At 59.4% G+C, this 56,977-nt stretch carries 52 protein-coding genes, 4 tRNA genes and 1 pseudogene (1 of these 57 cut by a window edge); 32 read left to right on the plus strand and 25 right to left on the minus strand.

What is annotated here, in order from left to right; genetic code table 11:
• Nucleotides 1-440: 440 nt before the first annotated feature.
• From msrQ to mrcB, 9 genes are all read right to left on the minus strand, one after another.
• Nucleotides 441-1,073, minus strand: a complete 633-nt coding sequence (msrQ, locus tag KGA85_RS11500) for a protein-methionine-sulfoxide reductase heme-binding subunit MsrQ (protein WP_223454888.1) — start codon at nucleotides 1,071-1,073, stop codon at nucleotides 441-443.
• On the minus strand, nucleotides 1,073-2,086 hold the full coding sequence (gene msrP, locus KGA85_RS11505; protein ID WP_223454887.1) for a protein-methionine-sulfoxide reductase catalytic subunit MsrP: 1,014 nt from the start codon (nucleotides 2,084-2,086) through the stop codon (nucleotides 1,073-1,075). Before msrP ends, msrQ begins: the two co-directional genes overlap by 1 nt.
• 58 nt (nucleotides 2,087-2,144) lie before the next feature.
• Nucleotides 2,145-2,999 carry a CDP-diacylglycerol--serine O-phosphatidyltransferase gene (pssA, locus tag KGA85_RS11510; protein WP_223454885.1) on the minus strand — a complete coding sequence of 285 codons (855 nt, stop codon included), beginning with the start codon at nucleotides 2,997-2,999 and terminating at the stop codon, nucleotides 2,145-2,147.
• A gap of 143 nt (nucleotides 3,000-3,142) precedes the next feature.
• Nucleotides 3,143-4,159, minus strand: a complete 1,017-nt coding sequence (gene ilvC, locus KGA85_RS11515; protein ID WP_003228216.1) for a ketol-acid reductoisomerase — start codon at nucleotides 4,157-4,159, stop codon at nucleotides 3,143-3,145.
• 45 nt (nucleotides 4,160-4,204) lie between these two features.
• Nucleotides 4,205-4,696, minus strand: a complete 492-nt coding sequence (ilvN, locus tag KGA85_RS11520) for an acetolactate synthase small subunit (RefSeq protein WP_003176102.1) — start codon at nucleotides 4,694-4,696, stop codon at nucleotides 4,205-4,207.
• A gap of 2 nt (nucleotides 4,697-4,698) precedes the next feature.
• The gene (locus KGA85_RS11525; protein WP_223454883.1) at nucleotides 4,699-6,423 is read right to left on the minus strand and encodes an acetolactate synthase 3 large subunit; all 1,725 of its coding nucleotides are present in this window, start codon (nucleotides 6,421-6,423) and stop codon (nucleotides 4,699-4,701) included.
• A gap of 483 nt (nucleotides 6,424-6,906) precedes the next feature.
• On the minus strand, nucleotides 6,907-7,242 hold the full coding sequence (locus KGA85_RS11530; protein WP_223454881.1) for a YqcC family protein: 336 nt from the start codon (nucleotides 7,240-7,242) through the stop codon (nucleotides 6,907-6,909).
• Nucleotides 7,242-7,979, minus strand: coding sequence for a tetratricopeptide repeat protein (locus KGA85_RS11535; protein WP_223454879.1), 738 nt, complete (start codon nucleotides 7,977-7,979; stop codon nucleotides 7,242-7,244). Before KGA85_RS11535 ends, KGA85_RS11530 begins: the two co-directional genes overlap by 1 nt.
• Nucleotides 7,980-7,995: 16 nt before the next feature.
• Entirely contained in the window at nucleotides 7,996-10,314 is a 2,319-nt protein-coding gene (gene mrcB, locus KGA85_RS11540; protein ID WP_223454877.1) for a penicillin-binding protein 1B, read from the minus strand.
• 116 nt (nucleotides 10,315-10,430) lie between these two features.
• Here mrcB and KGA85_RS11545 point away from each other — a divergent pair, with 116 nt between their 5' ends.
• The 4 genes from KGA85_RS11545 (at nucleotide 10,431) to KGA85_RS11560 (ending at nucleotide 13,710) form a co-directional block, all read left to right on the plus strand.
• Nucleotides 10,431-11,987, plus strand: a complete 1,557-nt coding sequence (locus KGA85_RS11545; RefSeq protein ID WP_223454875.1) for an AAA family ATPase — start codon at nucleotides 10,431-10,433, stop codon at nucleotides 11,985-11,987.
• 91 nt (nucleotides 11,988-12,078) lie between these two features.
• Entirely contained in the window at nucleotides 12,079-12,423 is a 345-nt protein-coding gene (locus KGA85_RS11550) for a pentapeptide repeat-containing protein (RefSeq protein ID WP_223454873.1), read from the plus strand.
• A 243-nt stretch (nucleotides 12,424-12,666) separates the two neighbouring features.
• Complete coding sequence (locus KGA85_RS11555; protein WP_096515175.1) at nucleotides 12,667-12,939, plus strand: TfoX/Sxy family protein; 273 nt, start codon at nucleotides 12,667-12,669, stop codon at nucleotides 12,937-12,939.
• 453 nt (nucleotides 12,940-13,392) lie between these two features.
• A complete protein-coding gene (locus tag KGA85_RS11560) occupies nucleotides 13,393-13,710 on the plus strand; it encodes a Rieske (2Fe-2S) protein (protein ID WP_223454871.1) in 318 nt (105 codons plus the stop codon).
• Here KGA85_RS11560 and sfsA read toward each other — a convergent pair.
• Nucleotides 13,707-14,420 carry a DNA/RNA nuclease SfsA gene (sfsA, locus tag KGA85_RS11565; protein WP_223454870.1) on the minus strand — a complete coding sequence of 238 codons (714 nt, stop codon included), beginning with the start codon at nucleotides 14,418-14,420 and terminating at the stop codon, nucleotides 13,707-13,709. The two genes, KGA85_RS11560 and sfsA, sit on opposite strands and share 4 nt — an antisense overlap.
• Entirely contained in the window at nucleotides 14,420-15,592 is a 1,173-nt protein-coding gene (locus KGA85_RS11570; protein WP_223446836.1) for a pyridoxal phosphate-dependent aminotransferase, read from the minus strand. Before KGA85_RS11570 ends, sfsA begins: the two co-directional genes overlap by 1 nt.
• Before the next feature lie 333 nt (nucleotides 15,593-15,925).
• On the opposite strand from KGA85_RS11570, the gene dksA reads away from it, so the two are divergent.
• The 16 genes from dksA (at nucleotide 15,926) to KGA85_RS11650 (ending at nucleotide 36,937) form a co-directional block, all read left to right on the plus strand.
• On the plus strand, nucleotides 15,926-16,366 hold the full coding sequence (gene dksA, locus KGA85_RS11575; protein WP_007971100.1) for an RNA polymerase-binding protein DksA: 441 nt from the start codon (nucleotides 15,926-15,928) through the stop codon (nucleotides 16,364-16,366).
• A 77-nt stretch (nucleotides 16,367-16,443) separates the two neighbouring features.
• Complete coding sequence (gene gluQRS / locus KGA85_RS11580) at nucleotides 16,444-17,334, plus strand: tRNA glutamyl-Q(34) synthetase GluQRS (protein ID WP_223454868.1); 891 nt, start codon at nucleotides 16,444-16,446, stop codon at nucleotides 17,332-17,334.
• Between the two features lie 78 nt (nucleotides 17,335-17,412).
• Nucleotides 17,413-17,589 (plus strand): hypothetical protein, encoded by a 177-nt coding sequence (locus KGA85_RS11585; RefSeq protein WP_003176118.1) that lies wholly within the window; start codon nucleotides 17,413-17,415, stop codon nucleotides 17,587-17,589.
• The gene (locus KGA85_RS11590; RefSeq protein ID WP_223454866.1) at nucleotides 17,573-20,527 is read left to right on the plus strand and encodes a sensor histidine kinase; all 2,955 of its coding nucleotides are present in this window, start codon (nucleotides 17,573-17,575) and stop codon (nucleotides 20,525-20,527) included. Before KGA85_RS11585 ends, KGA85_RS11590 begins: the two co-directional genes overlap by 17 nt.
• Nucleotides 20,528-20,549: 22 nt before the next feature.
• Nucleotides 20,550-21,989 carry a sigma-54-dependent transcriptional regulator gene (locus KGA85_RS11595; protein WP_108216467.1) on the plus strand — a complete coding sequence of 480 codons (1,440 nt, stop codon included), beginning with the start codon at nucleotides 20,550-20,552 and terminating at the stop codon, nucleotides 21,987-21,989.
• 736 nt (nucleotides 21,990-22,725) lie between these two features.
• The gene (locus KGA85_RS11600) at nucleotides 22,726-24,126 is read left to right on the plus strand and encodes a polynucleotide adenylyltransferase PcnB (RefSeq protein ID WP_223454864.1); all 1,401 of its coding nucleotides are present in this window, start codon (nucleotides 22,726-22,728) and stop codon (nucleotides 24,124-24,126) included.
• Nucleotides 24,127-24,129: 3 nt separating this feature from the next.
• The gene (folK, locus tag KGA85_RS11605; protein ID WP_223454862.1) at nucleotides 24,130-24,615 is read left to right on the plus strand and encodes a 2-amino-4-hydroxy-6-hydroxymethyldihydropteridine diphosphokinase; all 486 of its coding nucleotides are present in this window, start codon (nucleotides 24,130-24,132) and stop codon (nucleotides 24,613-24,615) included.
• Between the two features lie 368 nt (nucleotides 24,616-24,983).
• Nucleotides 24,984-25,784, plus strand: coding sequence for a 3-methyl-2-oxobutanoate hydroxymethyltransferase (gene panB / locus KGA85_RS11610; RefSeq protein WP_095965623.1), 801 nt, complete (start codon nucleotides 24,984-24,986; stop codon nucleotides 25,782-25,784).
• Nucleotides 25,781-26,641 carry a pantoate--beta-alanine ligase gene (panC, locus tag KGA85_RS11615; protein ID WP_223543120.1) on the plus strand — a complete coding sequence of 287 codons (861 nt, stop codon included), beginning with the start codon at nucleotides 25,781-25,783 and terminating at the stop codon, nucleotides 26,639-26,641. Before panB ends, panC begins: the two co-directional genes overlap by 4 nt.
• 249 nt (nucleotides 26,642-26,890) lie before the next feature.
• A complete protein-coding gene (gene panD, locus KGA85_RS11620) occupies nucleotides 26,891-27,271 on the plus strand; it encodes an aspartate 1-decarboxylase (protein ID WP_003228271.1) in 381 nt (126 codons plus the stop codon).
• 224 nt (nucleotides 27,272-27,495) lie between these two features.
• Nucleotides 27,496-29,160 (plus strand): glucose-6-phosphate isomerase, encoded by a 1,665-nt coding sequence (gene pgi / locus KGA85_RS11625; RefSeq protein WP_223454858.1) that lies wholly within the window; start codon nucleotides 27,496-27,498, stop codon nucleotides 29,158-29,160.
• Nucleotides 29,161-29,440: 280 nt separating this feature from the next.
• Nucleotides 29,441-31,375, plus strand: a complete 1,935-nt coding sequence (gene acs, locus KGA85_RS11630) for an acetate--CoA ligase (RefSeq protein WP_223532973.1) — start codon at nucleotides 29,441-29,443, stop codon at nucleotides 31,373-31,375.
• 116 nt (nucleotides 31,376-31,491) lie between these two features.
• Nucleotides 31,492-32,364 (plus strand): oxygenase MpaB family protein, encoded by an 873-nt coding sequence (locus KGA85_RS11635; RefSeq protein WP_223454854.1) that lies wholly within the window; start codon nucleotides 31,492-31,494, stop codon nucleotides 32,362-32,364.
• 209 nt (nucleotides 32,365-32,573) lie between these two features.
• Entirely contained in the window at nucleotides 32,574-33,590 is a 1,017-nt protein-coding gene (locus tag KGA85_RS11640) for a class I SAM-dependent rRNA methyltransferase (RefSeq protein ID WP_223454852.1), read from the plus strand.
• A gap of 93 nt (nucleotides 33,591-33,683) precedes the next feature.
• Nucleotides 33,684-36,641: a DUF748 domain-containing protein gene (locus KGA85_RS11645; RefSeq protein WP_223532969.1), complete on the plus strand. Its 2,958-nt coding sequence runs from the start codon at nucleotides 33,684-33,686 to the stop codon at nucleotides 36,639-36,641.
• Complete coding sequence (locus KGA85_RS11650) at nucleotides 36,641-36,937, plus strand: DUF2845 domain-containing protein (protein WP_223446861.1); 297 nt, start codon at nucleotides 36,641-36,643, stop codon at nucleotides 36,935-36,937. The genes KGA85_RS11645 and KGA85_RS11650 overlap by 1 nt, the downstream gene beginning before the upstream one ends.
• Before the next feature lie 196 nt (nucleotides 36,938-37,133).
• On the opposite strand, the gene KGA85_RS11655 is transcribed toward KGA85_RS11650, so the two are convergent.
• Nucleotides 37,134-37,490: a BON domain-containing protein gene (locus KGA85_RS11655; RefSeq protein WP_223454848.1), complete on the minus strand. Its 357-nt coding sequence runs from the start codon at nucleotides 37,488-37,490 to the stop codon at nucleotides 37,134-37,136.
• Between the two features lie 300 nt (nucleotides 37,491-37,790).
• Entirely contained in the window at nucleotides 37,791-38,213 is a 423-nt protein-coding gene (locus KGA85_RS11660; RefSeq protein ID WP_223454846.1) for a pilin, read from the minus strand.
• A 227-nt stretch (nucleotides 38,214-38,440) separates the two neighbouring features.
• On the opposite strand from KGA85_RS11660, the gene KGA85_RS11665 reads away from it, so the two are divergent.
• The 4 genes from KGA85_RS11665 to yacG are packed head-to-tail and all read left to right on the plus strand — an operon-like array spanning nucleotide 38,441 to nucleotide 41,349.
• A complete protein-coding gene (locus KGA85_RS11665) occupies nucleotides 38,441-39,658 on the plus strand; it encodes a type II secretion system F family protein (protein WP_223454844.1) in 1,218 nt (405 codons plus the stop codon).
• 1 nt (nucleotide 39,659) lies between these two features.
• Nucleotides 39,660-40,532: a prepilin peptidase gene (locus KGA85_RS11670; RefSeq protein WP_223454842.1), complete on the plus strand. Its 873-nt coding sequence runs from the start codon at nucleotides 39,660-39,662 to the stop codon at nucleotides 40,530-40,532.
• Entirely contained in the window at nucleotides 40,529-41,152 is a 624-nt protein-coding gene (gene coaE, locus KGA85_RS11675; RefSeq protein ID WP_223454840.1) for a dephospho-CoA kinase, read from the plus strand. The genes KGA85_RS11670 and coaE overlap by 4 nt, the downstream gene beginning before the upstream one ends.
• A complete protein-coding gene (gene yacG, locus KGA85_RS11680) occupies nucleotides 41,149-41,349 on the plus strand; it encodes a DNA gyrase inhibitor YacG (RefSeq protein ID WP_218432541.1) in 201 nt (66 codons plus the stop codon). The genes coaE and yacG overlap by 4 nt, the downstream gene beginning before the upstream one ends.
• A gap of 35 nt (nucleotides 41,350-41,384) precedes the next feature.
• Here the strand turns inward: yacG and KGA85_RS11685 are convergent, their stop codons facing one another.
• On the minus strand, nucleotides 41,385-42,074 hold the full coding sequence (locus tag KGA85_RS11685; protein ID WP_223532977.1) for an energy-coupling factor ABC transporter permease: 690 nt from the start codon (nucleotides 42,072-42,074) through the stop codon (nucleotides 41,385-41,387).
• 71 nt (nucleotides 42,075-42,145) lie between these two features.
• A complete protein-coding gene (locus tag KGA85_RS11690) occupies nucleotides 42,146-43,078 on the minus strand; it encodes a LysR family transcriptional regulator (RefSeq protein WP_223454836.1) in 933 nt (310 codons plus the stop codon).
• Nucleotides 43,079-43,199: 121 nt separating this feature from the next.
• Here KGA85_RS11690 and KGA85_RS11695 point away from each other — a divergent pair, with 121 nt between their 5' ends.
• Nucleotides 43,200-43,442, plus strand: a complete 243-nt coding sequence (locus tag KGA85_RS11695) for a DUF2790 domain-containing protein (protein WP_223543121.1) — start codon at nucleotides 43,200-43,202, stop codon at nucleotides 43,440-43,442.
• An 8-nt stretch (nucleotides 43,443-43,450) separates the two neighbouring features.
• On the opposite strand, the gene KGA85_RS11700 is transcribed toward KGA85_RS11695, so the two are convergent.
• The 3 genes from KGA85_RS11700 to KGA85_RS11710 are packed head-to-tail and all read right to left on the minus strand — an operon-like array spanning nucleotide 43,451 to nucleotide 47,303.
• Nucleotides 43,451-44,719: an OprD family porin gene (locus tag KGA85_RS11700; protein ID WP_223454832.1), complete on the minus strand. Its 1,269-nt coding sequence runs from the start codon at nucleotides 44,717-44,719 to the stop codon at nucleotides 43,451-43,453.
• Between the two features lie 16 nt (nucleotides 44,720-44,735).
• The gene (locus KGA85_RS11705) at nucleotides 44,736-45,956 is read right to left on the minus strand and encodes a benzoate/H(+) symporter BenE family transporter (protein WP_223543122.1); all 1,221 of its coding nucleotides are present in this window, start codon (nucleotides 45,954-45,956) and stop codon (nucleotides 44,736-44,738) included.
• 3 nt (nucleotides 45,957-45,959) lie between these two features.
• A complete protein-coding gene (locus KGA85_RS11710; protein WP_223532962.1) occupies nucleotides 45,960-47,303 on the minus strand; it encodes an MFS transporter in 1,344 nt (447 codons plus the stop codon).
• Between the two features lie 219 nt (nucleotides 47,304-47,522).
• Here KGA85_RS11710 and KGA85_RS11715 point away from each other — a divergent pair, with 219 nt between their 5' ends.
• From KGA85_RS11715 to KGA85_RS11725, 3 genes are all read left to right on the plus strand, one after another.
• A complete protein-coding gene (locus KGA85_RS11715) occupies nucleotides 47,523-48,149 on the plus strand; it encodes a DUF1780 domain-containing protein (protein WP_007970534.1) in 627 nt (208 codons plus the stop codon).
• 104 nt (nucleotides 48,150-48,253) lie between these two features.
• Nucleotides 48,254-48,427, plus strand: a complete 174-nt coding sequence (locus KGA85_RS11720) for a DUF3094 domain-containing protein (RefSeq protein WP_007970531.1) — start codon at nucleotides 48,254-48,256, stop codon at nucleotides 48,425-48,427.
• 60 nt (nucleotides 48,428-48,487) lie between these two features.
• Entirely contained in the window at nucleotides 48,488-49,786 is a 1,299-nt protein-coding gene (locus tag KGA85_RS11725; RefSeq protein ID WP_223532960.1) for an NAD(P)/FAD-dependent oxidoreductase, read from the plus strand.
• A 170-nt stretch (nucleotides 49,787-49,956) separates the two neighbouring features.
• Here KGA85_RS11725 and KGA85_RS11730 read toward each other — a convergent pair.
• The 7 genes from KGA85_RS11730 to rluD form a co-directional block, all read right to left on the minus strand.
• Nucleotides 49,957-50,033: transfer RNA gene (locus KGA85_RS11730), tRNA-Pro, on the minus strand.
• Nucleotides 50,034-50,128: 95 nt separating this feature from the next.
• Nucleotides 50,129-50,204: transfer RNA gene (locus KGA85_RS11735), tRNA-Lys, on the minus strand.
• Nucleotides 50,205-50,209: 5 nt separating this feature from the next.
• Nucleotides 50,210-50,286, minus strand: a tRNA-Pro gene (locus KGA85_RS11740).
• Between the two features lie 9 nt (nucleotides 50,287-50,295).
• Nucleotides 50,296-50,371: transfer RNA gene (locus KGA85_RS11745), tRNA-Asn, on the minus strand.
• A gap of 300 nt (nucleotides 50,372-50,671) precedes the next feature.
• Complete coding sequence (gene clpB / locus KGA85_RS11750; protein WP_223454825.1) at nucleotides 50,672-53,236, minus strand: ATP-dependent chaperone ClpB; 2,565 nt, start codon at nucleotides 53,234-53,236, stop codon at nucleotides 50,672-50,674.
• Nucleotides 53,237-53,366: 130 nt separating this feature from the next.
• Nucleotides 53,367-54,092 (minus strand): peptidoglycan editing factor PgeF, encoded by a 726-nt coding sequence (pgeF, locus tag KGA85_RS11755; protein ID WP_223454823.1) that lies wholly within the window; start codon nucleotides 54,090-54,092, stop codon nucleotides 53,367-53,369.
• Nucleotides 54,089-55,051, minus strand: coding sequence for a 23S rRNA pseudouridine(1911/1915/1917) synthase RluD (rluD, locus tag KGA85_RS11760; RefSeq protein WP_007990414.1), 963 nt, complete (start codon nucleotides 55,049-55,051; stop codon nucleotides 54,089-54,091). The genes pgeF and rluD overlap by 4 nt, the downstream gene beginning before the upstream one ends.
• A 151-nt stretch (nucleotides 55,052-55,202) precedes the next feature.
• Here rluD and KGA85_RS11765 point away from each other — a divergent pair, with 151 nt between their 5' ends.
• From KGA85_RS11765 to KGA85_RS11780, 4 genes and pseudogenes are all read left to right on the plus strand, one after another.
• Nucleotides 55,203-56,225 carry an outer membrane protein assembly factor BamD gene (locus tag KGA85_RS11765; RefSeq protein ID WP_223454821.1) on the plus strand — a complete coding sequence of 341 codons (1,023 nt, stop codon included), beginning with the start codon at nucleotides 55,203-55,205 and terminating at the stop codon, nucleotides 56,223-56,225.
• A gap of 125 nt (nucleotides 56,226-56,350) precedes the next feature.
• Nucleotides 56,351-56,584 (plus strand): PP0621 family protein, encoded by a 234-nt coding sequence (locus tag KGA85_RS11770; RefSeq protein WP_223454819.1) that lies wholly within the window; start codon nucleotides 56,351-56,353, stop codon nucleotides 56,582-56,584.
• A 28-nt stretch (nucleotides 56,585-56,612) separates the two neighbouring features.
• A pseudogene (locus tag KGA85_RS11775) lies at nucleotides 56,613-56,933 on the plus strand (hypothetical protein); the annotation flags it as partial.
• On the plus strand, nucleotides 56,930-56,977 hold the beginning of the coding sequence (locus tag KGA85_RS11780) for a sigma-54-dependent transcriptional regulator (protein ID WP_223543123.1). 1,290 nt of this gene lie beyond the right edge of the window; 48 of the gene's 1,338 nt are visible here — the first part of the coding sequence; it begins with the start codon at nucleotides 56,930-56,932; its stop codon lies beyond the right edge, outside the window. The pseudogene KGA85_RS11775 and the gene KGA85_RS11780, both read left to right, overlap by 4 nt.

The raw sequence follows: 56,977 nt of genomic DNA on the forward strand, positions 1-56,977 counted from the left end.
GCTCAGCAATCGTTGGTTACATCTTTGATTTCTCGCGGAGTAACTTGTGATGCTGATAATCTGTTGACTAGCAGCCTGACTCAACAAGCACCCACACGAATTGCTTGATTCAGTTGTTAAAGAGCGGTTGGTTAAGATCTTTCGTCTCAACCGAGGCGCGCATTCTACAGCAGCCTCATTTGCTGTCAAGTGGTATTTTTCAGAAGTTTTCCAAGTTTCCTTTGTAACTTCAACCACTTGCGCTTCAGATCTCTCGTCAGCGGGAGGCGAATTCTACAGCGTTACACGCTGCTGTCAACACCTCTTTTTCAACTTCGTTTTGGCTTCGATGACCTGAAGCAACCTGCTGCCGAAAACTGCGTAACTCTTTGTTTACCAAGGAGTTTTCCGTTTCGACTGCGCCGGAAGTGGGGCGAATTATAGACACCTGGAATCTGCCGTCAACCACTATTTACGCCTTTTTTGGCGGAAGAGCCCTTTTTAGCCATTAAACGCGGGATTCGACGAGCCAAAGGCGGTAGCCGCAGCACTAACAGTAATGCACCTATAGATGCATAGATCACCCACTCCTTCAGGTCGGCACGCACAATCCAGAGCATATGCAGTAATCCAAGCCCGAGAATTACATAAGCCAGGCGATGCAACTTCTTCCAGCGAACACCCAATCGCCGCTGACTGTATCGATTGGAAGTCACCGCCAATGCCAGCAAACCAAGAAAGCCCAGCGCGCCGACAATAATGTAAGGCCGCTTGCGTAACTCGACACCCAGCTGCGACCAGTCAAAACCAAGAATGAATGCGCAATAACTACTGAGGTGGAGCAGCACATAGGCAAAACACCACAACCCCAACTGTCGCCGCACGGCATTCCACCCCGCCCAACCAGTGAGTTTCTGCAAAGGCATCATGCTCAACGTTATAAGCAGCAGAACAAGCGCGCCCAAACCCAATCGATCGACCAGCACCTTTCCTGGATCCGGCCCGAGGACATCCTCCCAGGCCTGGTACAACCACAGCAGCGGCCACACCAACACCACGACAAAGACACCGATGCGCCAAAACGGATAGCGCATCAGTAGTTCTTCCTCAGGTCGAGCCCCGTATATAGAGAGGCGACTTCCTCTGAATAGCCGTTGAACATTTGCGTGTCGCGCACATTGGGCTTGAACAGGCCGCTGGGCAGGCGGCGTTCACGCGCCTGAGTCCAGCGAGGATGATCAACGGTAGGATTCACGTTCGCATAAAAACCATATTCATCCGCAGCAATGCTCTGCCAGGTGGTTTTCGGCTGCTCGCTGACCAGACTGATGCGCACGATGGACTTGATGCTCTTGAAGCCATATTTCCAGGGCACCACCAAACGCAACGGTGCGCCGTTTTGATTAGGCAACTCACGCCCGTACATGCCTACCGCAAGAATCGCCAATGGGTTCATCGCTTCATCCAGACGCAGCCCTTCTATATACGGCCAGTCGATCAAGGCAAAACCAGAGCGCTGACCCGGCATGCTTTTAGGATCCTGCAGGGTTTCGAAGCGGATGAATCTGGCTTTCGAGGTCGGCTCGACTTCCTTGAACAAGGCCGAGAGGGGAAAACCGATCCAGGGAATGACCATCGACCAGGCTTCCACACAGCGCAAACGGTAGATTCGCTCCTCCAGCTGATACGGTTTCATGAAGTCTTCGAGCGCATACCGCCCAGGCTTGCCCACCTCCCCGTCCACCACCACCGACCACGGCTCCGTCTTCAGCGTGCCGGCATTGGCAGCCGGATCACCTTTGTCGGTGCCGAACTCGTAGAAGTTGTTGTAGTGGGTCGCATCCTTGAACGGCGTGATCGCCTCATCCTTGACGCTGACCGCGCCCCACTGGGTAGCCGGAAGTTTTTCGCTGAACCAGGCAGGCGCCTTGCCGGGCTCTACATCCGGATAACGCGCAGCATCGCCAGCGCTGGCCCATTGCGGCAGGCTGCCCAGAGCGAAGCCGGCAACCGTGGCGCCGAGCACTTTGCGTCGAGAAAGATAGAGGGATTCAGGCGTGACGTCCGACTCATGGCAGTCGGACGTTCTGGAGACTTTGATCAGCATGGTTACTCCGCAGCTTTGGAGGACAGATGCACCCATAGACTGCGGAGTATGAGGGAAATTACGCGCCCTTGTTACGGCGAAGACGTAACAGGTATTGAACCGGGCCGGAGGCTGCATAGGCGAGAAACACCAGCAGCAGGATGCGCGGAGGGTCACTGAACACCACTGCGAACACCAGCACCACAGCGAGAATCGCCACGAAAGGCACTCGCCCCTTCAGGTCCAGCTCCTTGAAGCTGTTGTACTTGATGTTGCTAACCATCAGCATGCCGGCCGCCGCAACCATCAGCGCAACCAGGAAGGACATCTTCGATCCCTGAATGCCGTAGTCGCTGAACGCCCAGACGATACCTGCAACCACACCTGCAGCGGCAGGACTGGCCAGACCGATGAAGTAGCGCTTGTCCGCGGTGCCGACCTGCGTGTTGAAGCGCGCAAGGCGCAATGCCGCGCCCGCCACATAGATGAAGGCGACCATCCAGCCAACCTTGCCCATGTCACCCAAGGCCCAACCGAAGGCCAGCAATGCCGGGGCAACACCAAAGGCAACCATGTCCGACAGCGAGTCGTACTCGGCACCAAAGGCGCTCTGGGTATTGGTCATGCGGGCCACACGCCCATCAAGACCATCGAGCACCATAGCGACGAAGATCGCGATGGCCGCGAACGCGAAATACTTGCTCGCATTGGCCGAGTCACCAGCACTCAAGGCCGCCTGGGCGCTCATCGAGTTGATGATGGAATAGAACCCTGCGAACAGGTTCGCAGTGGTGAACAGATTCGGCAGAAGATAGATACCACGATGCCGGACTTTACGACCTTCAGCGTCATGCCCTTCCTCGACATGTTCATCGATGGGCAGCAGGCTTTCGGCGTCAGAAGCCTGGTTTGGCTCTTCGGGGCGTTCGCTCATGGACATTACCTTGCAACGGGTGGAAAGTTTGGACAGGTGTCTGGGACGACGGTTCGGCCGCAAACGATGCAGCTTTATACCAGAACCGGCTCCCCAAACGAAAAAACGCGGCCTAAGCCGCGTTTTTCGTACAAGCGCGTGACTTAGTTTTTAGCTTTGTCGACGATCTTGTTGGCACCGATCCACGGCATCATGGAGCGCAGTTGCTCGCCGATGATTTCGATGCCGTGAGCGGCGTTGTTACGACGCTTGGCGGTCATCGAAGGATAGCCGGTAGCGCCTTCGCTGATGAACATCTTGGCGTATTCGCCGTCCTGAATACGTTTCAGGGCGTTGCGCATGGCCTGACGGGATTCGGCGTTGATTACTTCCGGACCGGTCACGTACTCGCCGTATTCGGCGTTGTTGGAGATCGAGTAGTTCATGTTGGCGATACCGCCTTCGTACATGAGGTCAACGATCAGCTTCAGTTCGTGCAGGCACTCGAAGTAGGCCATTTCCGGCGCGTAGCCAGCTTCAACCAGAGTTTCGAAACCGGCCTTGACCAGCTCAACGGTACCGCCGCACAGAACGGCTTGTTCGCCGAACAGGTCGGTTTCAGTCTCGTCCTTGAAGGTGGTTTCGATGATGCCGGTACGACCGCCGCCAACGCCGGCAGCGTAGGACAGCGCAACGTTCTTGGCGTTGCCCGAGGCGTCCTGGTAGATAGCGATCAGGTCAGGGATACCGCCGCCCTTCACGAATTCGGAACGTACGGTGTGGCCTGGAGCCTTCGGCGCGATCATGATCACGTCGAGGTCAGCGCGCGGCACAACCTGGTTGTAGTGGATCGCGAAGCCGTGGGAGAAGGCCAGGGTGGCGCCTTTCTTGATGTTCGGCTCGATTTCGTTCTTGTACAGGGAGGACTGGAATTCGTCCGGGGTCAGGATCATGACCAGGTCGGCAGCTGCAACAGCAGAAGCAACGTCGGTCACTTTCAGGCCGTGGGCTTCAGCCTTGGCAACGGTAGCCGAACCCTTACGCAGGCCGACAGTTACGTCAACGCCGGAGTCTTTCAGGTTGCACGCTTGAGCGTGACCCTGGGAACCGTAACCGATGATGGCAACTTTCTTGCCCTGGATGATCGACAGGTCGCAGTCTTTATCGTAGAAAACTTTCATGAATTTCCCCTATATCAGGCCGTTCAGGCCGTTCGCTAATTTGGTTTAGATGCTGAGTACTTTGTCGCCGCGGGCAATGCCGGTCACGCCACTACGGACGGTTTCCAGAATCGAGGCGGTGCCAATGGACTGAATGAAGCTGTCGAGCTTGTCGCTGGTACCGGTCAATTGAACGGTATACACGCTGGCACTGACATCGACGATCTGTCCACGGTAAATATCGGTAGTGCGCTTGATCTCGGCACGCTGGGCGCCGGTGGCCTTGACCTTGACCAGCATCAGTTCGCGCTCGATGTGAGCACTCTCCGACAGGTCGACCAGTTTTACCACTTCGATCAGCTTGTTCAGGTTCTTGGTGATCTGCTCGATGACTTCATCGTGACCGACCGTGGTCAGCGTCAGACGCGACAGGGTCGGGTCTTCGGTCGGAGCCACGGTCAGGCTTTCGATGTTGTAGTTGCGCTGCGAGAACAGACCAACCACACGAGACAGAGCGCCGGGTTCGTTTTCCAGAAGCAAGGAAATAATGTGCCGCATGATTAGGTACGCTCCGTCTTGCTCAGCCACATATCGCGCATGGAGCCGTCTTTGATCTGCATCGGGTAAACGTGCTCGCTGGTATCGACCGAAATATCGATCACCACCAGGCGATCTTTCATGGCGAACGCTTCTTCCATCTTCGACTTCAAATCTTTCGATTCAGTGATGCGCACGCCAACGTGACCATAGGCTTCAGCCAGCTTGACGAAGTCAGGCAACGACTCCATGTAGGAGTGCGAGTGACGACTGCCATAGCTCATGTCTTGCCACTGACGAACCATACCCAGAACGCCGTTGTTCAGAATGACGATTTTTACCGGCAAACCGTATTGCAGACAGGTGGACAGTTCCTGGATGTTCATCTGGATACTGCCTTCGCCCGTTACACAGGCAACGTCGGCATCCGGATAGCTCAACTGAATGCCCATGGCCGCCGGGAAACCGAAGCCCATGGTGCCCAGGCCACCGGAGTTGATCCAGCGGTTCGGCTTGTTGAACTTGTAGTACTGCGCAGCAAACATCTGGTGCTGGCCCACGTCGGAGGTCACAAAGGCGTCGCCCTTGGTCACTTCGCACAGGGTTTCGATCACGGTCTGAGGCTTGATCTTGCTGCCGTCGCCCTTGTCATACGGGAACAGGCCACGATCACCGCGCCACTCGTCAACCTGCTTCCACCAGCTGGCAACGGAGTCCTTGTTCGGGGTCTCGCCGATTTCCTTGAGGATCGCGACCATTTCGGTCAGGACACTCTCAACCGGACCCACGATAGGCACGTCGGCCTTGATGGTCTTGGAGATCGAAGCCGGGTCGATGTCGATGTGAATGATCTTGGCATTCGGGCAGAACTTCGACGCGCCGTTGATGACACGGTCGTCGAAACGTGCGCCGACAGCGAGGATCACGTCAGCATGGTGCATCGCCAGGTTTGCGGTGTAGCTGCCGTGCATGCCGAGCATGCCGATGAACTGACGGTCGGTGCCAGGGTAGCCACCGAGGCCCATCAGGGTATTGGTCACTGGCAGATTGAGCATCTTCGCCAGTTCGGTCAGTGGCGCGGAACCACCGCCGAGGATCACGCCGCCGCCCGAATACAACACAGGACGCTTGGCCGCCAGGAGCATTTCTGCCGCCTTGCGGATTTGACCGGAGTGACCGCGAACAGCCGGGCTGTAGGAACGCAGCTTGGCTTTTTTCGGGAAGACGTATTCGAACTTCTCGGCCGGGTTGGTCATGTCTTTCGGGATATCGACAACGACCGGGCCAGGACGACCGGATTGCGCCAGGTAGAACGCCTTCTTCATGACTTCCGGGATTTCCGACGCGTGCTTGATCATGAAGCTGTGCTTCACGATCGGCCGGGAGATACCGATCATGTCGGTTTCCTGGAACGCATCGGTGCCGACCATGGTGCTAGGCACCTGGCCGGAAATGATCACCATCGGAATGGAGTCCATATAGGCGGTGGCGATACCGGTGATGGCGTTTGTTGCGCCAGGACCGGAAGTCACCAGTACTACACCAGCTTTACCGGTGGCACGGGCGTAGCCGTCAGCCATATGGGTAGCCGCTTGCTCGTGACGAACCAGGATGTGGGTCACTTCCGGTTCTTTGAACAGGGCATCGTAAACATGAAGAAGAGCACCACCCGGGTACCCGTAGATATATTTGACGCCTTCGTCACGCAAGAAGCGGACGAGCATCTCACCGCCAGATAAAAGCTCCACGTTGCTCACCTCTAAAACGCCAGAATACCGCCCACGAAAAATGGGACGGGTCTTAATAGGTTTACTTCTCGGCAGAGCATGAGCGACGGTGGTCGCCGACTACGTCAGCACTGACTGAGCAAGTATTGGGATCGTCCCAAGTGTTGCGGGGCTTTCCCACCCAGCGCGAGGTAACGCGTTGCGGGTGTAACAGGTCGACGCGGATATGCGCCTCATGATCTGCTGAGAGGGTCTGCTTCTGGCAGTCCCTGTACAGCGGACTTTGGATTCTTCTGTTTCGTCCTTCGCAAGTCAAGCCGTCTATGTGCTTTATTCTACTAAGCACATGAGAACGCAAGAAAAAACCCGTAAATCAGCCCTGTGTTAGCTTCGATTGCGCAACTTTTAGTAAAAAATTGGCACGCGCATGCACTTACCCCGCAGCGGCCGACAAAATAGAGAGAGATTGTGAACAACTGCCAGCGGACGCTGGCAGCTTCTGGCTCAGCGAGACGCCGTGATCAATTGATCAAACTGTTTGAGCAATACCTGCAACTGCCGATCCTTGCCTTGGACATTGCGTCCAGCAAAGACCATTTCGGCCATTTCCTGAATGCCCGAAGCATTGGGTAGCGGCAAATCCTGCTCAAGGATCATCTTCATGCGTGGCAGGAAGATCCACTGCAGCCATTGCTCGAAATCCAGTGTATCGACCGAAAACGGCTCGACACTGGCAAGCGCTTCAGCAGAGGGCGAGACTTCATCCCACCACCCTTGCACCCGCAACTCGCGCTCGATCAACAACAGTTGATCGGCGATTTTCAGAAAGCGCGCGTCCATCACAGCGTTACCTTGGCCTTCTGACGAGCCAGTGCTGCGCCTTGGGAATCACTCTGCTTTTCACGCGCCTGGGCAATCAGCTCCCACAAGTTGGCCTGGAGGGCTGGACGGCCATTGGCAAAGGTCAGCCCACGGCGAGCGAACTGCTCGGCCTGGGCCGCATCGCCTTGAGCCATGCGCACCTGCGCCAGACGGTAAAGCACCTGCGGCTCACGCGGTGCAACGCGTTGGGCGCGTTCGAGACTGGAGGAAGCACCGTTGAGATCACCGCTCGTCTGTTGCTGTTGAGCGGTGGTCAGCAAGGCCAACACCGGGCCGTCCAGTTGCTCGTCCGCCGACAGGCCACCCGAACTGGCCGACGGAATCCCGCTTGGCGACGACGGCATGCTGTAGCTGCCCTGATTGATCGGCGCCGACTGGACCGGCGACGTGTCAATTGGCCCCGGCGTGATCGGACCCGGGGTAATCGGTGTGGTGCTGATCGGCGTCGAAGTCGTTGCAGCGCCTGGCACCATCACCACTACACCGCTGTCGCCTTGCGGAATCGCCTGGGTCCGCGACTGGCCTTGTGCAGGGCGCTTGACGGTCGTCTGGCGGAAGCCGCCATTGGCCGAGATCCGCTCACTGTTGGACACGACGGTGCCGGAATCCACAACCGGAATCGAGCCACGTTGTACGCTAGAGCAACCGCTGAGCAAAGCTACGGCGGCAACCGCTGGAATCAACCACTTGTTCACTTGAAACCCTCTTTGCTTAATTCATCCAGCCCTTGACCCAGTCCATCACCGACTCGGCAGGGTTTTCACCACCGCAAGCGGCGCCGGGAGGCGGTTCGCTGCCGCGAATATACGGCATCTGTACGGCACTCGGGCAACCGGCGTCAGAACCTTGCCCGGTTCGCGAATCAACCCAGGCCTGAACGATATTGTCCGGCTGCGGCATGTCCAACGGCAACGGGTCGGCCTTGCGCATGAAACTGGTCCATACCTGCAGGGCCCCGGTGGCGCCGGTGAATGGCGTCTTGCCGTTGTCGTCGCGACCCAGCCAGACCACCGCCAGCAAGTCCTGACTGAAACCGGCAAACCAGCTGTCGCGCGAGTCGTTACTGGTACCGGTCTTGCCCGCCAGGGTCAGGGTCCTTGGCAGCACGTTATAGACCGAGCTGCCGGTACCTTCACGCATCACCCGCTGCATGGCGCTCTGGATCAGGTAAATGGAGGCCGGATCGAAACGCTGCTGGATCTGGAACGGATAACGCTTGAGCGGCTCGCCCTCGGCAGTCAGCACGCTGCGAATCCCGCGCATCGGCGTATTGAAGCCGCCGTTGGCGAGGGTCTGGTACATGGTCGCCACTTCGATTGGCGTCATGCCGCCGGCGCCGAGCAACATCGACGGGAAGGCCGGGAATTCACGGGTCACACCCAGGCGCTCCACCGTCTTCAGGACGTTCGGCACGCCAACCGCCAAACCGAGACGCGCGGTCGACAGGTTGTAGGAATGCGCCAGGCCTTGATATAGGAACACCGTACCGTGAGAACGACGATCATAGTTCTGCGGCTTCCAGACCTGACCATCGGCGCCTTTGACCGAGAAGGATTCGTCCGACAGCCAACTGGTCAGTGTGTACTGGCTGGGTTTCTCCAGCGCGGTCAGGTAAACCGCCGGCTTGATCAGCGAGCCGATCGGCCGTACCGCATCCAGCGCCCGGTTGAACCCGGCAAAACTGGCCTGGCGACTGCCAATCATGGCCTGCACTTCCCCGGTCTCCGGGTTGGTCACGACCATTGCCGCTTCGACGTCATCGGAACCCTTGCGTCCTGCCAGACGCTTGAAGGTGTCGTTGACCGAGGCTTCAGCCTTCATCTGCAGGATCGGGTCGAAACTGGTGAAGATCCGCAGACCTTCTTCGGTCAAGTCTTCGTCGCGATAGTCTTCACGCAACTGGCGTTTGACCAGATCGAGGAAGCCGGGGAACGAGCTGTCCGCCAGACTGCCGCGCTTGGTCACGCCCAGCGGCATTTTCTTCGCCGCCTCAACCTGCTCGGCAGTCGCAACGCCCTGCTCCTGCAGCACATCGAGTACCAGGTTGCGCCGCTCGAGGGCACGCTCCGGATAACGACGGGGGTTATAGGCAGAAGGTCCCTTGACCATGCCCACCAGCAGTGCGACCTGGTGCAACTTGAGTTCGGCCAGCGGCTGACTGAAGAAGAACTGGCTGGCGAGACCGAAACCATGCACCGCGCGCTGACCGTCCTGCCCGATGAACACTTCGTTGAGGTAAGCCTCAAGGATTTCGCGCTTGTCGTAATGCAGTTCAAGCAGCAGCGCCATCATCGCTTCGGTGAGTTTGCGGTTCAGGCTGCGCTCGTTGGTCAGGTAGAAGTTTTTGACCAACTGCTGAGTCAGGGTACTGCCGCCCTGACGCATGCGTCCGGACGAACCGTTGACCCAGACTGCACGGGCGATCGACTTCGGCGAAACACCAAAGTGATGATAAAAATCGCGGTCCTCTACCGCCACCAGCGTTTCAAGCAGGTACGGCGGCACCTGATCGATCTTGATCAGAATCCGGTCTTCGAGGTTTTTCGGGTACAGGCCGCCGATCAGCAGCGGCTCCAGGCGCACCACCGACAGTTTCGAGCCTTTTGCCCCCGCCAATTCGGCCACGTAATCTCCGGAGAAACGCACCCGCACCGGTTGCGCTTGCTCCATGCCTTCATAGAACTGGAAGCCACGGGTGTTCAGATCAACGGTATTGCCGTTGACCGACGCCGCACCCGGACCGTTAGCCACGCTTTCACGGCGATAGCCCAGGGCATCGAGTTCAGTCAGGAAATCATCCCGGCTCAGCTTCTGTCCGACGAACAGTTCGAGCGGGCGCGCGTAAACCTTGGCCGGGATGGTCCAGCGCTTGCCGGAGAACTTCTCCTGGACGATTGCATCAAGGTAAACGGCGAATCCGGCCAGCACTACCAGGGCGACCAGACTGAGTTTAATGGCCCAGCCCAGCCACGGGCGCAGGCCCCTGGAGGGTGGTTTTTTTGGGGTTCGGGGAGTTCGAGTACGAGTCATGGCGGCGGATTATACGCACTTTATTCATCCTCAACAGGAGCGCTCCGAGGTTTGCGTCGAGCGGACTTGCGGCCATAATGACGGCCTTGAATTTCCCAGTCTCTGAAGGATCGCCTGTGAGCCAGTCCCTGATCGCTGCCCTGCAAAACCCTGCCCTCTACCCGCATCCTGTAGAGGGATTCCAGGTCATCGAGACCCATATTTCCTGGGTACTGCTCACCGGCCCCTATGCCTATAAAGTGAAGAAGCCGGTCAATTTCGGTTTTCTCGACTTCACCAGCCTTGAGGCTCGCGAACACTTTTGCGCTGAAGAACTGCGCCTGAACCAGCGCCTGACCGACGATTTGTACCTCGAAGTGCTGCCCGTCACCGGCAGCGCCGAGGCTCCGCAACTGGGTGGCGAAGGCCCGGCCATCGAATACGTACTGAAGATGCGCCAGTTCCCGCAAAACGGCTTGCTCAGCACCCTTCAAGCCAATGGCGAACTGACCACCGCGCACATCGACGAGATGGCCGAGCGAATCGCCCGCTTCCACCTCAGCGCACCGAAAGTGCCAGCCGGGCACGAAGCCGGCACACCGGACAGCGTCATGGCGCCGGTGCGACAGAACTTCGAACAGATCCGTCCATTCCTCAGCGACAAAGCCGACCTGCTGCAACTCGACGCCCTGCAAGCCTGGGCCGAAAGCAGCTTCGAGCGCCTCAAACCGCTGTTCGCCCAGCGCAAGGCCGAAGGCTTCATTCGTGAATGCCACGGTGATATCCACTTGGGCAACGCAACCGTGATCGACAGCAAGGTCGTGATCTTCGACTGCATCGAATTCAATGAACCGTTTCGCTTTACCGACGTTTATGCCGACACCGGCTTCCTGGCGATGGACTTGGAAGATCGCGGCCTGAAGTGCCTGGCGCGTCGCTTCATCAGCCAGTACCTGGAGCTGACCGGTGACTATCGCGGCCTCGAACTGCTGAACTTCTATAAAGCCTACCGCGCACTGGTTCGCGCCAAGGTTGCCCTGTTCAGCATGCCGGCCGACGCCACTGCGGTGCAACGCGCCACAACCCTGCGCCAGTACCGCAACTACGCCAACCTGGCGGAAAGCTACAGCACCATTCCTTCGCGCTTTATGGCCATTACCAGCGGCGTTTCCGCCGTCGGCAAGAGCCATGTCGCCATGCGCCTGGTCGAAGCCCTGGGCGCAATTCGCCTGCGCTCCGATGTCGAGCGCAAGCGCCTGTTCGGCGAGCAAACCGTCGAGAATGATGTACAGGCCGGCATCTATAGCGCCGACGCCAGCATCGCGACCTATGCCCGCCTGCATGAAATCGCCGACGTCATTCTGCGTGCGGGCTTCCCGGTGGTGGTCGACGCCACTTACCTCAAGCGTGATCAGCGTGACAGTGCCGCAAAGGTGGCCGAGGCCACGGGCGCACCCTTCCTGATCCTCGACTGCAATGCGCCACAGGCCGTGATCGAAAGCTGGCTGGCCATGCGCCAGGCAGACAAGAAAGACCCGTCCGATGCCACCCTGGCTGTTATCGCAGCCCAGCAAGCCAGCCGTGAAGCGCTGACACCCGCGGAAATCCTCTGCAGCAAGCGTGTCCAGACCAATGAAAGCGGGACGCTCGATACCGTTGTGGAACAGATTCGCCAGCGCCTGCCAGGCCTGTAAGAAACTATTTCGGTCGTGAGGCCCGCGCTGGCTTCACGACCGTCAAATAGTGGCACTATAATGGCGCCATAAAACCATCAGGTGATGCGACATGAGCCAGCCTAAACTTCTCGACACACCGCTTTATGCCCTGCTGCACAAAGACGACATCAGAGGCTTCAACAGTGAACGCCCCAAGGATGGCCCCATCGACATGGTGGGTGGAGATTTCCGGGGGCTGGACCTGCGCGAGCTGAATGCAGATGGCGTGGATTTCAGCGACGCCTACTTCCGCTCCGCCGACTTGCGCGGCATTGATTTCAGTAAAGCGAACCTGGAAGGCGCGAGCCTGGCCCACGCGCAAATTTCCGGCGCCTACTTTCCGGTGGAACTCAGCGCCGACGAAATCCTGATGTCGATGAACTTCGGCACGCGATTGCGCTATCGCACCCGCTGATCGACATCGGTGACTGACACGTCCAGCGCCCCGTTGCGCTGGACTGCGGGAATGTTCAGCCGTAATTCCTGATTCTTCCCCGCCTCTTCCTACCGCGTTCGCGGACTTTTCACGCTCTGCCAATACTCGTTTCTTAGAAGCATTTGCGTCGAAAACGAGCAAACAATCACGCTTTTCCTACTGATGGCTACACTCCTCAGAAGATTGCCCACGCTCTCCATTCGGCCATCGCAAGGAGGCTTGATGAATGATGAACTGCAACACCTGAAGAATCTTGGCAAGACGTCAGCGCAATGGCTGCATGCCGTGGGCATCCATAGCGCTTCGGACTTGCGTCGCCTCGGGGCGGTGGATGCTTATCGGGCCGTGCGCACGCGCGGTTTTCGGGCGTCCAAGGTGTTGTTGTACGCAATTGAAGGCGCCCTGATGGACGTTCACTGGAACGACATTCCTGCCGAGCGCAAGGAAGCGTTGAACAAACAACTGGAAGCCATCTCTTCACGCCACAAGATTTGATCCGGCAAATACTTCTGAAAGTTTTCAACCTGAAACCTAATGATTACGGGGTCTGCAGACGCAAATCCAGCGAATCGCAAAGAAATCAAAAAAACAGCGGTTGACTTGGTAATGAGAATCGATATGATTATCACAACTGGTCGCGAGACTGGTCGATATTCTGAAAAGCCCTTGGTTCGGACTCTCGGATTATCTCCTCATCAGGCTAATCACGGTTATTTGACCCGGCTCTTGCCGGGTCTTTTTTTGCCTTTGGAAAAGTACTGGCAGGATGCGGCGATGGATGCTCCATGCAGATCACGCTGACGCGGGTGGTCAGGCGCATAAACAGCTTTCTTTGAAGGTTTCCCGGGCATCGAATGATCAGGCCAAGTATCCTCGACGCCAGGCACTTGTCCCCCGGCGGGCAAGACGGCCAATTGATAATTGCAAGCCGCGGGACCGAGGATAGACATGAAGTTGCTTTGCGCAGGTGCCGAGCTGGTCAATGACAGCAGCCGCGGGTTCGACATCGATGGCCAAAAGTTTTTTGCGGTGCGCCGTAGCGGGCAGGTTTATGTCTACATCAATCGCTGCCCGCACCGGGGCGTTGCCCTGGAGTGGCATCCCGACCAGTTTCTCGACCCCAGCAACAGCCTGATCGAGTGCGCCACCCATGGCGCACTGTTCCTGATCGAAGACGGCGAATGCGTCGCCGGCCCTTGCGCGGGGCAAGCCTTGACCAGCGTGGCCTGCCGCGAGGATGAACAAGGGATCTGGATCAGCCTTTAGCCACCCGGCAACACGTCCAGACGCCGGTCGACCAGCATTTCTTCGTGGTTCAACCGCACACCGTAAGCCAATACCTCGACCCCGCAGGCGATAGCCTCACGCAAGGCCTGCGCATAAGCCGGATCGATTTCCTGCGCCGGGCGCACGGCCTCGATGTCGGCCAGGCAAACACAGTACAACTGCACCGCGCGAATACCGTCCCTGGCCAAGTGCGCCAGCTCCCGCAGATGCTTGGCGCCACGTTGGGTGACTGCATCGGGAAACGCCGCCACCGCCGTACCGTCGAAGCCCAAGGTCACGCTTTTGACTTCGACGTAGGCCGGCCCGTCGGGATAATCAAGGCGGAAATCGATACGACTGTTTTCCTGACCATAAGCTACTTCGCGCTTGAGCCCGGTAAAACCGTTCAGTTCGGAGATGACGCCCGCCAGCAACGCCTCTTCGATCAAACCATTGGCCCGGGCGGTGTTCACGCAAAACAGCCGCCCTTGCGGGGTTTCACCGATCTCCCAGGTGCCGGGCAACTTGCGTTTCGGGTCGTTGGAGCGACTGAACCAGACCTGCCCGCCTTCGACCTGACAATTGAGCATCGAGCCTGTGTTCGGGCAGTGGATGGTCAGCAATTCGCCGCCAACGGTTTCGATATCGGCGAGAAAACGCTTGTAACGTCGGATCAGGCGCCCTTCTTCGAGGGGAGGATGAAAACGCATCAGCCTTGCCAGCTCCGCAACCCACGGGCAATGCGCTCGACCGCCTCCTGCAAACGCTCGAGATTTTGCGTATAGGCGAACCGCACATGATGCCCGGCCTGATAACGCCCGAAATCCAGCCCCGGGGTGAATGCCACATGTTCGGTTTCGAGAAAATGCTTACAGAACGCGAAGGCATCGCCGCCGAACTTGCTGATATCGGCGTACAAGTAGAACGCCCCTTCCGGCTCCACGGCAATGCCGAAGCCCAATTCACGCAAGGCCGGCAGCAGGTAATCCCGACGCCGGCCAAATTCGGCGCGACGCTCTTCGAGAATGCTGATGGTTGCCGGCTCGAAACAGGCCAGTGCAGCGTGCTGTGCCATGCTTGGAGCACTGATGTAGAGATTCTGGGCGAGCTTTTCCAGCTCACCGACGGCTGCGTCGGGGGCCACCAGCCATCCGAGCCGCCAACCGGTCATCCCGAAATACTTCGAAAAACTGTTCAGAACGAATGCACTGTCGTCGACTTCCAGCACGCTGGCCGCATCGGTGCCGTAGGTCAGGCCGTGATAAATCTCGTCGACCACCAGATGACCGTGGCGCTCCTTGATCGCGACAGACAGCTTCGCCAGCTCGTCGCGGGTCAGGATCGTGCCGGTGGGATTGGCTGGCGACGCCACCAATGCGCCGACGCTGTCGTGGTCCCAATGACGCTCGATCAGACCCGGCGTCAATTGATAACGCACATCCGGACCGACCGGCACCAGTTGTGCCGCGCCTTCCACCAGCCTTAGGAAGTGCCGGTTACACGGGTAGCCCGGGTCCGCCAGCAGCCAGTGTTTACCGGGGTCGACCAACAAAGCGCTGGCCAGCAGCAACGCGCCGGAGCCGCCAGGCGTGATGAGGATGCGCCGCGGGTCGATGTTCAAACCATAACGCTGCTGATAAAAGCCCGAAATGGCCTCACGCAGCTCCGGAATGCCGCGCGCGGCGGTGTAACGGGTTTTCCCCGCTGTCAGCGCAGCCTGACCGGCCTGGATGATCGGTTCGGCGGTGGTGAAGTCCGGCTCGCCGATTTCCAGGTGAATCACATCGTGGCCGGCCGCCTGCAATTCATTGGCCCGCGCCAACAGCGCCATGACATGAAAAGGTTCGATCGCGCGACTGCGGGCACTGTAGGGCTGAGCCATTAGCCTTCCTTCAACGGAAAAAAAACCGATTCTACCCAAGCGCAGGAACGAGCGAGAACCTAAAGCGGTCAGAGGCCTTGTAACCCCGATCACAAACGACTCAAGCGTGCGCGCAAGGTTTGACTAAAATCAATAATTGAGCAGGGCTCCAGAGCCACCAGACAACGGTTTGTCATCATTTGCAAGCACCATGTGCCGCGAGCTCGACATCCGGGAGTAGCGCGGCCCGAGTTGATCTGGTAAGTTCGCCCGCTTGCAGCCGCAGGGCCGGCAGGTGCCGGTGATGGAGCAATCCTGCGCAGATGGATTACAAGAGTAGAGGCGGTCTATTTCATGTCCACCCAAGCAAAGCAGCAAAACCAGGCGATCAGCGGCTTCGAGCCCTATGTTCAGAAAGCCGGCGAAGAGTACATGGGCGAGCCCATGCGCAAGCACTTCACCAAGGTCCTGAATCAGTGGAAGAAAGAGCTGATGGAAGGTGTCGACAAGACCGTGGACCACATGAAGGACGAAGCGGCCAACTTTCCTGATCCGGCAGACCGTGCCAGCCAGGAAGAGGAATTCGCCCTCGAACTGCGTGCCCGCGATCGTGAACGCAAGTTGATCAAGAAGATCGACAAGACACTTCAACTGATCGAAGACGAAGAGTACGGCTGGTGTGAATCCTGCGGCATCGAAATTGGCGTCAAGCGCCTCGAAGCGCGTCCTACCGCCGACCTGTGCATCGACTGCAAGACCCTGGCAGAAATCAAGGAAAAGCAAGTCGGCAAATAATTGCGACTTGAACGAAGAACGGAGCGTGCGAACGCTCCGTTTTTGTTTCTGATGTTTTTTTGGCTTTAAATGCATTCATGACCGCCAACACCCCCTACATCGGGCGCTTCGCCCCCACCCCTAGCGGCCATCTGCATTTCGGCTCGCTGGTCGCCGCACTGGCCTCCTACCTTGACGCGCGCTCGGTGGGCGGACGCTGGCTGATGCGCATGGAAGACCTTGATCCGCCCCGCGAGGAACCCGGCGCCCAGGCGGCCATTCTCAAGGCACTGGAAAGCTATGGCTTCGAGTGGGATGGCGACCTGGTTCGCCAAAGCGAGCGGCACGATGCCTACGCCGAGGTGCTCAATCGCCTGTTCAATCACGGCCTGGCCTACGCCTGCACCTGCTCGCGCAAACAGCTGGAACCGTATCACGGGATTTATCCGGGGCTGTGCCGCAATGCCGGCCATGGCACTGACGATGCGGCCATCCGCCTGCGCGTACCGGAACTGGAATACCACTTCATCGACCGGGTGCAGGGCCAATACCGCCAACATCTGGGTCGGGAAGTCGGCGACTTCGTGATCCGCCGCCGCGACGGGCTCTACGCCTATCAATTGGCCGTGGTCCTGGACGATGCCTGGCAGGGCATCACCGATATCGTTCGGGGTGCCGACCTGCTGGATTCCACGCCCCGCCAGCTTTACCTGCAAGAACTGCTCGGCCTGCCTCAACCGCGTTATCTGCATATCCCGCTGATTACCCAGCCGGATGGCAACAAACTCGGTAAATCCTACCGTTCGCCGCCGTTGACCGAGGATCAGGCAACGCCCCTGCTGCTGCGGGCGCTACGGGCGCTGGGACAGAACCCTGGAGCCGAACTGACGTACGCCACGCCACGGGAAGTGCTGAATTGGGGCATTGCCCACTGGGATGCCTCGTTGATCCCGCGCACACTGAGCCTGCCCGAGGCACAGCTATTGTGATCGCACTTGCAGTGGCGCGCCCATCCGTTACCATCGCCGCACGTTTTCGGGCACGCGCATAAAAAAAGAGAGGCCGGGATGTACATCTATCGCTTGGTCCTGCTTTTGGTAGTGGGGATTTACCTGTTTTCCCCGGCCATCATGGATTGGTGGATCGACGCCACTGGCGCCTGGTATCGCCCATATTTGCTCTGGCTGATTCTGATCGTCGTGACCTTCATCCTGCAGAGCCAAAAAGATGCCGATGAGCTTTAGCCTGACCCAGATGATCCTGATCAGCGCCGCGTACCTGGCGGTGCTGTTCGGTGTGGCTTGGATCAGTGAACGGGGCATGATCCCCCGGGCGATCATTCGCCACCCGCTGACTTACACCCTGTCACTGGGCGTCTACGCCAGTGCCTGGGCGTTTTACGGCACCGTGGGCCTGGCCTATCAATACGGCTATGGTTTTCTGTCCAGCTACCTGGGCGTTTCCGGGGCATTTCTGCTGGCGCCGGTGCTGCTCTATCCGATCCTGAAGATCACCCGCACTTATCAACTGTCGTCGTTGGCGGACCTGTTTGCCTTCCGCTTCCGCAGCACCTGGGCCGGTGCGCTGACCACGATTTTCATGCTGGTTGGCGTATTGCCGTTGTTGGCCTTGCAGATTCAGGCGGTCGCCGACTCCATCGGTATCCTCACCCGCGAGCCGGTACAGCATCGCGTGGCCCTGAGCTTCTGCGCACTGATTACGCTGTTCACGATTTTCTTCGGCTCCCGCCACATCGCCACCCGCGAAAAGCATGAAGGCCTGGTGTTCGCGATTGCCTTCGAGTCGGTGATCAAGCTGATCGCCCTCGGCGGTGTCGGGCTGTATGCGCTTTACGGTGTGTTCGACGGCCCGCAACAGCTTGAGCTGTGGCTGCTGCAAAACCAGACCGCGCTCGCCGCCCTGCACACGCCTTTGCAGGAAGGCCCGTGGCGTACGCTGTTGCTGGTGTTCTTCGCCTCGGCGATCGTGATGCCGCACATGTATCACATGACCTTTACCGAGAACCTCAACCCGCGCTCGCTGGTCAGTGCGAGCTGGGGCCTGCCGCTGTTCCTGTTGCTGATGAGCCTGGCGGTGCCGCTGATTCTCTGGGCCGGCCTGAAACTGGGCGCCACCACCAATCCGGAATACTTCACCCTGGGCATCGGCATCGCCGCCAACAACAAGGCTTTGGCGTTGCTGGCCTATGTCGGCGGGCTGTCCGCCGCCAGTGGCCTGATCATCGTCACCACGCTGGCGCTGTCCGGGATGGCCTTGAACCACCTGGTGCTGCCGCTGTATCAACCACCGGCCGAAGGCAACATCTACCGCTGGCTGAAGTGGACCCGCCGGGCGCTGATCGTCGCGATCATCATGGCCGGCTACGGCTTCTACCTGATGCTCGGTGCCGAGCAGGACCTGGCCAACCTCGGCATTGTCGCTTTCGTCGCCACGTTGCAGTTCCTGCCGGGCGTGCTCTCGGTCCTGTATTGGCCGACCGCCAACCGTCGCGGCTTCATCGCCGGCTTGCTGGCGGGGATCCTGGTGTGGCTGGTGACCATGCTGTTACCACTGGTCGGCAATCTGCAGGGCTTCTACATTCCGCTGCTGAACATGATCTACGTGCTGGACGACACCAGTTGGCACATGGCGGCGATTGCCTCGCTGGCGGCCAACGTGCTGATGTTCACCCTGATCTCGCTGTTCACCAACGCCAGCACCGAAGAGGCGAGCGCCGCCGAAGCCTGCGCCGTGGACAACGTGCGCCGTCCGCAACGCCGGGAACTGCACGCCGCCTCGCCCCAGGAGTTCGCCACGCAACTGGCCAAGCCACTGGGTGCAAAAGCGGCGCAGAAAGAAGTTGAACAGGCACTGCGCGACCTCTATCTGCCTTTCGACGAACGCCGACCCTATGCCCTGCGCCGCTTGCGTGACCGCATCGAGGCCAACCTCTCTGGCCTGATGGGCCCAAGCGTGGCCCAGGACATGGTCGAGACGTTCCTGCCGTACAAGGCCGGCGGCGAAAACTACGTCACCGAAGACATTCACTTCATCGAAAGCCGCCTCGAGGATTACCACTCGCGCCTGACCGGCCTGGCCGCCGAACTCGATGCCTTGCGCCGCTATCACCGCCAGACCCTGCAGGAATTGCCGATGGGCGTTTGCTCGCTGGCCAAGGATCAGGAAATCCTCATGTGGAACAAGGCCATGGAGGAACTCACCGGCATCGCCGCGCAGCGCGTGGTCGGTTCGCGCCTGAGCACCATTGCCGACCCATGGAAAGAACTGCTGCAAGGCTTCATCAATCTGCCGGACGAACACTTGCACAAACAGCACCTGGCCCTCGACGGCCAGACACGCTGGCTGAACCTGCACAAAGCGGCGATCGACGAACCCCTCGCGCCGGGCAACAGTGGCCTGGTGTTGCTGGTGGAAGACTTGACCGAAACCCAGATGCTCGAGGACAAACTGGTGCACTCCGAGCGTCTGGCCAGCATCGGTCGACTGGCGGCCGGCGTAGCCCATGAAATCGGCAACCCGATCACCGGTATCGCGTGTCTGGCGCAGAACCTGCGCGAAGAACGTGAAGAAGACGGCGAGCTGAAGGAAATCAGCGGCCAGATCCTCGAGCAGACCAAACGCGTGTCGCGCATCGTCCAGTCACTGATGAGCTTTGCCCATGCCGGCAGCCATCAGCACAGCGACGAGCCCGTCTGTCTGGCCGAAGTGGCTCAGGATGCCATCGGCCTGCTGGCCCTGAACCGACGCAATTTCGAAGTGCAGTTCTACAACCTGTGCGACCCCGAACACTGGGTCGAAGGCGACCCGCAACGGCTGGCCCAGGTATTGATCAACCTGCTTTCAAACGCCCGTGACGCCTCGCCTCCCGGCAGTGCGGTACGGGTCAAGAGCGAAGCCGGCGAACACACGGTCGATCTGATCGTGGAAGACGAAGGCAGCGGTATTCCGTCGAGCATCATGGACCGATTGTTCGAACCTTTCTTCACCACCAAGGACCCTGGCGAAGGCACCGGTCTGGGCCTTGCACTGGTCTATTCCATCGTTGAAGAGCATTATGGACAAATCACCATCGACAGCCCGGCTGATGTTCAAAGCCAACGCGGCACCCGAATCAGGGTTACCTTGCCGCGTCATGTCGAAGCGACGTCCGCTGTGAACTGAGACCGTCGAGAGTATCGAATCAATGCCGCACATTTTGATCGTCGAAGACGAAACCATTATCCGCTCCGCCTTGCGCCGCCTGCTGGAACGTAACCAGTACCAGGTCAGCGAAGCCGGATCAGTGCAGGAAGCACAAGAACGCTTCACCATTCCCTCGTTCGACCTGATCATCAGTGACCTGCGCCTGCCGGGCGCGCCCGGCACGGAGTTGATCAAGCTTGCCCAGGGCACGCCGGTGCTGATCATGACCAGCTATGCCAGCCTGCGCTCGGCGGTCGACTCGATGAAAATGGGCGCAGTGGACTACATTGCCAAACCATTCGACCATGACGAAATGCTGCAAGCGGCCGCACGAATCCTGCGTGACCGACAAACGGTACAAACCGGCGGTGAAGCCGTTGCCGGCAAAGCCGCCAACGGCGCGGCGAAATCCGGTACCGACAACAGCAACGGTGAAATCGGCATTATTGGCTCGTGCCCACCGATGCAGGACCTCTACGGCAAGATCCGCAAAGTGGCACCGACCGACTCCAACGTTCTGATCCAGGGCGAATCGGGTACCGGTAAAGAACTGGTGGCGCGCGCCCTGCACAACCTGTCCAAACGCGCCAAGGCGCCGATGATTTCGGTGAACTGCGCGGCCATTCCGGAAAGCCTGATCGAGTCCGAACTGTTCGGCCACGAAAAAGGCGCGTTCACCGGCGCCAGCGCCGGGCGCGCCGGCCTGGTGGAAGCGGCGGACGGCGGCACCCTGTTCCTCGACGAAATCGGCGAACTGCCACTGGAAGCCCAGGCTCGCCTGCTGCGCGTATTGCAGGAAGGCGAAATTCGTCGCGTGGGCTCGGTGCAGTCGCAAAAAGTCGATGTGCGCCTGATCGCTGCGACTCACCGCGACCTCAAGAGCCTGGCGAAGATCGGCCAGTTCCGTGAAGACTTGTATTACCGCCTCCACGTTATCGCGCTGAAGCTCCCAGCCCTGCGCGAACGCGGTGCGGACGTCAACGAGATCGCCAACGCCTTCCTGGCGCGGCAAAGTGCGCGGATCAACCGCACCGACCTGAAATTCGCCGCGGATGCCGAGCAAGCCATTCGCCACTACTCCTGGCCGGGCAACGTTCGTGAACTGGAAAACGCCGTCGAGCGCGCCGTTATCCTGTGCGAAAGCCCGGAAATCTCCGCCGAGCTACTGGGCATCGACATCGAACTGGGCGACCTGGAAGACGACGAGTTCATTGGCCTGCCGCCCCAACAGGGCAACGGCAACGCCAGTAACAGCAACCACGAACCGACCGAAGACCTCTCCCTGGAGGACTACTTCCAGCATTTCGTCCTCGAGCATCAGGACCACATGACCGAAACCGAGTTGGCCCGCAAGCTCGGGGTCAGCCGCAAATGCCTGTGGGAGCGCCGTCAGCGCCTGGGCATCCCACGGCGCAAGACCGGGGTGGCCAGCGAAAGCTGAACCGTACCTGTCTCATGTGCGGGTAACACGTGACTTTCTGAAAAAACTGTTACCTCAGCTTTTTCACGTAACAGAAGCCGGGGCTTACGGTAACGAAGCCCCGGCTTTTTTTCGCCCTCGAAATGCCTGTCGACCGACCTAACCCCTTGTTTTATTGGGTTTCGCAAAAGTTGGCACGCACCCTGCTATATGTTTGATACAAGAACAATAACAAGCAATGCACAAGACAATAAAAATAAGACGAATCGACTCACGCACAATAAAAACAAGACGGCGAGAGGCGCAGCTAACTGATTCTTTTGGAGAGGCGTTGTATTTGGGGCTTGCCCCACGACCAGGCCGAGAACAACAAAAAACTGTCTTAAGACAGAGCCTGTACTGGTTGGATCGAAAGATCACAGCAATTCAGCGACCAAAGCAATCCGTTTGCTCTTGGCTCCCGATTGGGAGGGTCATGAAGGAAAGCTTCATGGCGAGGGCACTCAACAAAAACAAGAAGCCCGAAACCAAAAATAAAAATAGAGCATGCAACTACTTCTTGGGGAGCTTCGGCTCCCCTTGTGGTTTTCGCGATTCGGAAATCCCCGCAAATCGGCTCGTTCCGGCCTTGAAGCCTGCGGCCTACAGCTCATATCTGCTGTGTCCTACACCATCCCCCGACTAAATGCTAGAATCCCCGCCCATCATGCGGTCATTCTTCTGTTATGGCCGAATATTCCTTCAAACAGTGCATCCCATGCTGAAGAAGCTGTTCCAGTCATTCCGTTCTCCCAAGCGTCCTACGCAACACATTCGCAGCACGCCTGAAGTGCTCAACAGCGGCCAACACTCGCTGCAGAAGGCGCAATTCAGCCGCTACGCGGTGAATATCGTTGAACGCCTGCAGAACGCCGGTTATCAGGCTTACCTGGTTGGCGGTTGCGTGCGCGACATGCTGCTGGGTATCACACCGAAAGATTTCGACGTTGCCACCAGCGCCACACCGGAACAGGTACGGGCCGAATTCCGTAACGCGCGAATCATCGGGCGCCGGTTCAAGCTGGTGCACATCCACTTCGGCCGCGAAATCATCGAAGTCGCGACCTTCCGCGCCAATCACCCGCAAAACGAAGACGAGGAAGACAGCAACCAGTCTTCGCGCAACGAAAGCGGGCGCATCTTGCGCGATAACGTCTATGGCACCCTGGAAGAGGACGCGCAACGTCGCGACTTCACCATCAATGCCTTGTATTACGATCCGGTCAGCGAACGCATCCTCGACTACGCCAACGGCGTACACGACATCCGCAACCACCTGATCCGCCTGATCGGCGATCCGACGCAACGCTACCAGGAAGACCCGGTACGGATGCTGCGGGCCGTGCGTTTCGCCGCCAAGCTGAACTTCGGCATCGAAAAACACAGCGCCCTGCCGATCCGCGGCCTGGCGCCGATGCTGCGCGAGATCCCGTCGGCCCGCCTGTTCGAAGAGGTGCTCAAGCTGTTCCTCTCCGGCCATGCCGCCGATACGTTTGAAATGCTGGTCGACCTGCAGTTGTTCGACCCACTGTTCCCGGCCTGCGCCGAAGCACTGGAATACAACCCGACGTACACCCACACCCTGATCAGCGAAGCCCTGATCAATACCGACCTGCGGATCAAGCAGAACAAACCGGTCACCCCGGCGTTCCTGTTTGCAGCCCTGCTCTGGCCTGCCCTGCCGGCCCGCGTCCTGCGCCTGCAGGAGCGTGGCATGCCGCCGATTCCGGCGATGCAGGAAGCTGCGCACGAACTGATTGCCGAACAGTGCCAGCGCATCGCGATTCCGAAACGCTTCACCATGCCGATCCGCGAGATCTGGGACATGCAGGAGCGCCTGCCCCGCCGCAGCGGCAAGCGTGCCGATCTGCTGCTGGACAATCCGCGCTTCCGCGCCGGCTACGACTTCCTGCTGCTACGCGAAAGCGCCGGCGAGCAGACCGATGGCCTGGGCGAATGGTGGACGGACTATCAGGACGCCAACGAAAGCGAGCGTCGCGACATGATTCGCGACCTCAGCGGCAAGGACGAAGGCACCGGCGCCCCGCGCAAGCGTCGCCGCAGCGGCGGTTCCAAGCGCAAACGCGCTGCCGGCGCTTCGAGCACCACGGGCGAGTAATCCATGGAACGCATCTACATCGGCATGGGCAGCAATCTGGCTGCCCCCGCCGACCAATTGCGCAGCGCCGTCGAGGCGCTGGCGCATTTGCCGCAAACGGCGCTGGTCGGGGTTTCTGCGTTTTATCAAAGCGACTCGCTGCTACCCGGACAACCGCGCTACACCAATGCGGTGGCCGCTCTCGACAGCACGCTGGCGCCGCTGGATTTGCTCGATGCCTTGCAGGCCATCGAAAACGGCCAGGGTCGTGAGCGCCTTGAGCGCTGGGGGCCGCGCACGCTGGACCTCGACATATTGCTGTTCGGTGATCGCCTGATCGACGAACCGCGCCTCAAGGTTCCCCATTACCACATGCAGGAAAGGGCCTTCGTGCTGTATCCACTGGCGGAACTGGCACCTGCGGATCTGCGCCTGGCCGATGGCCGGACCTTGGCCGAACTGCTCAAGGCATGCCCGTTCGTCGGCCTGGAACGCCTCCCTCAGAATTGACCAAGTTCCCCTGTGGGAGCGGGCTTGCTCCGGGCGGCGTTCCGACGAAAGCGGTGTTTCAATCAACAAAAATGTTGAATGTGATGCCCCCCTTCGCGAGCAAGCCCGCTCCCACACTGGTCGCAGCTTCGACTGCTGAATCGCATCAGTTACCCCGGTAACACCCCACCCGTAACAATGCGGTAACACACGCAATTGACTTCCCTCGTTCTCCTCACGACTATAGGCGTCCCGCTGCCGCCAACACGGCGTTCAAGGGCGCAATCCAGGCCTTAAAAGCACGACGAAAGAGCGTGCGCCTGTATTCAACGAAGAATCACGCGCGTTACTCGCAGTAGTTTCCACAGCGCCTGAATGAGGAACTTTTCATGCCAGCCATCACCCTGACCACCCTGCAAGGTCTGAAGCAAAAAGGTGAAAAGATCACCATGCTGACCTGCTACGACGCGACCTTCGCCCATGCCTGCAACCAGGCTGGCGTCGAAGTGCTGCTGGTGGGCGACTCCCTCGGCATGGTTTTGCAGGGCCACGACAGCACCTTGCCTGTCACCACCGCAGAAATGGCTTATCACGTGGCCGCCGTCAAACGCGGTAACAGCGATGCCCTGATCCTCGCCGACCTGCCTTTCATGGCCTACGCCACCACCGAGCAAGCCATGACCAACAGCGCCCTGTTGATGCAGGCCGGCGCGCATATGGTCAAGGTTGAAGGAGCGTTGTGGCTGGCCGATTCGATCCGCCTGCTGGCCGAGCGCGGCATCCCTGTCTGCGCGCACATGGGCCTGACGCCGCAGTCGGTGAACATCCTGGGCGGCTACAAGGTCCAGGGCCGCAATGAAAACCAGGCGCGGCAGATGCGTGCCGACGCGATCGCCCTGGAACAGGCTGGCGCGGCAATGCTGCTGCTCGAGTGCGTCCCGAGCGAACTGGCGGAAGAAATCACCCAGGCGGTGAAGATTCCGGTGATTGGTATTGGCGCCGGTAATCGCACCGATGGCCAGGTACTGGTTCTGCACGACATGCTGGGCCTGTCCATTACCGGCCGCGTGCCAAAATTCGTGAAAAACTTCATGACTGGCCAGACCAGCATTGAAGCGGCATTGAACGCCTACGTGACTGAAGTCAAAGCGGCAACTTTCCCTGGGATCGAACACGGATTTTCTGCATGAACACCGTAAAAACCGTACGCGAACTGCGGGCCGCCGTGGCCCGTGCCCGTAGCGAAGGCAAGCGCATCGCCTTTGTGCCAACCATGGGCAACCTGCACAGCGGCCACGTGGCGCTGGTGACCAAAGCCTCGCAACGGGCGGACTTCGTGGTGGCGAGCGTTTTCGTCAACCCGCTGCAATTCGGTGCTGGCGAAGACCTCGACAAGTACCCGCGCACCCTCGCCGCCGACCAGGAAAAACTGCTCCAGGCCGGTTGCCATCTGCTGTTTGCCCCCACTGTTGAAGAGATGTATCCCGACGGCATGGCCGGCCAGACCCGCGTCAGTGTCCCGCAATTGTCCGAAGGCCTGTGCGGCGCCAGCCGCCCGGGGCATTTCGAAGGCGTGGCGACGGTGGTCAGCAAGCTGTTCAACATGGTCCAGCCGGACCTGGCGATTTTCGGCGAGAAAGACTTTCAGCAACTGGCGGTGATTCGTGCGCTGGTTCATGACCTGAACATGCCGATCCAGATCATCGGTGAACCCACTGTTCGCGCGGCCGATGGCCTGGCGCTGTCATCGCGCAACGGCTTCCTCAACGAAGAGCAACGTGCTGTGGCACCGGTGGTCTACCGCACGCTGAAAGCGATCGGCGAGGCGATCAAGCAGGGTGAACGCGACTACCCGGCGCTGATCGGCACGCAGATAAAACAGCTCGAAACAGCCGGCCTGCGTCCTGACTATCTGGAAATCCGCCATGCCCTGACCTTGCGCCCGGCGACGGCGCAGGATCGTGACCTGGTGATTCTGGTGGCGGCGTTCCTGGGGACAACGCGGTTGATCGACAACCTGCACCTGAACCTCGACGCGCCCGTCTAAACACTCTCGAACTCTGTGGAGTGAGTCTGTGGTGAGGGGGCTTGTCGGACCGCCGCACCGCCCCGTTGGGCTGCGAAGCGGCCCCAAACTTTCGAGCGTTTCCGAAATTTTGCCAGTGCTACGCACTGGAACGGGGGCAAGCCCCCTCGCCACAAAAGTACACTTCAAACCCTTCGCTTCATTCGTATTGCCGCCCACAAACCCTTCGGGCAAACTGCCCGCCGTTCGATTCCGACCTGGGAAATACTCATGCACGCCATCATGCTCAAAGCCAAGCTGCATCGCGCCGAAGTCACCCACGCAGTACTCGATTACGAAGGCTCCTGCGCCATCGACGGTGAATGGCTGGACCTGTCCGGCATCCGTGAGTACGAACAGATCCAGATCTACAACGTCGACAACGGCGAGCGCTTCACCACCTACGCCATTCGTGGCGAAGAAGGTTCGCGCATGATCTCGGTCAACGGCGCCGCCGCGCACAAGGCCAAGGTTGGCGATCGCGTGATCATCTGCGCTTACGCTCATTACAGCGAAGCCGAACTGCTCAACTTCAAGCCGCGCATGCTCTACATGGCACCGGGCAATGAATTGAGCCACACCAGCAACGCCATTCCGGTCCAGGTCGCCTGATCCGAGTCCTGTCTCTTCCGTTTGTCGGACCGTTCCTAACTTTGGTGTTAAAAAAGTACCGGAAACAGGTCAGACAAAGTCAAGACAGATCATTGCGCGGGGTTTAATGTATCCGCCCTGCGCCATGAAATCGTGTCGACGCAGTTGACCGGAACGCCCACCCGCAGCGCTCCGGGACTTTTAGTGTTCAAAAGGCCGTTCAAGTAATAAGGAAACCCGCAGCGATGGCGTATTACCGCACTCCTCACGACGTTACCGCTCTGCCTGCCTGGCAAGCGTTGAATGACCACCGCCAAGCCATGCAGGATTTCAGCATGCGCGAAGCCTTCAATGCCGATCCGCAGCGTTTTACTCAGTTCACCCTCAGCAGCTGCGGCCTGTTTCTCGACTATTCGAAAAACCTGATCAACGCCGAGACCCGCAACCTGCTGGTGGGTCTGGCCAACGAAGTCGACCTCAAGGGCGCGATCAAGTCGCTGTTCGACGGCGAAATCGTCAACTCTTCCGAAGGCCGTCCGGCCCTGCACACGGCCCTGCGTCGCCCGGTTGGCGACAAGCTGTCGGTCAACGGCGTCAACGTGATGCCCGAAGTGCACAAGGTACTGAACCAGATCACCGACCTCGTCGGCCGTATCCACGATGGTCTGTGGCGCGGTTACACCGAGAAGCCGATCACTGACGTGGTGAACATCGGCATCGGCGGCTCGTTCCTCGGCCCTGAGCTGGTGTCCGAAGCGCTGTTGTCCTACGCCCAGAAAGGCGTGCGTTGCCATTACCTGGCGAACATCGACGGCAGCGAGTTCCACGAACTGACCATGAAGCTGCGCGCCGAGACCACCCTGTTCATCGTCTCGTCGAAATCCTTCAACACCCTCGAAACCCTGAAGAACGCCCAAGCCGCCCGTGCCTGGTATCTGGCCCAGGGTGGTTCGGAAGCCGAGTTGTATCGCCACTTCATCGCGGTATCGAGCAACAATGCCGCCGCGGTAGCGTTCGGCATCCGCGAAGAAAACATCTTCCCGATGTGGGACTGGGTTGGCGGGCGCTACTCGCTGTGGTCGGCCATCGGTTTGCCGATTGCACTGGCCATCGGCATGTCCAACTTCAAGGAATTGCTGTCCGGTGCCTACACCATGGACCAGCACTTCCAGAGCGCACCGTTCGAACAGAACATGCCGGTGCTGCTGGCCTTGCTCGGCGTGTGGTATGGCAACTTCTGGGGCGCACAAAGCCACGCGATCCTGCCGTACGATCACTACCTGCGTAACATCACCAAGCACCTGCAACAACTGGACATGGAATCCAACGGCAAGAGCGTGCGCCAGGACGGCAAGCCGGTGTCCACCGACACTGGGCCGGTGATCTGGGGCGGCGTCGGCTGCAACGGTCAGCACGCCTATCACCAGTTGCTGCACCAGGGCACCCAACTGATCCCGGCCGACTTCATCGTGCCGATCGTCAGCTTCAACCCGGTGTCCGATCACCACCAGTGGCTGTACGCCAACTGCCTGTCGCAGAGCCAGGCGCTGATGCTCGGCAAGACCCTTGGCGAGGCCGAAACCGAGCTGCGCGACAAAGGCATGAGTGAAGCCGAGGTGCACAAGCTCGCGCCGCACAAGGTGATCCCGGGCAACCGTCCGAGCAACACCCTGGTGGTTGAACGCATCAGCCCGCGTCGCCTCGGCGCTCTGGTGGCGATGTACGAACACAAAGTCTTCGTGCAAAGCGTGATCTGGGGCATCAATGCCTTCGACCAGTGGGGTGTGGAGCTGGGCAAAGAGCTGGGCAAAGGTGTCTACAACCGCTTGGTCGGCAGCGAAGAAACCCCGGCCGAGGACGCCTCGACCCAAGGGCTGATCAATTACTTCCGTGGTCGTCACCGCGGGTGATTTGAAGCCTGCCCACAGGCTTTGGATCAACCCCAAAGTCTGAGGGCAAAAACAATCCCCTGTGGGAGCGAGCCTGCTCGCGATGGCGGTGTATCAGTCAGCATTGGATTGGCTGCCACTCCGCTTTCGCGAGTAGGCTCGCTCCCACAGTTGTTTTGTGTACGGATTGAACCCATTGACCACTCGGCGCATCTCCCACAGTTGTTTTGTGTACGGATTGAACCCATTGACCACTCGGCGCATCTTTATCTTTGTCGCAAAACAAGCATAAGGAACCGTCATGTTCGATATCAGCATGTTCCCCAAAGCCGATGCCGTCCGCCGGGCCGCACAATTGAGTCAAGACGACTATCAGCGCCTGTACCGCGAATCCGTCGAACACCCCAGCACCTTCTGGGCCGAACAGGCCACGCGTTTTCTCGACTGGAGTGCGCCCTGGGAAACCGTCCAGCGCTACAACCTGAAAACCGGTGAAGCCAGCTGGTTTGCCGGTGCGCAATTGAACGTCAGCTACAACTGCATCGACCGGCACCTGGAGAAACGCAGCGATCAGGTCGCCATCATCTGGGAAGGCGACGACCCTGCCGACTCGACATCGATCACCTACAAAAAACTGCATGAAAACGTCTGCCGCCTGGCCAACGTGCTGAAAAGCCGTGGCGTGAAAAAAGGCGACCGCGTGTGCATCTACCTGCCGATGATTCCCGAGGCGGCCTACGCCATGCTGGCCTGTACCCGCATCGGCGCGGTGCACTCGGTGGTGTTCGGCGGCTTCTCCCCGGACTCGTTGCGTGACCGTATTCTCGATGCCGACTGCCGCACCGTGATTACCGCGGACGAAGGCGTGCGTGGCGGCAAGGTCGTGCCACTCAAGCAGAACGTCGACAAGGCGCTGCGAAGCTGCCCGGACGTGAGCACCGTGCTGGTGGTCGAGCGCACCAAGGGGCAGGTGAACTGGGTCGAAGGACGGGACATCAAGTATCAGCAGGCCCTGCGCGAAGCCAGCGCCGATTGCCCGCCCGAGCCGATGGACGCCGAAGCCCCGCTGTTCATCCTCTACACCTCCGGCAGCACCGGCAAACCCAAAGGCGTGCTGCACACCACCGGTGGCTACCTGCTGCAAGCAGCGATGACCTTCAAGTACGTGCTGGACTACCGCGATGGCGAAGTCTTCTGGTGCACCGCCGACGTCGGCTGGGTCACTGGCCACAGCTATATCGTCTACGGTCCGCTGGCCAATGGCGCGACCACGCTGATCTTCGAAGGCGTGCCGAGCTACCCGAGTACCTCGCGCTTCTGGCAGGTGATCGACAAGCACAAAGTGAACATTTTCTACACCGCCCCGACGGCCCTGCGCGCACTGATGCGCGAAGGCCCGGAACCGTTGAAGCAAACATCCCGCGCCAGCATCAGGCTACTCGGCACGGTCGGTGAGCCAATCAATCCGGAAGCCTGGGAGTGGTACTTCCATGCGGTCGGCGAGGAGCGTTGCCCGATCGTCGATACCTGGTGGCAGACCGAAACCGGCGGCATCATGCTCAGCCCGCTGGTCAGTGCCCAGCGGATCAAGCCGGGTTGTGCGACACAACCGATGTTCGGCGTGCAACCGGTATTGCTCGACGAGCAAGGCAGGGAAATCAAAGGTGCCGGCAGCGGCGTACTGGCCATAAAGTCCAGCTGGCCGGCGCAGATCCGCAGCGTTTATCGCGACCCGCAACGCATGGTCGACACCTACTTCAAGCCCTACCCCGGCTACTACTTCACCGGTGACGGCGCGCGGCGCGATGAAGATGGCGATTACTGGATCACCGGGCGCATCGACGATGTGATCAACGTGTCCGGCCACCGTATCGGCACCGCCGAAGTGGAAAGCGCCCTGGTGCTGCACGAAAGCATCGCCGAGGCCGCTGCGGTCGGTTACCCCCACGACATCAAGGGCCAGGGCATCTATGTCTTCGTCACGCCCATGAACGGCGTCGAAACCAACGATGAACTGAAGAAAGAATTGCTGGCCCTGGTCAGCCAGGAAATCGGCAGTTTCGCCAAGCCGGACTTGATCCAGTGGGCACCGGCCTTGCCGAAAACCCGCTCAGGCAAGATCATGCGGCGCATTCTGCGCAAGATCGCCTGCAACGAACTGGACAGCCTGGGTGATACTTCGACCCTGGCTGACCCGAACGTGGTGCAAGGGCTGATCGACAAGCGCTTGAAGTAGGAGCGAGCTCGCTCGCGATGAACTCCGACGCGCCGCGTATATTCAGGAAAAACGCGTTATCGTTAACGTCCATTGCGAGCAATCGAGCGTCGACCGGCTGCCCCTACAGAGTAACCATGGAATTCATCCGCACCCGCATCGAAACCCAGATCATGAGCCTGACCGGTTTGTCCCTGGGTAAACTCGACCTGGAAAACCCCAAGGGCGACCCCGGCCTGTTCGGGCCGGACTCGGTGAGCTGGCAAGTCCATGGCGATTTCAGCAGCATGTTGATCGGTGGCATCAGTGCCCTGATGCTGCAAGCCCTGCATCCTCTGGCATTGGCCGGGGTCTGGGACCATTCGAATTTCCGTGAAGACATGCTCGGTCGCTTGCGTCGCACCGGGCAGTTCATCTCCGGCACCACCTTCGGTTCTCGACAGGATGCCGACTGGCTAATCGAAAAAGTCCGCACCATCCACTTGCAGATCACCGGCACGGCACCGGACGGACGCGCCTACGCCGCCAGCGATCCCGAACTGCTGACGTGGGTGCACGTGGCGGAAGTCAGCAACTTCCTCGCCGCGCATTTGCGCTATCGCAATCCGCACCTGTCGCTGATCGATCAGGATCGCTACTACGCTGAAATTGCCCTGGTCGCCGAGCGCCTCGGGGCCCGGGATGTGCCCCGTTCTCGGCAGGAAATTGCCGACTACCTCGAGCGCATGCGCCCTCAGTTGCTGTGTGACGAACGCAGTCGCGAAGTCCTGCGCCTATTGCTGAACGCCCCCTCCCCCAGTCGCCTGGCCAAGCCGTTTGGCGGTTTGATGATGCAGGCCGGGATCGATCTGCTGCCGGACTGGGCCAGCGATATGCTCGGTGTCAGCCAGAACCCGCTGCAACGCAAGCTGATCCGCGCCAGCGTCAATCGCAGTGCGCCGATGCTGCGCTGGGCGGTGCGTAATGGGTCGGTGCAGCGGGCCAGGCGGCGGATGGGGTTGCTGACCTGAACACAACCTCTTGAATGTGATCACTCTGTGGCGAGGGAGCTTGCTCCCGCTCGAGTGCGTAGCGCTCGCAAAAAAACCGAAATGTACCGGGATTTTGGGGCCGCTTCGCAGCCCAGCGGGAGCAAGCTCCCTCGCCACAGGCAAGCCCCTCATCTCAGCTCCAAACTGTTAAACTCCCGCGCCCAATTCCCTCCTGCAAGGCGCCCAGCATGTCTTCCTTGAATCAGGCGCTGCGCGCCGCCCTCGAACGTCGCCAGGACCTGCTCGCCGAACTGCACCAGCAAGGTACCGATTGCTATCGCCTGTTCCACGGCAGCCAGGAGGGCGCCGGGGGCCTGACCATCGACCGCTACGGCCCGCAATTGCTGGTGCAGAGTTTCCACCAGGCGCTGGAGCGCGAGACGCTGCTGCAACTGCACGAAGCGATCAATCAACACCTGGGTTTTGACACCCTGCTGGTCTACAACGACCGCTCCCGTGGCAACTCACGCATCGACCGTGAAGACATCGTCTACCGCGCCGACGAAGCCGCCCTGCAAGACCTGGTCGGCCACGAGTGGGGCCTGAACTATCGGGTACGGGGTCGCCATGCCGGACAAGACCCGCTGCTGTTCCTCGACCTGCGCAACACCCGCGGCTGGGTCAAGGATCACAGCAAGAACAAAAGCGTACTGAACCTGTTCGCCTACACCTGCGGCGTCGGCCTCAGTGCCGCCGCCGGTGGTGCGCGCGAGGTGTGCAACCTGGACTTCGCCGAAGGCAATCTGGCGGTCGGTCGGGAGAACGGCCAACTCAACCCGCAGTTGCCGACCATGGAATTTATCCAGTCCGACTACTTCCCGGCCATTCGCCAACTGGCCGGCCTGCCAATCAGCCAGCGCCGCGGGCAAAAACTGCCGAGCTATCAGCGCCTGGAACAGCGCCAGTACGATCTGGTACTGCTCGATCCACCGGCCTGGGCCAAGAGTGCATTCGGCACCGTCGACCTGCTGCGCGACTACCAGAGCCTGCTCAAACCGGCCCTGCTGACCACCGCCGACAACGGCGTGCTGATCTGCTGCAACAACCTGGCGAAAGTCAGCATGGACGACTGGCGCGAGCAGGTTTTGCGTTGCGCAGAGAAGGCCGGGCGGCCGGTGCGTGAGTGGAGCGTGATGAAGCCAGGCGCGGACTTCCCGTCGATGGATCAGCAACCACCGCTGAAAACCCTGATTCTGCAGCTCTGACCGCTGTCGGAGAAATCTGAAACTTCCTGATCAGGCCAATCACTTGGGAACCGGAAACGCGTGCCATACTCCAAGGCACTCCGATCCAGACAGATGAAGCCGCACATGTACAAAGGATTGATTCGCGCCATCGGCGCCTTGTTGACTGCTCTGGCCCTCTACAGCTTGCTGGGTTTTCTGATTTTACCGGGTGTCGCGCTGCGCGTTGCCAACCAGCAACTGGCCAACTACGCCACCACACCCGCCACGATCCAGCGAATCGAATTCAATCCGTTCAGCCTTGAACTGACCCTTTGGGGCTTGAACATCGGCGAGCCCGGCAAGGAGCAGGTCGGTTTCGAACGCCTGTATGCCAATCTGCAACTCGACAGCCTGTGGACCAAGGCGGTGCACCTGTCCGATGTCGAACTGGACAAGCCCAAGACCGAAATCCTGTTCAGCAAGGACGGCAAACTCAATCTGCTGGGGCTGTTCAAACTGCCAGCGAGGGAGCCCACACCCGCCGACCCGGATGCCAAGCCGTTTCCGCTGCGCATCGAGCGGATCAAACTGGCCGGCGGCGCCGTGCACTTTGAAGATGCCCGGCCCAGCGAGCCCATCGAGTTTCTCTACGACACACTCGATTTCGAGCTGAAGAACCTCAGCACCCTGCCCGATGACAGCGCCGACATGACCTTGGTGGCCGTCGGCCCCAATGGCGGACAGATCGACTGGACCGGTAACTTCAGCCTGATCCCGATCGCCTCCGAAGGTAAGCTGAAAATCACCGATGGCAAGATGAAAGCCTTTTGGCCCTATGTGCGCGATGCCGTTCCACTGGACCTCGAGAACGGCGTCATGAGCATCAGTACCGACTACAAATTCAGCCTGGCCAAGGAAACCGAGCTGCTGCTGAGCAATGTAGCGGTCAACATTGCACCTTTCGCGATCAAGGCCCCGGATGGCCGGCCGCTGGTGAAGCTCGAACGCCTGGACGTCAGCGAAACCACCGTAGACCTGGCCAAACAGCAAGTGGTGGTCGGCAAGATCCGCAGCCACAAACTGGAAACCTGGGCCGCACTGGAATCGGACGGCCAACTCGACTGGCAGAAGCTGTTCGCCAGCCAGCCGGCCAAACCCGCTGCCAAAGCCAAGGCGGATGCCGAACCGGCCAGCACTCCGGCGGCGGCAGACTCACCGAAACCTGAACCAGCCGCGCCAGGCAAACCCTGGCAGGTGCTGCTCAAGGACGTACAGTTGCGCGATTACCAAGTGCATCTGGCTGACCGAAAGGCACAGCCTCCCGTCGCCCTGGATCTGGCTCCGCTGAATCTCGACCTGCAAAACTTCGACAGCCTCAACGGTTCACCCTTTACCCTCAAGCTCGATACCGGCGTGGGCAAGCAAGGCAAGATCATGGCCGACGGCGAGGTCAACCTGGCCCCGGTCAGCGCCAGACTGAAGGTACAGACCAAGGACATCGACCTGCGAGTTGCCCAGTCCTACATCACGCCGTTCATTCGCCTGGAATTGCGCAGCGGCATGCTCGGCAGCGATCTGGCGGTCGACCTGAAAAGCACCGCCCCCCTGGCGTTCAACGTCACAGGCCGCGCCCAGATCGATCAGTTGCATACCCTGGACACCCTGAAAACCCGCGACTTCCTCAAGTGGCAACAGGTCGTGGTCGAAGGCTTGAACTATCAGCATGGGGACAGTCTGTCGATTGACAAGATCAACCTGTTCCAGCCCTATGCGCGTTTCATGATCAACGATGATCGCACCACCAACATCGATGACCTGCTGATTCCCCAGCCGGCGGACTCCGGGGCAAGACCGGCGGCGAGCAAACCGGCCAGCAACGAAAAACCGCTGGGCATCCACATCGGCGGCATTTTCATCAATGACGGTTCGGCCAACTTCGCCGACTTCAGCCTGACCCCGAACTTCGCCACCGCCATCCAGCAACTCAACGGGCAGATCGGCACCATCGACAGCCGCCAGCCGAAACCGGCCAGTGTCGACGTCAAGGGCAAGGTCGATCGCTACGCGCCGGTGACCATCAAGGGCTCGGTCAATCCGTTCGACCCGATGGCCAGCCTCGACATCGCCACCAGCTTCAAGCGCGTGGAGCTGACCACGCTGACGCCCTACTCCGGCAAGTTCGCCGGCTACCGTATCCGCAAGGGCCGGCTCAATCTCGACCTGCACTACCAGATCACCAAGGGTCAGCTCAAAGCTGAAAACAAAGTGGTGGTCGAACAACTGCAACTGGGTGAAAAAGTCGACAGCCCCGATGCCGTGAGCCTACCGCTGAAACTGGCCATTGCCTTGCTCAAGGACGTCGACGGCAAGATCTCCATCGAACTGCCGGTCACCGGCGACCTGAACAACCCTCAGTTCAGCGTCATGCCGATTATCTGGCAGACCCTGCGCAATCTGATCGTCAAAGCCGCGGCAGCGCCGTTCAAGCTCATTGGCGGGCTGGTCAACGGTGGCGGTTCGGAAGACCTGGGCAGCGTTTCATTCGCAGCGGGTTCCAGCGAATTGGGCAAGGATGCCGAAGGCGCCCTGGACAAACTGTCCAAGGCGCTCAAGGAGCGCCCGGCCCTGCGCCTGGAAATCGAAGGCACCGCCGCCCAGAGCAGCGATGGCCCGCTGATCGCCGAACAACGCCTGGAGCGTGAGTACCAGTACAACTACTACAAAATGCTCCAGCGCCGCGGTGACAAGGTCCCGGCCCAGGCTTCGTTGCTGGAAGTGCCGGATGGGGAAAAAGGCCCGCTGCTCGAAGGTATCTACCGTACCCGCCTGAAAACCCAGCCCCCTGCCGAATGGAAGGACCTGGGCAAGGAAGAGCGCACCGCGAAAATGCGTGCCGAGGTGATCAAGTTCTGGAGCACCAGCGACGTGCTGTTGCGTCAACTGGGCCAGGAACGCGCCAGCAGCATCAAGGATTACCTGGTCGACAAGGCCCAACTGGAAGATGACCGGGTGTACTTCATCGACGCCAATCTGGGCGAGGCGCAAAGTGACGGCCGCGTAGTGACACCAATGCATCTGGATGCCGAGTGATGATGCGGCGGCAGCTGACTGGCCTGATCCTGGCGCTCTCCGCCAGTCAGGCCTGGGCGGCCGATACCCTGCGCTGTGGCAGCCAGTTGATCAGCGTCGGCGATCGTTCGAGTGAGGTTTTGCAGAAATGCGGTGAACCGGTCAGTCGCGACTTGCTGGGGTACAAACGCAGTGCAGATCGGCGTGAGGAATTTCAGGTCGAGGAATGGACCTACGGACCGAATGGCGGGATGTATCAATACTTGCGGTTCGAAGGTAATCGGCTGAAACAGATCACCAGTAAACGCGGCAATTAATTAGCACTATCCAATGTGGGAGCAAGCCCGCACATTGGGTTTTCAGCGCTACACATAGAACAGGCCCCGGCAAAAGTGCGCGGGGCCTGTAGTGGCCAACATCCTTTGGCCGTTCGCATGAACACTCAGGTTGCAACAGACCCATGACTCTGCCCGTCTGTCGCACCCTCTCCCGGTCCAGGCGAGAAGCCTTGCCTTACTCGGCTTTCAGGCCGTCAGCGGAGACCGCCTTGACGCCTTTGATTTTCTTGGTGATAGCTACAGCCATTTCTTTTTGCGAATCGGTCACGGCGGTGGTCGACGACAGCGATACCACGCCTTTGTTGGTTTCAACCTTGATGTCGGTACCTGGAATGCCTTTTTCGGTCATCAGGTCGGCTTTGACTTTAGTGGTGATCCAGGTATCGGAAGTAGCTTCTGTAGCCTTGGTCATTTCACCCGCCGCCAGGGTCATCGGAGCCTGGGTGGCTTGAGTGGTCTGGGCGAATGCCGCGTTTGCCATGGTCAGGGTCAGCGCAGTGGCAGTAGCGGCAGCGATAGCGAACTTCTTCATACGAGTAACTCCTGTTTTTCTGAAAAGTCTGCCGGGTGTCTTTTCGGCAGGGTTACCAGGGATATTGCGAACGCTGTGCCAACTTTGAAAAAGAGTTAAAAATCTTATTAATCAACGAGTTACAAAATCAGCCAACTTTCGGAATCATGCAAAATGCACGATAAGCACAAACACTGCATGCAAGTTGCGGTTTTATGGAAAGTTCCTAAGATGCTGAATTTCTGAGCTTTATCTGCAGCATTTGACGACGGGTCGACAAACAGGAAAATCCCCGCAAAAGCGGGGACTTGATTCAGCTCTTCATGCCGCAGAACCGGAACACCCTTTAGGCAAGTAGTCCTGGGATACGCTGCTTTTACATGACCAGCCTTTGGTTTCGTCCCGTGTCAGGGTGACGGTTTTACCCTGGACCACCCCCGGGGCATTCTGCAACGTACAAACGATTGATCCCGCTCCCGCCTGCGTTGTAGCCGTCACAGACAGGGCGCAGTGGTTGGTCGATGTCGCGCCGGCGGGCGCCACGTTGGCAATTGTCGGGGTTTCCCCCTGGTTGATCACATCCTCGAACGGCACTTTCATTGCAGTCAGTTCGGCCAGCGCCGCCGTGACCTTGGCCCGAGCCTGGTACTTGGAATACATCGGCAGGCCCAGTGTTGCCAGGATCCCGATGATCGCCACCACGACGAGCAACTCGATCAGGGTAAAACCTTTTTGATTGTTCATGTACAAGCTCCATGCATGAGTCGAAGGCTCATGACCTGCCCCATGGCAGCACAGCCTGTGCCAATGCCAGAAGCCCCTGTTGGCAGGGGGCGTGGTGGCCGAAAAGCGCTTACCTACTACCAGGATCAGCACTATCTGACGTTTTTTGTCACCTCACCCTTGCGGGTTTGGCCTCGTCCTTTGACTAGGCTATAAGAGCAATTCAATCGGAATACCCAGGACTGAACATGGCGGTCAAGGCAGCGAAAATCAGCGTGTATGCATGGGAAGGCATCGACCGCAAAGGCACAAAAGTGACCGGCGAACTCAGCGCTCAAAACCCGGCGCTGATCAAGGCGAAACTGCGCAAGCAAGGCATCAGTCCCGGCAAGGTTCGCAAAAAAAACCATTCGGTTTTCAGCATGGGCAAGCGCATCAAGGCCCAGGACATTGCCCTGTTCACCCGGCAAATGGCGACGATGATGAAGGCCGGCGTGCCGTTGTTGCAGTCCTTCGAGATCATCGGCGAGGGCTTCGACAATCCGGCCATGCGCAAGCTGGTGGACGAGCTGAAACAGGAAGTTGCGGCAGGCAGCAGCTTCGCCGCTGCCCTGCGCAAGAAGCCCCGGTATTTCGATGAGCTGTATTGCAACCTGGTGGATGCTGGCGAGCAGGCCGGTGCCCTCGACACCCTTTTGGAGCGGGTCGCGACCTACAAGGAAAAAAGCGAAAGCCTCAAGGCCAGGATCAGGAAAGCCATGACCTACCCGCTGGTGGTGGTGTTCGTCGCGGCGATAGTCACCGGGATTCTGCTGGTCAATGTCGTGCCGCAGTTCGAGTCGGTGTTCAAAGGCTTTGGCGCCGAACTGCCGGCCTTCACCGTGATGGTCATTGGCCTGTCGCAATTCATGCAGGCCTGGTGGTGGGTGGTCCTTGGCGCACTGATCACCATGGCCTTCGGCGTGCGCCACGCCCTCAGGACATCCCCGGCCTTTCGCGACCGGATGGACACCTGGCTGCTGAAACTGCCGCTGGTGGGCACCCTGATGCACAAGTCCGCCGTGGCCCGGTTCGCCCGTACACTGTCGACCACTTTCGCAGCCGGCGTGCCGCTGGTGGAGGCCCTGGAATCAGTGGCCGGTGCGACCGGCAATGTCGTGTTCAAGCGCGCGGTATTGCGCATTCGGCAGGACATCTCGACCGGCATGCAATTGCATTTCGCCATGCGTACCTGCGGCGTCTTTCCGAACATGGCGATACAAATGACCGCCATCGGCGAAGAGTCAGGCACCCTGGACGCTATGCTCGACAAAGTCGCGGGGTTCTATGAAGACAACGTCGATAACATGGTCGATAACCTCACCAGCCTGATGGAACCGTTCATCATGGTGGTGCTGGGTGTTATCGTCGGTGGACTGGTAGTTGCCATGTACCTGCCCATCTTCCAACTTGGCTCAGCGATCTGACATGCCCTTGAATGAAATTCTGATTCACTCTCCGCTGGCCTTTGTCCTTCTCGCAGGCATCACCGGCCTGCTGGTCGGCAGTTTCCTCAATGTCGTGATCTGGCGCCTGCCGAAAATGCTCGAACGCGACTGGCGTGAGCAGGCCCATGACATTCTCGGGCTGCCTGGCGAAACGCCGCTGCCGACTTACAACCTGTTGCTGCCCCACTCCCAGTGCCCGCACTGCGGTCACCGAATCCGCGCCTGGGAAAACATCCCGCTGCTCAGTTATGTGTTTTTGCGCGGCCGCTGTTCAGCCTGTGCGGCAGCGATCAGCCCGCGCTATCCGTTGACCGAACTGGCCTGCGGGCTGTTGTCGGCGTTTGTTGCCTGGCACTTCGGCTTCGGTTGGCCGGCCTGCCTGGTGCTGGTCCTGAGCTGGGGTTTGCTGGCGATGAGCCTGATCGACGCCGAACATCAGATATTGCCGGACGTACTGGTGCTGCCGTTGATTTGGCTGGGGTTGATCGTCAACAGTTTCGGCCTGTTCGTGACGTTGCACGAGGCGCTTTGGGGGGCGATCGCCGGTTACAGCCTGCTGTGGTCGGTGTTCTGGCTGTTCAAGCTGATCACGGGCAAGGACGGCATGGGCTACGGTGATTTCAAGCTGCTGGCGATGCTGGGCGCCTGGGGTGGCTGGCAGATTTTGCCGTTGACCATCCTGCTGTCCTCGCTGGTGGGTGCCATTATCGGGCTGATGCTGCTGCGCTGGCGCAATGCAAAAACCTCGACGCCGATCCCTTTCGGTCCCTATCTGGCCATTGCCGGCTGGATTGCGTTGCTCTGGGGTGGTCAAATAACCGACCTCTATTGGCAGTTTGTCGGTTTGAAATGAATAGCCCTGTGGAAAAACCCTGGATTCTCGGCCTGACCGGCGGCATCGGCAGCGGCAAAAGTGCGGCCGCCCAACACTTCATAGATCTGGGTGTGCATGTGGTCGACGCCGATCACGCCGCTCGCTGGGTAGTGGAACCCGGCCGCCCAGCACTGGCGCAAATCGCCGAGCACTTCGGCCTCGGCGTGTTGCAGGCCGACGGGCAACTGGACCGCGCCGCGCTTCGCAAATTGATCTTCGAGGTGCCTGAAGAACGCCGTTGGCTGGAAGCCCTCCTGCATCCGCTGATCGGCGAGGAGATCGCTCACCACCTGGCGCTGGCAAAATCGCCTTATGCGATTCTGGTTTCGCCGCTGCTGATCGAGTCCGGGCAATACGCCATCACTCAACGGGTGCTGGTGATCGATGCCCCCGAACAATTGCAGATCGAACGCACCCTGCAACGTGACCAAACCAGCGAGCAGCAAGTCCAGGCGATCCTCAAGGCCCAGTCCAGCCGCCAGGATCGCGTGAGCCATGCCGACGACGTCGTGGTCAATGATCGCGACCTTGCCTGGCTGCACAGCGAGGTCGAACGCCTGCATCACTTTTATCTTTCTTTGCGTGGAGGCCAGTCATGAGCCAACCAACAACCGTCGAATGCCCAACCTGTGGCGCCCCCGTGGAATGGACCGCCGAGAGCAAATTCCGGCCATTCTGCTCCGACCGCTGCAAACTGATCGACCTGGGGGCCTGGGCGTCCGAAGAACACAAGATTCCAGTGCCCCCCGATGCCGAGGACGAGATGTTCAGCGGCGACTTTGACCCGCGCCACTGATCCATCGAGTGGGCGATTCCAGGTTTTGATGTGGATCAGGACTTGGGATCGTCATCCTTCCAGGGCGCCGAGAGGTAGCGAGTGCGGTTGAACGTTTCCAGCCACTCCGGACAAAACACGACCAGCGCACTGACGATCATGCCGTTGATAAACGCTTCGGGAAAAATGATCAGCCACAGGTAACCGACAAAATCCTCAAGCCAGTACGGCATCTCGAAACGCTCATCGAACCACAGCAACCACAGCCCCAGCAGCAGGCACAGCAACGCCGACAGCGCGGCGGCAAAGAATCCGGAAACGAAGATATACACGAAGGGATTTCGTGGCTGCGCCCGCTCCACCAGAATGGCGCAGCACTCGGTGACCAGCACCGGCAGCGCAATCAACAGCGCGCCATTGACCCCGACCGCCGCCAGGTCCTGTCGGCCGAGCAGCACCAGCCCCATTTGCGCAACCAACCCGCCAACCAGCGCCAGCGGCCAGTCCAGCAGTAGCGTCACCGCTGTCATGCCGATGAAGTGGTAAGACACGCCGGTATCAAAGTCGCGCCGCACCAGCCACAACAGAAACAGCGCAAACACCGTTCCAAACAGCAGATGCTGACGACGGCTGTCGGTGAACAGTTCGACCCACGGCGCGCGACAGATCGCCCAGATCAACACCGGCACATAGATCAGCCAGCCGACCGCAAGGGTTTGCGATGACAGCAACTCTGCACCGATCATGGCTACGCGCGACTCCTTGGCGAAAGACAACAAACACTCAGTCTACACCGCCGCTCGCCTGCCCTTCGACCTCAAGCCCAATGCCGCGGATCGTTCATCACCGCGTCATGTTCGGCGAACAGCTTCGGTAGCTCAGACTTGAGAAAGTCCACCCAGGTGCGGACCTTGGCATCGAGAAAGCGTCGCGAAGGATACAGCGCATACACATTGCGTTCGCGCAGGCGCCATGCAGGTAACACGCGCAGCAAAGTGCCGTCGTTCAAGGGCCGCGTCGCGGTGTAGAACGGCAGCAGGCTGATGCCCATGCCCGACTCCGAAGCCTTGACCATCGACTCGGCAACATTGCACTGAAAGGTCTTGGCCGGGCTGACAGCGTGCTCGCCGTGCTCGTCCTGGAACAGCCATTGATCGCTGTACAACGGGTCGAGCATGCGCAGGCATTGATGATCGCTCAGCGCCAGCGGCTGCTGCGGCACGCCCCGGCGTTGCAAGTAAGCCGGGGAGGCACAGGGCACGCTGTAGATCTGCCCGATGGCCTGCGCAACCATTTGCGAGTCGGCCAGTTCGGGAGCGATAGAAATCACCACATCGTGCCCCTCCTCCAGCGGATCGGGATTGCGCTGCGACAAGGTCAGCTCGAACACCACATCGGGATAAAGCTCGCTATAGCGGGCGATCAACGGCGTGAGCAGCACACCCAGGCCGTTCATGCTGTGCACCCGCAAACGTCCGGCCGGATTGATATGAGCGCCGCGGGCCTCGGCCGTCGCCTCATCCATGGCTTCGACGATTTGCCGGCTGCGCAGCAGGAAGCGCTCACCGGCGTCGGTCAGGCTCAAGCGCCGCGTGGTGCGTTGCAGCAGACGCGCCTGTACATGTTCCTCCAGATCCGCCACCAATCGGGATACCTGCGCGGTCGACAGATCCAGCGCATCGGCAGCCCCGGTGAAACTGGCGCAGTCCACCACCCGGATGAACACGCGCAAGTTGTTAAGCACATCCATAAGCCCCCCTCGGGCGATGACTGTTACGTTTTATGTAAGGCTGCATCCGCCGTTCGCCCCTTTATCCGTCGGTGGCAAAGACTAAAATTCAGACATCGAAACCGACACGGAGCACGCCAACATGAAAACGTTGATCAGCCTGTTGCTGACCGTCATCGCCACCTCGGCCATGGCCGCTGACAACGAACCCCTTGCGGTCCTGTACAACCCGGCGCAGCCACTGGACATCGCCAAGGTGGTTTCGGTGTCGAACACGGCGACCGCGTGCGGGGTTGTGCCGGCGACCATGGAGTACGTCGATCATCAGGGCCAGACCCAACGCGTGACCTACAACGTCATGGGTGATTGCACCAGCAACCTGTGATCAATGGCTCACAGCAAGGTCCACGTATAGCTGAGGATCAAGCGGTTCTCGTCGATATCACTGCGGTAGTTTGAACGCGCCATGGCATTGCGCACACGGATGCCTAGGCCTTTGAGACTGCCGCTCTGCAACACATAGCCGATATCCAGGTCACGCTCGCGATCCTTGCCTTCAAAACCCTTGCCAGTATCGACATTGTTGCCGCTGATGTAGCGCACGGTACTGGTCAGCCCCGGTACGCCGAGCGCCGCGAAGTCGTAGTCGTAGCGCGCCTGCCAGGAACGTTCATCGGTGAAGGCGAACTCATAGGTCGGCACTTCGTTGCCCAGCGGTGAGATGTTGGCAAACACCCGTGGGAACGCACTGTCACCAAACATGCCCTGATAGCCGACGTAAAACGTATGGCCGCCACGCTTGGCCGACAGCAACGAGAAGAACGCCTGGTTGTCGATGTTGCCCAGCAGTTTCTTGCCGTCCTCGCGCGAATCGTAATAACCGAGGTTGGCGCCGAGGATCCAGTCGCCCACCGGCTCACTGTGCTTTAAACCCAGAAAACGCTGGTTGTAGATATCTTCCAGTTGCCCGTACCAGGCGCTGACCGAGCTGCGCTTGTCGTTGAAGACATAATCAGCGCCAGCAAAATTGAAACCGTCACTGCTGACCTGACGCTGCGGCACATGACCCAACATCGCTTGCATCTTTTCGTCGCCAGCCTCGTTGCGCAGGCTAGTTGAACTCAAGTGACCACCCTGCAGCGTCAGGCCATTGATCTCGTTGGAGGTGATGCTAGCGCCCTGATAACTCGGCGGCAGCAGGCGAATATCGCTGAATGCCAACACCGGCAGATTGGGTTGCAACTCACCGACTTTCAGCTCGGTTTTGGAGTAGCGCATCTTCAACGCGCCTTCCAGGCGGCTGTAGTTATCCGCCGCGCGGCCGTCGCCCTGCACCGGCAGCAAACCGGTATTGGTCCGGTCCGGGGCGCTGTCGAGCTTGAGGCCGAGCAAGCCGATGACGTCCACCCCAAACCCGACGGTGCCCTGGGTGTATCCGGACTTCACGTTGAGGATGAAACCCTGGGCCCACTCTTCAGCCTTCGATTGCTGGTTGGCGCCGACGATGTCGGAATAGTCGCGGCTGAAGTAGTAATTGCGCGCCTGCAACGTCGCGGTGGTGTCTTCGATAAAGCCTTTTTCAGCGGCCATCGCACCTGTGGAAAAACTCGAGACGACAGCCAGGGACAACGCAGAACCGGTTGTTGGGAGAATCTGTTTCATCGTTTTTCTCTTATTGTTATTGATCGACTGGTTGAAGGACTTCAGTTGCAGTGGATTTGTGACGGGGGACGGAACGACGGGCGCTCAACAGCACATGGGTGACCATGCCGAAAATCAGCCCCCAGAACGCCGCGGACAAACCGAACAACGACATGCCCGAAGCCGTGACCAGAAAGGTCACCAGCGCGGCTTCACGATCGCTCGGCACCGCCATTGCGCCCGTCAACGCGCCGGCAATGGCGGCGAACAAGGCAAGGCCGGCCAGTGCCGCAACCAACTCTTTGGGGAATGCGGAAAACAGCGAGACCAGCGTGGCGCCGAAGATCCCCAACAGCAGGTAACACAGGCCGCCGACGACCCCGGCCACGTAGCGTTTGCGAGGATCTTCGTGGGATTCGCGACCGGTGCAGATCGCCGCGGTGATCGCCGCCAGATTCAGTCCATGGCACCCGAACGGCGCCAGCAATGCCGTGCCCAGCGCGCTACTGGCGATGATCGGGCTCGCCGGCGTTGGATATCCGCTGGCGCGCAGCACCGCCATGCCGGGCACGAACTGACCGGTCAGCGCCACCATCACCAGCGGCAAGGCGATGTTCAGGATCGCGCCCAGGCTGAACTCGGGTGTGATCCACACCGGCGTGGCCAGGCCGATCACCAGCGCTTCACGATGCAAATCACCGGTGAACGCGGCGATCGAACAGCCCACCAGCAGCACCATCATCACCGCATAACGCGGCATCACACGCTTGCAGATCAGGTAGCAGGCAAACATCGCCAGGACCAGCAACGGCTTGTGCTGCATCGACACAAACAAGCCGGTGCCGAAACTGAACAGGATCCCGGCCAGCATCGCCGCCGCGATGGCTGCGGGCAGCTTGCTGATGATCCGGTCGAAAGCGCCCGAGATGCCAACCACGAAAATGATCAGGCTGCTGACCAGATAAGCCCCCACCGCCTCTGCCATGGAGATGTCCGGCAACAGCGTCACCAGCAACGCCGAGCCCGGCGCCGACCAGGCGATGATCACCGGAACGCGGTAGCGCAGGCTCAAACCGATACCGAGCACGGCGCTGCCAATGGAGATCGCCCAGATCCAGGACGACAACACTTCCCGCGAAAGATGTGCCGCTTCTGCCGCCTGAAAGATGATCACCAACGGGCCGGCATAGGAAATCACCGTGGCAATCAATCCAGCCACGGCGGCTGACAACGAGAAGTCCTGGAAAAACGCTTTCATGATTCAGGCACCGGTCGCTGACAACGCTGGGTTGACGCCAGCAGCGCTGCGTCGGCTGCTGATGGCGAACACGGTCATGGCCAGGGCCGCCACCGCACCGGGCAAGGCAAACGCCATGAAGTTCAATTGCAGGGGCAAGCTGATCCCGAGCAAGGCACCACCCAGCAGCGGACCGACGATGGCCCCGTTGCGCCCAATGCCCGACGCCCAGCCCAGGCCGGTAGAACGAATTGTCATGGAATAAAACTGCGCGGCGCAGGCGTACAAAAGAATCTGCGAGCCAATGGTGGTGGCACCCGCAATGGCGATCAGCAGGTACAACACCGGCATCGGGCTGTTGAAGCCCAACAGAGTGATCGACACCGCCGCCATGGCGAAAAACACCGACAGCACCCGCGGCAGATTGAGTTTGTCGCCCAGCACCCCGCCACCGACCGCGCCGAAGATCGCCCCGAAGTTCAACACCAGCAGGAACGACAGGCTCGAACCCAGGCTGTAACCGGCGTTGGCCATCAGTTTCGGCAGCCAGGAACTCAGCGCGTACACCATCAACAGACAGCAGAAAAACGCCAGCCACAGCATCAGCGTGCGCAGCGCACGGCCTTCACGGAACAACTGCAACACCGGGGTGCCCGTGCCCTTCACTTCAGCCATGTGCAATTGATCAGACGTTTGCGCGACGTAAGCCGGATCAATCCGCTCAAGAATATTGCGCGCCTCTTCATTACGCCCCTGACGCAACATGAAGCCCACCGATTCGGGCAGGAAATACATGATCAGCGGCAACAACAGCAACGGCAGGACCGCCACGTAAAACACCGCCTGCCAGCCGAAACTCGGGATCAGCACAATGCCCAGCCCGGCGGACAGCATGCCGCCCACCGAGTAACCGCTGAACATGATCGCGACCAGAGTGCTGCGGATTTTTTTCGGAGCGTACTCGTTCATCAGTGCCACGACGTTAGGCATCACGCCGCCAATGCCGAGCCCGGCAATGAAGCGACAGAGGCCGAACTCGGTGGGGGTTCGGACGAAACCATTGAGCACGGTGAAACCACTGAAGAGCATCACGCAGATCGTGATGGCCTTCTTGCGGCCGATCCTGTCCGACAGCGGACCGAAGAACAGCGCGCCGAACATCATGCCGAACAGTGCATAACTGCCCAGTGCACCGGCTTGCAGAGGACTGAGCCCCCACTCTTTCATCAGCATCGGCAAGACCACGCCGTAGATCACCAGATCGTAACCGTCGAAGATGATGATCAGGGCACACCAGAACAGCACCATCCAGTGAAAGCGGTTGAAACGAGCGTTGTCGATAACCTCATGTACGTCGATCTTGCGCATGGCATATATCTCTTGTTGTTGTTTTTTTAGAGCGTCGGTAACACGGCTTACGTCCGTACAGCCGAGGGTAGAGCCGCCCGATACGTGGCAATAGCCAGTGAGCGCAGATCACTATCCATTTTGTGCAGGGCCCTGAAACGGGCATGGGAACGGAAGGCATTGAGCCTCTCCGACAAATTGTCTTCTTTGCGATCACATTTGAACGCTAAGCTTGGGCCTATGGATGACTCAGATTATTTACGCCTGCTGACCATCGCGGCTGAGCAGGCCAACGCGTTCCTGTCCAATGCCCGCAAATGGGAGCGTGAGCGTTGGGTCTGCCAGCGCCTGCTGCAAGGCTTGAACATTCCCTATCGTGCCGATGAATTCGCCCCCGCTGGCGAGCCGCCGGATGTGTTGTTTCGCGATGCCAGTTTCGAGGTGTTCTTCGTGCTCGACGAGGGCCGGCGCCTCAACGATGAATGGCGCGACGAGCTGCAACGCCGACGCAGCGCGTTTTCCCTGAGTCAACTGGTGCGCCGCGAGGCCAAGCCACGACGCATCCCCGCCAACGAATTTTTGCTGCGATTGGCGCCGACCTTGCGTAAAAAGGCGCACAACTACAAAGAACGCGGCATGGATCTGGGTGAGCTGGACATCATTGCCTTCGCCAGCCTCAAACGCGAAGTGCTGGACCTCAACAGCCATTTCCCGCCGCCGACCGAATACCTGCGCCAAGGTTGGCGTTCGCTGTCATTGGTTGGGCCGACATTTGCCCGCGTGCTGTTCGCTCACCCGGATGCGCCGGACTTCTTGCGCAGCAACCTGGGGCGCAGCATTGTGTTCGACGTCGGGATCAGCCTGTGAGCCTCGAGCCTTTCCCCGGTCAGCAGCTAAGCTCCGTTCACAGCTGAATAATTTCCCTGTAGCTTCTACACATTCAGCAACGTCTACTCCTGACGAGGCCCGATATGACCAGCCGCCTGAACCCCGACGACCAAAAGCATGTCGAAGAGTACCTGCAGTTGTCCCAGCACCAAGTCGAGCGCCGGCCTTTCCGGCCGTGGATGCTCCTTGTACTGGTCTTGGCAGTGACCATTGGTCTGGGCTTGTTGAGCCGACTTATCAGTTACCTGACGCTATGAGCTGCCTCGCGCTCGCTCGGGTAATTGCACCGATTTCTTTTAGCCTTGCGAGTTATCCTTATGTCCCATCGTATTGTCATTGTCGGCGGCGGCGCCGGCGGTCTGGAGTTGGCTACCCGTCTGGGTAAGACTCTGGGCAAGCGCGGCACAGCCAGCGTGATGCTGGTCGACGCGAACCTGACCCACATCTGGAAACCGTTGTTGCACGAAGTGGCGGCCGGTTCCCTGAACTCTTCCGAAGATGAACTCAACTATGTGGCCCAGGCCAAATGGAACCACTTCGAGTTCCAGCTGGGGCGCATGAGCGGGCTCGATCGTGCGAAGAAAAAAATCCAGCTGGCCGCCACCTATGACGAAGCTGGTGTGGAGCTGGTGCCGGCCCGCGAAGTGCCTTACGACTCGCTGGTGATCTCCGTCGGCAGCACCACCAACGATTTCGGTACCCAGGGCGCGGCGCAGCACTGCCTGTTCCTCGACACCCGCAAACAGGCCGAGCGATTCCACCAGCAACTGCTCAATCACTATTTGCGCGCTCACGCCGGTCAGACCGACACGATCGAGCAAATCAGCGTGGCCATCGTCGGCGCCGGTGCCACCGGGGTCGAGCTGGCTGCCGAACTGCACAACGCCGCCCACGAATTGGCAGCCTATGGCCTGGACCGGATCAAACCGGAAAACATGCACATCACCCTGATCGAAGCCGGTCCACGGGTGCTGCCGGCGCTGCCGGAGCGGATTGGCGGACCTGTGCATAAAACCCTGGAGAAACTCGGGGTCAACGTCATGACCAATGCCGCTGTCAGCGAAGTGACGGCCGACAGCCTGATCACCGCCAACGGCAACGAAATCAAGGCCAGCCTGAAAGTCTGGGCCGCGGGTATTCGCGCACCGGGTTTCCTCAAGGACATCGATGGCCTGGAAACCAACCGCATCAATCAGCTGCAAGTGCTGCCGACCCTGCAAACCACCCGTGACGAGAACATCTTCGCCTTCGGTGACTGCGCCGCCTGCCCGCAACCGGGCAGCGACCGCAATGTTCCGCCACGTGCCCAGGCCGCGCACCAACAGGCTTCGTTGCTGGCCAAATCGTTGAAACTGCGCATCGAAGGCAAGCCACTGCCGGAGTACAAGTACACCGACTACGGCTCGCTGATCTCGCTATCGCGTTTTTCGGCCGTGGGTAACCTGATGGGCAACCTCACCGGCAGCGTGATGCTCGAAGGCTGGCTGGCGCGGATGTTCTACGTGTCGCTGTACCGCATGCACCAGATGGCGTTGTACGGGCCGTTCCGCACGGCGATGCTGATGCTGGGCAGCAAGATCGGGCGCGGCACCGAGCCTCGCTTGAAGCTGCACTGATATAAAACTGTGTGCGAGCCTGCTCGCGAAGAGGTCGAGCCAGCCAGCATCAATGTTGACTGGCACACCGCTTTCACGAGCAGGCTCGCTCCCACATTAGTTTTGCGATGTCCTGAGTTTCTCGCAGGCAAAAAAAATCCCCGTATCTTGCGATACGAGGATTTTTAATATGGTCGGGGTAAGGGGATTCGAACTCCTGACATCCTGCTCCCAAAGCAGGCGCGCTACCGGACTGCGCTATACCCCGGTAAAAAAAAGGCACCTTTGCAAGGCACCTTCTTCGATCAGCGCTTTTGGCCTCTGATCTTAAGATTCGATTCCAGCGCTAACTGGTTTCAAAAATGGTGGGTCGTGTGGGATTCGAACCTACGACCAATTGGTTAAAAGCCAACTGCTCTACCAACTGAGCTAACGACCCAAAAATGGTCGGGGTAAGGGGATTCGAACTCCTGACATCCTGCTCCCAAAGCAGGCGCGCTACCGGACTGCGCTATACCCCGGTTTGAAATTGGCTCCGTGACCAGGACTCGAACCTGGGACCCAATGATTAACAGTCATTTGCTCTACCGACTGAGCTATCACGGAACTACACATTTCAATTTACAACTTTGAAGCTTTACTGCGTTCTCTTCGACCCGTTCGCATCGCTGCGTTCGTGTGTCTGAGGCGCGCTATTCTACAATCTTCAGCACCTCTGTCAACCCCCTAAATTGCTTTCAAGTTAATGATTTGCAACTTATTTTGGATTCCTGCTTGGGGAGCGGAAACCCTGGCGGGTGACTTACTGCGGGGCGCACTTTACAAGCCTTTTCCTTTGAGTTCAACAGCCTAACGAAAAAAAGGCCTCGTTATGCGAGGCCTTTTCGATTTTGCTGCCGTTTTGGATCAGACGAAGACGATTTCGTCGTTTTCCACCACACCGTGAGCGGTATCGCCCGGCATGAATCGACCGGACAGGATCAGCTGCGCCAGCGGGTTCTCGATCCAACGCTGGATAGCGCGCTTGAGCGGCCGCGCACCATACACCGGGTCGTAACCGACCGCGATCAGCTTGTCCATGGCTTCAGGGCTGAGCTCAAGCTTCAGCTCGCGCTCGGTCAGGCGACTGCGCAGACGACCCAACTGGATCTCGGTAATGCCGGCGATCTGATCCCGCGCCAATGGCTCGAAGATCACCACTTCGTCGACCCGGTTGATGAACTCCGGCCGGAAGTGGCTGGAAATCGCATCCATCACCGCTGCACGCTGCGCCTCACGATCACCGACCAGTTCCTGGATCTGCACCGACCCCAGGTTGGAGGTCATGACAATCACGGTGTTCTTGAAGTCCACCGTGCGGCCATGGCTGTCGGTCAAACGACCATCCTCGAGCACTTGCAGCAAGATGTTGAACACATCCGGGTGCGCCTTCTCGACTTCGTCCATGAGGATCACCGAATACGGCTTGCGACGTACGGCCTCGGTCAGGTAACCGCCCTCTTCATACCCCACGTAGCCTGGTGGCGCACCGATCAAGCGAGCCACGGAATGTTTCTCCATGAACTCGGACATATCGATCCGCACCATCGCCTCTTCAGTATCAAAGAGGAACTCGGCCAGCGCCTTGCACAGCTCGGTTTTACCGACACCGGTCGGGCCGAGGAACATGAACGAGCCGCTCGGGCGATTCGGGTCGGACAACCCGGCGCGGGAACGCCGCACCGCGTTGGAAACCGCAACCACCGCTTCGTCCTGGCCGATCACACGCTGGTGCAACAGGCTTTCCATCTTCATCAGTTTTTCGCGCTCGCCTTCGAGCATTTTCGACACCGGAATACCGGTCCACTTCGAAACGACTTCGGCGATCTCTTCTTCAGTTACCTTGCTGCGCAGCAACTGGTTTTCGGCTTTGCCGTGCTGATCGACCATTTGCAGGCTGCGTTCCAGGTCCGGGATCACCCCGTACTGCAACTCCGCCATGCGGTTCAGGTCGCCTTTGCGACGGGCCGCTTCCAGTTCCTGACGGGACTGCTCGATTTTCTGCTGGATCTGCGCCGAACCCTGGACCTCGGCTTTCTCCGAATTCCAGATTTCTTCCAGATCCGAGTATTCACGCTCATGCCGAGCGATTTCTTCCTGCAACTTTTCCAGACGCTTCTTCGCCGCGTCGTCGCTTTCTTTCTTCAGCGCCTGGGATTCCACCTTCAGCTGAATCAGACGACGCTCCAGACGGTCCAGCACTTCCGGCTTGGAGTCGATCTCCATGCGGATGCGGCTGGCGGCTTCATCGATCAGGTCGATGGCCTTGTCCGGCAGCTGCCTGTCAGTGATGTAGCGATGGCTGAGCTTGGCCGCGGCAATGATCGCGCCGTCGGTGATCGCCACCTTGTGGTGAACCTCGTAGCGCTCTTTGAGGCCACGCAGGATGGCAATGGTGTCCTCTTCGCTCGGCTCATCCACCAGCACTTTTTGGAAGCGTCGCTCGAGGGCCGCATCCTTCTCTATATATTGGCGGTACTCGTTGAGCGTGGTCGCACCGACACAGTGCAGCTCACCGCGGGCCAGGGCCGGCTTGAGCATGTTGCCCGCATCCATCGAGCCTTCGCCCTTACCGGCGCCGACCATGGTGTGCAGTTCGTCGATGAACAGGATGATCTGCCCTTCCTGCTTCGACAGTTCATTGAGCAGGGATTTCAGGCGCTCTTCGAACTCACCGCGATACTTGGCGCCGGCGATCAGCGCCCCCATGTCCAGGGACAACAGGCGCTTGCCCTTGAGGCCATCCGGCACTTCACCATTGATGATGCGCTGGGCCAGGCCTTCGGCGATGGCGGTTTTACCCACGCCAGGCTCACCGATCAGCACCGGGTTGTTCTTGGTACGACGTTGCAGCACCTGGATGGTCCGGCGAATTTCATCGTCACGGCCGATCACCGGATCAAGCTTGCCTTCTTCGGCGCGTTTGGTCAGGTCGACGGTGTATTTATCCAGCGCCTGTCGCGCTTCTTCGTGGTTAGGGTCGTTGACGGCCTCGCCACCGCGCAGGTTGTTGATCGCATTTTCCAGGGCTTTCTTGCTCACGCCCTGGCCGAGCAACAGCTTGCCGAGCTTACTGTTCTCGTCCATGGCGGCGAGCAGCACCAGTTCGCTGGAGATGAACTGGTCGCCCTTCTGCTGGGCCAGACGGTCGGCCTGGTTGAGCAGGCGCGCCAGATCCTGCGACATGTTCACGTCACCGGTCGGGTTCTGGATTTTCGGTAGCTGGTCGAGCTCTTTGGTCAGCTCTTTACGCAGGCTGTTGACGTCGAAGCCCACCTGCATCAGCAGGGGCTTGATCGAGCCGCCCTGCTGCTCGAGCAAGGCTTGCATCAAGTGCGCCGGCTCGATGGCCGGATGATCGTGGCCGACAGCCAGGGATTGGGCATCGGACAACGCTAACTGCAATTTGCTGGTTAAACGGTCTATACGCATGGGTCACCTTCCTTTTGAGCAGGCCGGACCTATAAAACATCCTGAATGAAGAAACCTGCCAGATACCACAATAGATGTGGTCGATTCTGCGAGATTCAAGCGTCGGGACGTTGATGCAGGTCAGGCAAGTCTAGCGTTCGAGCCAGATAAGGGAGGCAAATCGGCCAGTGCGAGGGGCACGGCGATAGGAAAAGAAGCGAGGATCGGTCACGGTGCAGAAACCGCCACCGTAGACAGCCGTGACGCCGCGAGCTGCCAAGCGCAGACGCGCAAGCATATAGATGTCGGCCATGAACTTGCCGGGGTTTTGGCTCGGTACAAAGGCCTCTGCCGCTTGCGGCAACTGCTGCACGAAGGTTTCGCGCACTTCCGGGCCGACTTCAAAGGCTTGCGGACCGATGGCCGGGCCGAGCCAGACCAATACTTCGGCAGGCGGTACCGCCAGACTGTCGAGAGTGGCTTCCAGTACGCCCGCCGCCAGCCCTCGCCAACCGGCATGGGCCGCAGCGACGCGGGTGCCGGCATGGTCACAAAACAGCGCAGGCAGGCAATCGGCGGTCATCGCCGCGCAAGCGACGCCCGGCGTTGATGTCCAACTGGCATCAGCCGTATCCACCCGGCCAGGATCGGCATGGGCCACGACAATGCCGTGGACCTGCTGCAGCCAGGCCGGTTGAATGGAGAAATGCTCGGTAAGGCGACGGCGATTCTCGGCAACAGCTTCAGGGCTGTCGTCGACGTGATCGCCGAGGTTGAGGCTGTCGAACGGCGCCAGACTGACGCCGCCCGCACGGGTGGTGACGCAGGCTTTGACCCCGGCCGGCGCGGGCCAGTCAGGAGTCAGCCAGTCACTCATCCGATGAACGCCTCGCGGTCTTGCTTGAGCAGGGTCAGCAACCAGACGAAATCTTCCGGCAACGGCGACTCCCAGCTCATGCGCTTACCGGTGGTCGGATGATCCAGTTCCAGGAAACGCGCATGCAGCGCCTGACGCGGGAAGTTTTTCAGCGACTCGACCATGGTTGGGTTGGCTGCCGGCGGGATACGGAAACGACCGCCGTAGGCAGGATCTCCGACCAACGGGTAGTTGATGTGCGCCATGTGCACGCGAATCTGGTGTGTACGACCGGTTTCCAGCTTCACCCGCACGTGAGTGTGGGAGCGGAAGCGCTCGAGCACGCGGTAATGGCTGACGGCTTGCTTGCCACCCTCCATCACGGCCATGCGCTGGCGTTGCTGGCCGTGACGACCGATCGGCGCGTTGATCTTGCCACCGGCTGTCACCACACCGATCACGATGCACTCGTAGATCCGGCTGACGCTGCGGCTCTGCAACTGTGTAACCAGCTGCGTCTGCGCTTGAATGGTCTTGGCCACCACCATCAGACCGGTGGTGTCCTTGTCCAGACGATGCACGATACCGGCGCGGGGCACATTGATGATGTCCGGCACGTGGTGCAGCAAGGCGTTGAGCAAGGTGCCGTCGGCGTGACCGGCAGCCGGGTGCACCACCAGGCCCGCAGGCTTGTTGATCACCAGGATATCGTCGTCTTCGTAGACGATGTCCAGGGCAATGTCTTGAGCGACCCATTCGCCCTGAGCTTCCTGCTCGGCAGTCAGCTCAAGGATGGCGCCGCCGTGGACGATGTCTCGCGGGCGGATAACCGCCCCATCCACAGTCAGGCGGCCGTCTTTGATCCAGGCGGAAAGGCGCGAGCGCGAGTGCTCAGCGAATAGTTGTGCGGCGACTTGATCGAGGCGTTGGCCGCCCAATTCGGACGGCACCTCTGCGCGAAGTTCAATTTTATCGGACATGCTCAGACTAGGCGTCGGCACAGCCTTTGGTTTCGGCTGCGCGCTTGTGGTTAAATACGGCGTCTTTTGCCCCGAGGCTATTCAACGGGGCGCTCATCATAACAGGACGGCCACGCCCAAGACAGCGGCCGTCATAGGGACGCAAGCCGCCATGCAAGTGAAACACCTGCTGCTGATCGCCATCCTCGCATTGACCGCTGCTTGCTCATCGAAGGAAGTCGTAGACGAAAACCTCAGTGAAGTCGAGCTGTACCAACAGGCTCAAAATGACCTGGACAACAGTAGCTACACCAGTGCCATCGCCAAGCTGAAGGCTCTGGAATCGCGTTATCCGTTCGGTCGCTATGCCGATCAGGCGCAACTCGAACTCATCTACGCCAACTACAAGAACACCGAGCCAGAAGCGGCCAAGTCCGCTGCGGAACGCTTCATTCGTCTGCACCCACAGCATCCGAACGTCGATTATGCCTACTACCTCAAGGGCCTGACTTCTTTCGACCAGGACGTCGGCCTGCTGGCGCGTTTCCTGCCGCTGGACATGACCAAGCGTGACCCGGGCGCCGCCCGCGACTCCTATAACGAATTCGCCCAGCTGACCAGCCGTTTCCCGAACAGCCGCTACGCACCGGATGCCAAGCAGCGCATGATTTATCTGCGCAACCTGCTGGCAGCCTACGAAATTCACGTGGCCGACTACTACCTGACCCGTCAGGCCTATGTCGCTGCCGCGAACCGCGGTCGTTACGTGGTGGAAAACTTCCAGGAAACCCCTTCGGTCGGCGACGGCCTGGCGGTGATGACCGAGGCCTACCAGCGCCTGCACCTGGACGAACTGGCTGCCACCAGCCTGGAAACCCTGAAGCTCAACTACCCGAACCACCCGACGCTGGTAGACGGTCAGTTCGTACCGACCGTGGCCGAAGCCGACAACCGTTCGTGGCTGAGCAAGACGACCCTGGGCCTGATCGAGTCCCGTCCGCCGCTGCCACCGGGCGAAACCCGCGCCAACCAGGACGTGCAGAGGCAGTTCCAAGACGCCAAGGACGCAATTCCGAGCGAGCTCAAGCCTAAAGACGGCAATGGCGACGCGGTCGAAGAAGAAAATCACGAAGCGCAAGGCAACGACAGCGACCGTTCGTGGTTCAGCTACATGACCTTCGGCGTGTTCGACTGACACCTTAGGTTGTGCAAAAAGGGAGACTTTCGAGTCTCCCTTTTTTATTTCAGCGCTTTATTACACTGTGCGCCTGTCTGGTCCTTGGCTAAACTGCCGCTTCATCAATCAAAAAGCAGCTCACCATGCTTCGTTTATTGTTCTGGATTGCCCTGATTGCCGCTGCAGTATGGTTCTGGCGCAAATTCAAGGGGCAGGCCTCCACCCCCAAGCCCCCTGCCGAACGGGAAGCGGCGCCCATGGTCCGTTGCGCCCATTGCGGCGTTCACCTGCCCCGTGACCGCGCGCTAAGCCTCGACCAGCAATGGTATTGCAGCCAGGCTCATCTCGAGCAAGACAAAGGTTCCAGAGGCCGCTGACACCTCACCCGAAATGGCGGCCGATTGAGAACTATCGCGCGCCCCCAAGGAACTGAAAGGCATCGATCGACGTCTGACGCAGATTATTCAAGATCACTCTCTGCGAATGAACCGGGTAATCGAAAACGTCCTGCACCTGCTGCGCCGCGAGCAAATGCCGCCGCTACGGCTCGATCTGAAATCACTGGAAATACTCGATAATAAGGCCCCAGCCCGCCATATCAAGGGCCCGGGGCTTTATCTGTCCGGCCAGCCGGGCGAAAGCATTCTGTCCCGCCTAGACTTCAAAGCACGCCAGGAAAGCGGCTGCTTTTGCATGACCTATGCTCACGGACGAACCCCACGTTGAACACGAGACCACGACAAAAAGTCTTGATCGTCGATGACGAACCG

Source organism: Pseudomonas sp. GL-B-12, from assembly GCF_019955895.1.
GTDB lineage: Bacteria > Pseudomonadota > Gammaproteobacteria > Pseudomonadales > Pseudomonadaceae > Aquipseudomonas.

Bases quoted from the DNA above. Each gene is read 5' to 3' on its own strand.
- msrQ (WP_223454888.1), bottom strand. From the start codon at position 1,073: ATGCGCTATCCGTTTTGGCGCATCGGTGTCTTTGTCGTGGTGTTGGTG.
- msrP (WP_223454887.1), bottom strand. From the start codon at position 2,086: ATGCTGATCAAAGTCTCCAGAACGTCCGACTGCCATGAGTCGGACGTC.
- pssA (WP_223454885.1), bottom strand. From the start codon at position 2,999: ATGAGCGAACGCCCCGAAGAGCCAAACCAGGCTTCTGACGCCGAAAGC.
- ilvC (WP_003228216.1), bottom strand. From the start codon at position 4,159: ATGAAAGTTTTCTACGATAAAGACTGCGACCTGTCGATCATCCAGGGC.
- ilvN (WP_003176102.1), bottom strand. From the start codon at position 4,696: ATGCGGCACATTATTTCCTTGCTTCTGGAAAACGAACCCGGCGCTCTG.
- KGA85_RS11530 (WP_223454881.1), bottom strand. From the start codon at position 7,242: ATGGACGCGCGCTTTCTGAAAATCGCCGATCAACTGTTGTTGATCGAG.
- mrcB (WP_223454877.1), bottom strand. From the start codon at position 10,314: ATGACTCGTACTCGAACTCCCCGAACCCCAAAAAAACCACCCTCCAGG.
- KGA85_RS11550 (WP_223454873.1), top strand. From the start codon at position 12,079: ATGAGCCAGCCTAAACTTCTCGACACACCGCTTTATGCCCTGCTGCAC.
- KGA85_RS11555 (WP_096515175.1), top strand. From the start codon at position 12,667: ATGAATGATGAACTGCAACACCTGAAGAATCTTGGCAAGACGTCAGCG.
- KGA85_RS11560 (WP_223454871.1), top strand. From the start codon at position 13,393: ATGAAGTTGCTTTGCGCAGGTGCCGAGCTGGTCAATGACAGCAGCCGC.
- sfsA (WP_223454870.1), bottom strand. From the start codon at position 14,420: ATGCGTTTTCATCCTCCCCTCGAAGAAGGGCGCCTGATCCGACGTTAC.
- KGA85_RS11570 (WP_223446836.1), bottom strand. From the start codon at position 15,592: ATGGCTCAGCCCTACAGTGCCCGCAGTCGCGCGATCGAACCTTTTCAT.
- dksA (WP_007971100.1), top strand. From the start codon at position 15,926: ATGTCCACCCAAGCAAAGCAGCAAAACCAGGCGATCAGCGGCTTCGAG.
- gluQRS (WP_223454868.1), top strand. From the start codon at position 16,444: ATGACCGCCAACACCCCCTACATCGGGCGCTTCGCCCCCACCCCTAGC.
- KGA85_RS11585 (WP_003176118.1), top strand. From the start codon at position 17,413: ATGTACATCTATCGCTTGGTCCTGCTTTTGGTAGTGGGGATTTACCTG.
- KGA85_RS11590 (WP_223454866.1), top strand. From the start codon at position 17,573: ATGCCGATGAGCTTTAGCCTGACCCAGATGATCCTGATCAGCGCCGCG.
- KGA85_RS11595 (WP_108216467.1), top strand. From the start codon at position 20,550: ATGCCGCACATTTTGATCGTCGAAGACGAAACCATTATCCGCTCCGCC.
- KGA85_RS11600 (WP_223454864.1), top strand. From the start codon at position 22,726: ATGCTGAAGAAGCTGTTCCAGTCATTCCGTTCTCCCAAGCGTCCTACG.
- folK (WP_223454862.1), top strand. From the start codon at position 24,130: ATGGAACGCATCTACATCGGCATGGGCAGCAATCTGGCTGCCCCCGCC.
- panB (WP_095965623.1), top strand. From the start codon at position 24,984: ATGCCAGCCATCACCCTGACCACCCTGCAAGGTCTGAAGCAAAAAGGT.
- panC (WP_223543120.1), top strand. From the start codon at position 25,781: ATGAACACCGTAAAAACCGTACGCGAACTGCGGGCCGCCGTGGCCCGT.
- panD (WP_003228271.1), top strand. From the start codon at position 26,891: ATGCACGCCATCATGCTCAAAGCCAAGCTGCATCGCGCCGAAGTCACC.
- pgi (WP_223454858.1), top strand. From the start codon at position 27,496: ATGGCGTATTACCGCACTCCTCACGACGTTACCGCTCTGCCTGCCTGG.
- acs (WP_223532973.1), top strand. From the start codon at position 29,441: ATGTTCGATATCAGCATGTTCCCCAAAGCCGATGCCGTCCGCCGGGCC.
- KGA85_RS11635 (WP_223454854.1), top strand. From the start codon at position 31,492: ATGGAATTCATCCGCACCCGCATCGAAACCCAGATCATGAGCCTGACC.
- KGA85_RS11640 (WP_223454852.1), top strand. From the start codon at position 32,574: ATGTCTTCCTTGAATCAGGCGCTGCGCGCCGCCCTCGAACGTCGCCAG.
- KGA85_RS11645 (WP_223532969.1), top strand. From the start codon at position 33,684: ATGAAGCCGCACATGTACAAAGGATTGATTCGCGCCATCGGCGCCTTG.
- KGA85_RS11650 (WP_223446861.1), top strand. From the start codon at position 36,641: ATGATGCGGCGGCAGCTGACTGGCCTGATCCTGGCGCTCTCCGCCAGT.
- KGA85_RS11655 (WP_223454848.1), bottom strand. From the start codon at position 37,490: ATGAAGAAGTTCGCTATCGCTGCCGCTACTGCCACTGCGCTGACCCTG.
- KGA85_RS11660 (WP_223454846.1), bottom strand. From the start codon at position 38,213: ATGAACAATCAAAAAGGTTTTACCCTGATCGAGTTGCTCGTCGTGGTG.
- KGA85_RS11665 (WP_223454844.1), top strand. From the start codon at position 38,441: ATGGCGGTCAAGGCAGCGAAAATCAGCGTGTATGCATGGGAAGGCATC.
- KGA85_RS11670 (WP_223454842.1), top strand. From the start codon at position 39,660: ATGCCCTTGAATGAAATTCTGATTCACTCTCCGCTGGCCTTTGTCCTT.
- coaE (WP_223454840.1), top strand. From the start codon at position 40,529: ATGAATAGCCCTGTGGAAAAACCCTGGATTCTCGGCCTGACCGGCGGC.
- yacG (WP_218432541.1), top strand. From the start codon at position 41,149: ATGAGCCAACCAACAACCGTCGAATGCCCAACCTGTGGCGCCCCCGTG.
- KGA85_RS11685 (WP_223532977.1), bottom strand. From the start codon at position 42,074: ATGATCGGTGCAGAGTTGCTGTCATCGCAAACCCTTGCGGTCGGCTGG.
- KGA85_RS11690 (WP_223454836.1), bottom strand. From the start codon at position 43,078: ATGGATGTGCTTAACAACTTGCGCGTGTTCATCCGGGTGGTGGACTGC.
- KGA85_RS11695 (WP_223543121.1), top strand. From the start codon at position 43,200: ATGAAAACGTTGATCAGCCTGTTGCTGACCGTCATCGCCACCTCGGCC.
- KGA85_RS11700 (WP_223454832.1), bottom strand. From the start codon at position 44,719: ATGAAACAGATTCTCCCAACAACCGGTTCTGCGTTGTCCCTGGCTGTC.
- KGA85_RS11705 (WP_223543122.1), bottom strand. From the start codon at position 45,956: ATGAAAGCGTTTTTCCAGGACTTCTCGTTGTCAGCCGCCGTGGCTGGA.
- KGA85_RS11710 (WP_223532962.1), bottom strand. From the start codon at position 47,303: ATGCGCAAGATCGACGTACATGAGGTTATCGACAACGCTCGTTTCAAC.
- KGA85_RS11715 (WP_007970534.1), top strand. From the start codon at position 47,523: ATGGATGACTCAGATTATTTACGCCTGCTGACCATCGCGGCTGAGCAG.
- KGA85_RS11720 (WP_007970531.1), top strand. From the start codon at position 48,254: ATGACCAGCCGCCTGAACCCCGACGACCAAAAGCATGTCGAAGAGTAC.
- KGA85_RS11725 (WP_223532960.1), top strand. From the start codon at position 48,488: ATGTCCCATCGTATTGTCATTGTCGGCGGCGGCGCCGGCGGTCTGGAG.
- clpB (WP_223454825.1), bottom strand. From the start codon at position 53,236: ATGCGTATAGACCGTTTAACCAGCAAATTGCAGTTAGCGTTGTCCGAT.
- pgeF (WP_223454823.1), bottom strand. From the start codon at position 54,092: ATGAGTGACTGGCTGACTCCTGACTGGCCCGCGCCGGCCGGGGTCAAA.
- rluD (WP_007990414.1), bottom strand. From the start codon at position 55,051: ATGTCCGATAAAATTGAACTTCGCGCAGAGGTGCCGTCCGAATTGGGC.
- KGA85_RS11765 (WP_223454821.1), top strand. From the start codon at position 55,203: ATGCAAGTGAAACACCTGCTGCTGATCGCCATCCTCGCATTGACCGCT.
- KGA85_RS11770 (WP_223454819.1), top strand. From the start codon at position 56,351: ATGCTTCGTTTATTGTTCTGGATTGCCCTGATTGCCGCTGCAGTATGG.